The organism is Brevibacillus halotolerans (assembly GCF_026891775.1).
Taxonomy (GTDB): Bacteria; Bacillota; Bacilli; order Brevibacillales; family Brevibacillaceae; genus Brevibacillus_B; species Brevibacillus_B halotolerans.
In genome coordinates this window covers 1-57,671 of the sequence record NZ_JAPTNK010000009.1, presented here as the reverse complement: position 1 = coordinate 57,671, position 57,671 = coordinate 1, and the positions used below count along the sequence as shown (strand labels likewise).

The following is a 57,671-nucleotide window of genomic DNA, read 5'->3' as shown; positions in this document are numbered from 1 at the left end:
GAATGGTTTCTCAGAAATAACTTTAGTAGCCGTCACTAGGGCAACTGAGACATTGTTGGTTGTGACAAATGAAAATACCTCAATATTCAACTCACTTTCCTATAAAAACGATTTGATATCGTTGTACGGTATTGAACAAGAGCAAGTATCAGCATTTATTAACATGGTTCCAGAATTTGAAGATATTAAAAAAGAAGATATTGCTGAAGTTTTTGAAGATGGGGATAATGGAATTCCCATAATTGGTTTTGCTAACTACGAAGATGATGTACGCCAATATCGTAACGAAGGAAAAATACTGTACCAACATGACCCTAACCATTCTTTCAGTGTAGGTATTGAAATGATTCTTGCCCAATTTGGGATAGTTTCTGAAGAACTTCTGGAAGGTAGGAAGAAATCAAAAAAGTTTAGGAACTTTTAACACATAAGGAGATTTAATTCGAAAGAAGGTTGGGAAATGAGCTGTCGAGTGATTACGGTAACGAGCATGAAGGGAGGGGTCGGAAAGACAGAGACATCTCTTAACCTAGCAGCCGCGATCCGAAAAGAAACAGGTAAAAAAGTAATGTTAATCGATTTTGATATACCCTATGGTGGTGTTGCCCAAGCTTTGGCACTGAAGAAGTATACGTCAATTTCTGATTGGATAAAAACCAATAGAAATATCTCTGAAGAAGGAGTTGAAAGCCTAAGTATCTCACATAAGACGGGAATAGACATTTTACCTGCCATCGCAAGTGCCCACGATGTTAAACGATTCTCATGTGAAGTAGCAGAACGAATTATACAAAATATCACATTATATTATGACTTTATAGTAATTGATACAGGCGTAGACTTTAGTTTCATTACTCAGACAGCATTGCAAAAAAGTGATCACATAATATTAGTAACTTCTCCACAAAACACTTCGATTTGGAATAATCATCAGTATAAAGAAGATATTATTCAGTTAGGAATTCATCCTCAACAAATTCTGGTGTTTGTTAATCAAGTTGTTGAAAATCCAGATATTACTTTTGAGCAAGTAAAAGAAGTTTTTTTACATTACGGCCATAGAATCAACTCAATATTCACAGCAATTCAAGATGATAGAGTTAGAAAAAATCGGAATTTAAGAGGAGTTATTTACCTTGATGAACCAGCAGCTAACTTTTCAAGGTCAATTTATTCGATGTTAAAAATATTAGGGATTGCCATTCCCGATTTAAAAGGTAGAAACAAGGGATGGATTTCGAACTTATTACGGTTAAAAAGGAGATTATTTTGTTGAGTTACATAGCTGCTGTCACATTGTTTATTATTTACACCATTGCAATATACACAGATTGTAAATGGTTAAAAATCTTTAATTGGCTTACCTTTCCATCAGTCATAATAGGCTGGGGACTAATGTTAATCCAATTTGGTCTCTTAAGTTCATTCAAGTTTCTACTTATGATGTTATGTGCCGGATTATCTCTAGAAATCATTAAAATTTGGAAACCTGGTGATACAAGATTGATGCTTTCAGGTTGTATTTGGACAACACTCTTCCTCGGCATGAACAACGCTGTAGTTGGATTTGGAATCATTATCTTTACTTTAATTATTTACATACTAGCTGGGCATGTAGTTTGGCTTAAGACTTGTAATTGGAGTTTTATCACTTATTTTAAGCAGTTAACTTTTCGTACAACTCATAGAGAAGTGATAGGTAGGATGCCAGGAGCATGGACCATCGCTGGAGGGAATTTGATCTACATATTTGTACTTAATTTATAAAAAATGGAGGGAAAGGTATGGTCAACTTTAATAACCTGTATTTAAAATTTCCGTTTGTTAATATCAAACGAAACAATGGACAAGTTAGCACAATAAGAATAACTGTTTCCTATATGGTTAAAGGATCAAAAGAGATGGTTGTAAATTTATTAAATGATCTTATTAAGGAATGGGAGTTCACGGATCATTTTGTAGGTGAACAAGCAGAAGAGTCACATAGAATTGAGATTCAGTACCAAGTAAAACCGAATGAAGTTGATACATTTCTTGATACAGTATCCTTCCGAGGCAAAGAAATCAATTTGATTTAATGTATCTCCTACTTTCTTTGCAAAAGAAAATATACTTGTCTAGAATAGACAAGTACTGACTTTAATTAGGGGGATATTAAAATGAAAAAATGGTCAAAAAACATAGTCTTACTGGGAGTTTGTACAGCTCTATCTGTTTCATCTGTAGCTTATGCAAACTTTAAAGACACCAATAAACATTGGGCTAATCAAACAATTGATTGGGCTGTTTTCCAAAAGTTCGTAGACGGTTATCCAGATGGAAGCTTTAGACCAGATAAGAGTGTAACGGAAGCAGAATTTTTAAAATTAGTACTAAAAATGTATAAGCCTAACGATTTTCATACTACTGGAGCGGAAACCCATTGGGCAGACAACTATTACAGATTTGCTAATACTTTCAACTATCCAGTAGAAGGACTCATTAACCTACAAATGAGAGACACTTATATCACTAGACAGCAAGTTGCTAATATTATTGTGGGTACTCAGGGCTTTAACTATATTGGAAATGATGCTGTTCAGTTCTTATTAGGTAAAGGATTAGCGAAAGGGAAAAAAGGGCAAACAATTGAAGGATTTGAGCCTGGTGCCTATTTAACAAGAGCGGAAGCCGTTCAGTTCTTAAAAAATTTAAAAGAAGCTGGTAATACAACTTTACAAGCAAGGCCCAAAATTCCATCAAATCCTATATTACTACCAGAATTAGTTGGCCAACATTCTCTCGATAGAAAATATGAAGAAATATCCAAAGATCCATCCCTATTAAAAGATAAAAATAGACTAATAAACTTTCTTAGATCTTTTGACTCTTTTAAACAATATTCTGAATTAAGAATGGAAAGTGATGGTTACGCTTTAGTAGGAACTGGAGAATACGGATTTGCTCTTTCCATGAGATATAGTGAGACCTATGGTAAAAAAGTAGTAATTACAGTACCTAAATTCGAAGATAAAGAAAAGGCTCTTGTCAATGATATATTGAAGGTCTTTTATCCAAACTCATACTCAAAAGCTATGAATGATGTCGTGACAGTTAGTAAATGGACAGATATCTCCCAAAAAAATTATGTAGAAAAGGACTATGATAATCGAAGTCTTAGAGTTGCTATCGGCTCAGATATGGGAATAGCCATTTGGGTTGGGGTTAAATGAGAAAGAAGATACTCTCAATCATTTTTGTCATGTGTTTAATAGGAACTAGCTTTCCTATTGTTTTAATTACAGATCAAGTACAAGGTGCATATTTTGATTACTTTGGGAAATTAAATTTAGATGTTAAGAAAATAATTGCTGAAAATAACATACCCATCCAAAGTAGTGGTAAGTTGAAGTTAAGCTTGAATTATGAAATTCTTCGTACCTGGGGACTAGTCGTTTATGGGGAACCACACGGCCCATTCTCTCCACATAAAAAGGGACAACAACGTTTTTTAGGTTACACCGATAAAGAAATGCCGTATGACAATCCACTTTATCCTCCGGATATTGATGCAACAAACAATTTAGATAAAACTTGGGTAAAAAATCCATGGGAGCATCCAACCGTACAAGCAAAGTGGAAAACTGTTAATCAAGGGTATAACTATCATAAAGATGCAGATGAGTGGTTAGGAAACCACCTCATTTCTCCCTATACATATTTAGGCCGCCCCTGGAAATGGCTAGATGATTTTAATTCTCTTCCTAAAAACAGTTGGGGCTCAAAAACCGGTAAATGGGATGTAAATACACTTAAACAGTACGGAGTAGTTAAAGTCAAACCTACAAAATTTGGTTGGGGCTCTTTCGAAATGTACAACACTGATGGAAAGTGGTACCAATCATTTTTGATTATGCCAGACGTTGTATTTGGCCCAAAAGAATTAGACTTATATACCTCTTATATAGAAGGTGGGCAGTTTGAAGCTAATGTATCAAAAACAACGAAAGTAACAGTAGGTCTTTCTGATAATAGCAAAGAGGAAAGGCTAGATAACGTAGAAGTAGTTCTCTATGCTCGAGGCAATGTAGTAGGTCGTAAATTTATTAATTTAACAAGGGGTAAGAAAAACGAACAGACGTTATCATTCCCTTGGATAACATCCAGTAACCAGCCGGTAACATTAAAAGCAGAAATAAATCCAGCACCAAGAAAGCATAAAGAATATTGGGCTAGTGAAGGAGATCCTTATGCTAATAACGTCAAAACAATAACATTAGAAAGCAGCATTCCTCCTATAGAAGAGGGAACACCTTGTTTTCCCGCTTACCCAACAGGCTACAGTAAAGGGATTTCTGGAAAATACTATTATCCTTGCCCTCCAATTAATGGGGATAATTTTTCAATTTGTGTAGGGTACTACTATGAGGAGATGTGGTCCGATTTTGATAAACCGAAACCAGATAGAATAAAAGCAGGACAAGGGGCAGAGGTTAATATTCGAACGGAATATCAAAACGACAATCCTGATCATAAAGGAAAACCTTACGGCGCACAAAAGGTCGTATTTACAGGTCCTAACACAGAAAAATACCCTAGTGTTATTCAAGAAAGTGTTGGAATGTTACCAAATAAACAAATAGGTCATTGGAAAACCAATTGGAAATTACCATTTTCTATTTTTGATGGAGAAGGTAATTGGATTCGAAGTAATACGTTACCAGATATCGACCCTAAGCAGAATAGATATGGGGGACTTCAGAGATGGTATTCTGGATTTGATGTACCTGATGGTAAAGAATTGGAAATGAATGCTTTAGTTACAGGGGGATATAAAAATACGTTACGTATTTGTGTAAATCAAAAAGCGGTAGTTGAAGGTACTCCTTACAATGATTTTGTGGTTAGAGTCGTTGATCCAAATAATCCATTTCCTACAGGAGAAGCCGGGAAAAATTGGGTTGGATATGATGAACTGGGTAATTTTTTCGATTATACCTATTTAATAACAAATCTAAAAAAATGGTATGAAGAGCCGGAGAAAAGATATCAGAAATTCAATTAGTTAGAACAATAGAGAGTAGGGAGAAATACTTGACTACTTTTAAATGGTCAGCTGCTTTCATCTTAATATTGTTTCCTCTTACATTATTACTCACCGATTATGCATCCCATAAGGTTACCAAAACTGATGCTGATACGGCCACTAAACAAGCAGCGCTCTACTCATTAAAAAAGGGAATCCAGAAGGGGAGCCTGCGTGACGCAGACCTCTATCCAGAAAGGGTCTCAATTCGCTATAACGAGAGTGATGCTAACCAAGCATTTGAAGAATCTATGGGCATGTTAAAAGAAGATACAAAAGGTTCCAATATGTACGTTATTAACCCCGCTGAACGGGATGATTCTGTTGGGATCAGTAATCAACCGCCAATGGTAGCGCTTAGGAGTAATGTAGTGAGAGACTCAGTATCAGGTTCATATCTTTCTCATTTTTTCAAAATCCGAGAAAGATATGTTATTCAATCTCAAAGAATCGCCATTTTAGAATGGAAAGATACATACTAAATTAGAAGGGAAGTGCTTTCAGTGAGTGCATCTAAAAAGTCTGCAATTAAACGGAAGAAAAAGAATAATACAGTCATACCTCTCGTACTCTCTGTAGCGGTTTCTTGTGTTTTCTATCTTGGTGTTGTCAAGAAAACAAATGCAGATATGAAACCAATAAAAGTTCCATTTGCTGCAAAAACACTCATTGAACATACAGAAATTAAAAAAGAGGATATAAATTTTGTTGAAATTCCTTCATCAAGTCTTCCTCCTAATACAGTAATTACCGATCCATATGAACTACTCGGTAAATATGTTGGTACAAATTTCTCAGTCCCAAAAAATGGCTTATTCTATAAAGAAGCGATAACAACCGCTGAAAAAATTCCGTCACGCATAAATAAGTTAATTGAAAAAGGGAAATATGGTTTAACTATGCGCGTTAATCTAGAAAAAAGTGTGGCCAACTCCTTAAAGGAGAATATGTGGGTACAGGTTCGTTTTCTTACTAATAAAACAAAAACCAATCAAACGTTAGAGGGAATTTTGGAAGAAAAAATAAAAATTCTTGCTGTCCGTGATAATTCAGGACAAGACATAATGCGAGCAGATAATGATAAGGTAAAAGTTCCTACAATCGTGGTATTTGAAGCAGATGAAGAACAAGCCTCTTATTTGTCTCGTGCAGAAGCTCTTGGAAATTTAAGTTTAGTAGCGCTTAGTGAAGCAGATGTCCCAAAGGAAAACAGTGAAACAGATAATGAAAATGAACCAGAATCTTCTTCAGTTAAAACGATTGACGAGCATTCTCTGAATGAACAAAGTTCCGAGAAAAAAGTAGAGGAACTAGTTAATGCATTAGGGGATAAATTAACACCAGAGCAAAAAGAAATGTTAAACGTAATGGCAAAAGATAAAACCGCTGAGGAACACAAGGGCCAAGAGTTTAAAGGCAATCTTGTTAAGCTATATATTGATAGCATGACATTAAATATGGAAACACAATTCGAGAATAATTACTATGTGTCTCCTAAAGGAGAAGTTATTTTTCTGGATAGAGAAAGTAATCAACTCCGTTATTTCAAAAACATCACAGACTTTAAAGAAAGCATCTATATCAGTCAACTTTCTACCCAAGAATTACAAAAAGTGATTGATCAGGGAAATCGGGGAACTTCAAATGTTCCCTTAGCCCCTAAAACAGCAGCCTTACCAACCTCAGAGCCTTCAACACTGAAAAAAGAAACAACTAATATAAGTCAACAGAAAAGTAAAGTTCAAAAAACGTTAGGGCCTTTTAATGGAAAAGGAAAAGGCGTGACCAATAAAGTTAATTTATCCAAAGGAGTGGCCATAGTGAGTCTAAAGAGTGCTGCACAAGGGAAGATACAGGTCTCATTAATGAATCCTGATGGGAAAATATCAAGTGTATTCGATGAAAAACAGGGTGTATTCGAAGGAAGTAAAGCGATTAGCATTCCATTAACAGGGGAATACATTTTTCAAGTAGAGTCTAACGGAATTTGGAGTATTTCTATAGATCAGTAGGGTCTTACCTTAGGAGGTTTTTTATTAAATGAAGGTCTTGTTTGCAACCAGCAATGTACAACTAAATAACGATATAATTGAACTCTTACATATTCAACAAAATAATGTACTTGAAATAGATTATCTTGAAGATTCTATATCAAAAGTTATGGAGTTTAATCCCGATTTAATCGTAGTTTCCGATCAGGTAAAAACAAGAAAACCTTTAGAAAAAAAGGGAAAAAGAGATGCATTTCTTTTTCAACAGATAAAGCATCTGCAAGATTGGGATACAGTTTTCCTTAGTTACCAAAGGAATGAATCTGATAATCTCATTGGCAATCTATTAGAAAAAGATTTCTTTAACATAATTCCTGTAAGTAGTTTGGAGAGTATTATAGATCTTCCAAAAACTAAAGAGGATGTTCGCCAACTATTAGGAGACGATGATTTACATATTCTTGTTAAAGAAAGTAATGAAGAGTGTGCTTTTGTTCCACCTCCAATAATGCCTTCTAGTCAATCTAACGATTTTCCAAATAATCAAAAAAGGGATATTTATCTCCCTAGTTTTACTAACCATTGGGATCGACAAATTAACTCGTCCCGAGCAATATCTACCGTTTTTTGGTCGCCAATACCTAACGTTGGAGTAGGGTCTTTCATTCGTTCATTAGCTAATTATTTAGGTAATTGTGGTAGAAAGGTATTAGTTATAGAGTTTGATTGGGAATATCCCAAAATAGCTCGTCAAACAGGTTTAACTCATCATGAGAGGACACTTCGCGGAGCATTAACCAGAATTGCAAATAACGAAGAAGGTATTGAGGGATTTGTTGTAAATAACAAAATAGCTGAGGATAGCTTACCTCATACCCACAAAAATGTAGTATCGCGTCTAAGACTACTATCCTCTAATTTTTATGTGTTAAGTCGAAATGCAGAACTTAAGTTTGAGGAACCATATGAAATTCAAGATGAAAAACTAATAGAACGGCTGTTTTTCGAGGCCAAGGAAGCAGGATTCCAGCATATTTTTGTCGATGTCCCATCCAGTCCTAATGATTTATTTACTTCATTATCCATATTAGCAGCTGATGAAATAATTGCTGTAGTAGATGATTCATTTTCCACATCTGGGATATTTAAAATTGCTATGCAAGGGTTTGAATCGATTGGAGTCGAGGAAAAAGAATTTCAGTTAATAATCACAAAAGTTCAAGATGGATCGAATGGAGCAGATGTTGCAGAGTTTTATGGAACTACACCAGCGGCCATACTGCCTTACGACCCTACTATGGTAGTAGCTCAAAACGATCTAAGAGTTGTTTATGGTGATGATTACATGAAAAATATGAAAACATTTGCTAGGCGTTATGGTATCACCAGTGAGGAAATTGAAAATAGCGATAAGAAGAAAACATTATTTGGTTTCCTACATAAAAAGACAAAATAGGAAGGAACGATAAGTATGCTTCAAAGTATTCAAGATAAAAGACGAAAGGCTTTCTTACTTGGAAAGAAAAATAAAGAGCAACGAGGAAGTATTCAACAAGTAGCATATAAACAAACGCAGATGGAAGAGCAAAAACGTCAAGAAGAAACACCCGAATATGAAAAAGAATATCATATTGATAAAAGAAACAAAATGATTGTAGATATCAAAGAAAAGCTAGCTGAATACCTAACTGAAAATCACTCCTATGAACTTAAAGGATCAATGTTTGATTTTAAAATACGCCAAAAATTACTGCCCATTATATTAGGTTATATCCGAAATAATAAAGTAGTTATCGTTGGTTTTGATGAAGAAGGTTTAACTAGCTATATGCTTGATGAAATTGCTGGTCTAGGGCCGATCGATGAGATTATTCGTAGAGAAGGATCATTAAATGAAGTATGGATAAATGGTGAGAACCCTATAACAAAAGAGATTGATATTTGGTATGAAAAAAATGGTCAAAAGTTCTTTGAAGAAGAAGTAAAATTTCGAGATAAAAAACATGCATATGAGATTGCACAAAAGATTGCACGTAATGGACAGCAGAAGTTTGGAACAGAATTACCTGTTGCAAATGTACGTTATCCAGATGGGCGTGTCAATTTAATACAAGAACCGATAGCAACTGGAGGGGGAGGCCCATACGTTTCTTTTCGTTTATTTCCGAAAGATACGTTTAAACCGGCTGACTTTTTGAAGAGTGGATCAATGAATGAAGAGATGATGGATTTTACCATGTTAGCAATGAAGTATGGCTTAAATGGTTTGATGGTGGGTGCCACAGGTTCGGGAAAAACGACGTTACTAAGTGCTTGTGTTGACTTTATTCCAAATACAGAAAGAATACTATTAATGGAAGATACGGAGGAGATGAGACTTCGTCATAAGTATCCAGAAAAACATATCATTACAGAAGAATGTAAATTTAACAGTATAGACGAGCAGCGGAACTTTGACTTAGCATTTTTAACGAAAACAGCATTAAGACAAAAACCTGATTACATGATTTATGGTGAGGTTCGAGATAAAGCTGCTTATGATATGTTAAACGGTGCAAATACGGGACATAAGGTTTGGTCGACACTACATGCTCGTTCAGCCGAAAAGGCCGTTCAACGATTAGTAAACATGGTTTTAGAACATGGGTCAAAAATGGGGACCGATGCAATTGGAAAGATGATTGTTCAGGCAGTTGATATCATTTATTTTCAAAAGAAATATCCTGACAATGTAAGACGCGTCAAAGAGATTATCGAACTTATTGATTTTGAAAACGGAAAACCTATCTATAACACTCTCTTTAAATTTGTTGTTGAGGGGAAAAATCCCGATGGGACTATCCATGGAAGACATTATAGAGTAGGGAAACTATCGCAGGACCGTGCGGAATTTCTAGTGGATGAATTTGCTGATCTGAATTTAATTAGACGTTTCACTCAAAATCCTGAAGAGGCTCCAAAAATCAACTTTGGATTAGACAACTATTCCAAAAAGCAAACTTAATAAATGTTGACCGCTTGTCAGTTTAAAATACTAGTAAAAGGAGCTATCCAAGTGAAGTTTTCAAAAGAAGAACTAGAAACAATCATAGATGGTAATCCAGTTGGCAGCTTTCATCCCTATAATTTGTACGAGTATGATTATGATCAAACCGATAAGTATATTAAGAGTGTAGTCGAATCGATACAAAAAATTAAGGGTTTATCTTTTGAAGTAGATTTTGATAGTCATGGAAGCGGATATGCATCATATGTAAGCGTATTTTGCTGGAAGAATGATGAGAGTTTAGCACGACAAGCGGGTGGTCTCCGATATTATACCGGGATTAGGTTGTATATTTGTAGATTAGCACCAGTTGCAGTGTTCGGAAAAGGTCAAATCTCAATACATAGAAGTAATATAGGTCATGATTTTCTTACCATTAATCAAGTCTATGAGATACCTGAAGGAAATTGGAAGAACGAAGTAGAGGATATTGTAAGGATACTAAAGGATTATTCTTATGAATTGTTAGATAAGGATTACTTGAAAGAAACACTTTGCTTTGAAGCCTATATTCCAACAATTTTAGTAGATAAGCCATACAAAGTTTACGATGCGCTCTTTTATTGGGAAGACTAGGGGGAGTTAAGACGATTCTTGATAATTGGAAGGGAGAACATTTTATTTTGATCTATTTCATTATAGGTACATTCCTACTTTTCTTGGTATTTACTGAAATAGCCAATCGATTAAAAAAGAAGCCATTATCTATCCTTATTTCTCAGAGAGAAGAGTCAGAAAGGCATATAAGTGCCGAAGAAAAGAAGAAAAAGATAAACAGCAGTTTTTCTGTAAGAGCGCAACGCGTAAATTGGCAGATTTCTAAGGGTTATCAACAGGGATGGTTTATCATAGGTACCATATCCGGATCTGTCGGATATGCGATATGTAGTAATGTTCTCGTTTTACTTGCAGGAATTACATTGGGAATTATGATTCCCTTTATACTTCTTCGATCTAAAGAAGAAAAATTTGCAGACGAGCTTCCACTTAGAGCGGAACAAGCAATAAATGCAATTGAACAACAGATGCAAGCAGATATTCCTATCTTTCATGCTATAAAGGCAGCCATTCCATTTATGCAATCTCCCCTTAAAGAAGAGTATCAGAAAGCTATCAATAAGGTCGAGCAGGCAAGTATCCCATTAAAAAAAGCTTTGGAAGATATCCCACATCGATTAGATATTAATCAATTGGAGTATTTTCATATGATTGTTGAGATAGCTGAAGAAACGGAAGAAAAGGCAAGGGACATCGTTCGGGATGCTTCGGATATGCTTAGAAGGCAACAAAAGCACACTGTACGATATCATAGAGAAGTTAATGGATCTAAAAAAGAAAGTTTGTATATGTTCTATCTCATTGTGGTAATGGTTGCTTCATTACACTTCATGTTGCCCGATAATAATCCAATGGCCGGGGGACCCATTCAAATGATTATGAATGTCGTTGTCATAGGAATCACCGGTTGGACAACCTGGACATATAGAAAGAAGCTACAAGCTAAAAATCTATTTTAATACTGATTTTTCTTGAAAAACTAACAAAATTATTATACAATATACGGTAATTGAATGAAATTTCTCATGGGTGCGTAGGCACAGTGAGGTCCAACCATAATTTCTATGGTATTGCTTTTTTAGCAAATTGGACTCACTGTGCTTTTTTGATTTCTAAAAAGGGGGAGAAGAAGTGAGCATAAATATTGGGGCTCTTTCTATTGCAACAGGAGCTGCTTTTTTTTGGGCCTTTTATCAAATTTACAATCCCACTTCTAAAAAACCAGCTAGTAATGATTTTATAAAATCAGAGTCGATGGCTAACAAAGAACGGGAGATTATATCAAAATCATCTGTTCACAAAATATTTTACCCGTTAAATCAACGGATACAGCAAATAAATCCATTATCAAAAAATTCATATGAGCAGTTAAAATTTGAGTTAGAAAAGTCCGGGGAATTTAATACAAGGCCAGAAGATATACAGATCGCGCAAATTGCTAATGCCTGTATTTACCCACTTTTCTTTTTAATTTTGTCTTTGTTTATTGCTGGGAACTATAAAACATTTTTTATTAGTTTGGGAGTTTTGGCAGGCTACTACATGTATCGAGCACCAATAAGAAATTTAAAACAAAAAAAAGCAAAGTTTGAGGAAAATAAAATACAGGACTTCACTCGTTTTGTCACGATCTATTTAATGCAGTCTTCCGGTAACAAAACAGTCTATGATGCTTTAACTGAAACAATAGTGCGCTCTAAGAAGAGAGTACCTGCATTACTGCACTATTTACATCAATTAGAAATGGATCTTCATACAAGAGGACCGGAAAGGGCATTGCGTGATTTCTCTTTAAAAATGAGAGAATCCTATGTTGATCGTTTTGTAAATAATGTTTTATTGTCCATTCAACAAGCTGGTGGCGATCAGAAGGAAATTAATTTGAGGCTTCGAGATACTTTAATAGAACTGCAAAATCAATTTGTAGACAATAAAATACAAAAACTCAAAGTAAAGTCTCGAGAGCCAGTGTATATAAGTGTATTGCTAATGGCAATTTACATGATTGTTTTGTTAGGTGCTTCGCTATTACAAGTGTTCTAGGTGATTTCAAGACACCTTTAAACATAATAAAACAAGGATAGAAAGGATTGAATTAAGTAATGAATAAAGTGGTTAGAGGTCTTAAAAATAAGTTTTCAAAGAACGCAACTGTATTAAGTATGAAAAAATGGGCCAAGGATGAAAGTGGATTCGAGGTTTTTGAAAAATTTGGTTTGACCCAAGGGGGAGTTCTTTTAGCCTTAGGGGTTTGTGCAGTTGCAGTAATTGTAATGAATGAATTTTGGTCTCAAGTTGGAGATAAATATTTTGGTTCCGAAGGTGGGCTGGATACTTTAAATCCTGATAGTGCTCAAGCAGTTGCACCAGGATGGGGTAAGGAAGCTGCTGGCGGTTGGAAATAATGATTACTCCATTCATTACCTGGTTGAAAGAGGAAGATGGGTTTGAAGTTTTCGAGAGATCTGTCCTAACTAAAGGGGGAATAATAATAGCTATAGGCGTTGGGAGCATTATTCTTTCGCTTACAGGGGGTGAATATACCCATATAGAAAATGAGTTTATAGGAAGCGAGGAAGAAGCAGATGAAACGCTTCGTCGATTCCATTAAAAATGAAGAAGGCTTTTTAACTTTTGAATGGAGTTATCTCTTATTAATCTTTTTAGTGATCATTGTATTTTTATTACCAAGCATAATTACCATAGGTAAAATATACTTATACTCCAATCAAGCTGCGGCCTATGCGATTCAAAGAGTCTCAGAACAAGGTTATATGACGGAAGAGATCGCTACAGATGTAATTAAACATTTAGAGAGCAATGGAATATATGACTTTGAATTGTATGGGACTGGTGAACCGAAAGGATTGAATGAGAAAGTTGAAGTAAAAATTATTGCCAAAGTCCATCCGCCTATTTTAAAAATAATGCCTTGGATGAGAACCAGGAATTCAAAAGCATATGAGGAAGGGGCATTATCACTAATATCTCAGAAAATTGACGTTTCAAATGTTTATATTAGATAAAAAAGAGTTATCTATTGTTGTAACAAATAAATCTTAAATATCCTCTGAACGATAAAACTAACAAACATTTCTCTTCCAGATAAGTTACTCTTGTGACCTCCTTGGTATCGTGATTAAGAGACTTCAAATTATATAATAGCAAGAGTGGTTATTTTATCCACCCTTGCTATTTTCCAGTTATTGGGAATTTGGAGCCGAATGGTAACTCATGTAAATAAGCCCTTGCCTTTCGGTAAGGACTTATTTAGTGGAAAGTAAGTATGCCCTTTATAATATTCGAATAAATGGGAAAAATTCGCCCAAGAAAGATAAAAATCATGGCAACACCAAGAAATTAAGCGCTCATCTTATCAAAGAGAGGGCATTTTTTATTTGAGGTCTATGGCTTTCAGGAAATATTAAACTAACAGTGTCTAAAAGTGGTATAAGTATTGGAAATGATAATTAACACAAGAAAGCCCTCACCAAAAATGAAGTGCACCCCTTAAAGTAGACATTGGAAAAAGCCCCAAGGTTATCCGAGGGGACTGACGGGACTGACCCCCGTTTGAGGGCTTTTTATTTGTTGTCTAACTTATCATATATATATCCATCCGTTTATAGCGATTAAATCCATGAGAACATGTAATTCAGTACCTACTAAAGCGGAAAGAAAAATTACTTTGAGTGAAATACTTTGTTTATAAGTAAATAAAACCATTAATTTAGGTACTATTTTAAGACAACCCATAACCAATGCAGTTAAGAATATGGCACAAGCCAAACCACCCAAATAAGTTTCATCCAGAACGCTTGGATTTAAACCTGGAATAAATGGTACGTAATAAAACACGTGAGTTAGAATATCCGGTAGCGCCATCCCGCAAAATAAAGTTGTAATGTTTAATTGTTTTCTGTATACCAATGCGGCAGTTGTAGTAACCATTGTATGTCCTATAATACCAGCCATATGAACCTCCATAAATCTTTTTTATCTAGTGATATTTTTAATCCCTTGAAACATTTTGCATGCTTTTTGTTTTACCAATTATTCTAAAATGGATAATCCTTTTATAAAATGAACGTTATCCATCCGACTCTCAGTAAGTTTCATAAATTCTTTCTCTGTTTGTACTTGTTTTGCATCATTTGTGTCTACGACTCCATTATTTTTCCCATACACTTTATTGAGTGTAAAAATCCCCATATATGTTTCTTTGGAAGGAATTTGATTAAATGTAGAATTGTCTACAATTAAGATGAACTCATCATACTCCGAAAAACGATCATGACCAAACCAAGTATTACTATCGTATCTTACAGGTATTTCTTTCCCATCAAACGCTATTTTTTTTAGATTTTCATTCTTTTTATCTGTAAATAACACTGCCTCGCCATTTGTTATTTTAGGTAAAGATTGAATTGGATCAGAGGTCGCAAAACCTTGCTTACTTTCCTTTCGTAATATTCCTTTTTTTATCACATCTTCAGCTGTTTTTTGATCCATAATGAATACTGAATTCCTATCACTTTTTGTTGTTTTGACTTTATATAAGTCTACTGACTTGATTTCACTATTGTGTTCATTTTTTATATGTTGTAATGCTTGTTTATCTCCTACCATTAGGATTCCGTTTCTTGGTTCTTTATATATAAAGGTTAAATAAACACCAAATAAAACAGCAGCAATTACAAATATATTTATTATTTTTCTCATTTTTATCTCCTTTGAATCTTTAATTTAATTGAGGTTTTAATTAACGGTTGTTATTTTCTTCCTAGGAAGTAAGTGATTTGTTCTAAAAAAGTCTAAACACGGAATCTAGTTTTTTAGGTTCGACACAGAGTTTAATTAATTTACTCGATAGTTCATATTGGATAACCTTACATTTACATGACAAATTTGTAAGAATTCTATTGACCATACCTTGGGGAGCTTGCTGTAAGGATTACAAGTGGGCAGGAGCCGTAGAATAAATAAACCCATTCTATAAGTAAGAACTCCGTCTAAAGATATAGAAGGGCTTTTAAAAAGTGTTGGATAATTACTCATTTTAAATCTTCACGTATTACCGATATTTAATAGGTAACTTTTTATTGTGTTAACTCGTCATACTCCGAGTGAAATAGTAAATTAGAAAAAGGGGTTAACAATCATGAACAAAACAAAATGGATTCCGGCGGTACTTCTAGTAGCCGCATTAGCATCTGCCTGTGGTAACAACCAAAAATCAACAGATGCCCCAGCAACAGCGACACAAGAGCCGAAACAGGAGCAGGCTCAACCAGCAACACAACAAACGGCTACTTCTACCTCTTCAGATGAGAAAGTAGTACAAAATCTAACTACTCCACAAGAAATAATTGTTTACAAACAAGGGTCTAAACAGGTAGTAAAACCTGAGGATGAATTATTTAAAACAATATTTACATTGACAAATAAACGTTTGATCAATCCAGGATATGTAATGCGTTTTGATGAAAGTAATGAAGCAGTTACCAAGACTGTTAAGGAAGGTCTTGCTGTGGAATTCAAATATGAGCAGTCAATTAAAAATACTATTCCTGCATTTGTAGGTGGAGAGAACAATCAGGAGATCAATGCAAAAAGTATCCTATTCATAGTGGATGGGGAAAATAAGAATCTCATGTTTTATTCAGAGGACGGTAAAAACTACGGAACAGCTCCAATTGAATACCCAGAGTCTGTAGAATTAAACGATCTGTTGAAAAAATAGTAGAAGGTTCAGACAGAGGTATTTCCTGTAGCATAAGGGAAATCGGCTTTTTACTTTTTTGGATAGTAAAAAATCAGTTATGGGGCTGATGAAGCAAGCCGTATACCTTGGTGAACTTGCCGATCGGGTAAGGGTTGCTAGTGGACAGGAGCCGCAGAATAAAAAGTAAACAGTTACTAGAGAACGAGAAAACGTCCGAATACGAGAGAGATTCGGACGTTTCTACATAATGTTTTTTCAGAAAGGGTCAGCTACTCTTCTTTATCCTTTTTTTTATAAATCTTATCCAAAAGGATAGAAACAAACACGGCTACTACGAAGCTAATTAAGTAACGAACAGGCTCTCTGATAAACCAATTATCAGCTATATTCATATCCTTTGTAATTTGCATAGTAGCATATACAGAAAAGATAATTAGAACCAACTTTAAAGTCTCTGTGTTCATCTTATCTCCTTTCTGTTTATTAAATGATAGCGTAAACGATACCTTCTGCAATATAACCGCAAGTTTTTGCAACCCACCCCCAAACATATGGCTCCAGGGCTTTGGTTACAGTTTCACGTACTTCTTCTAATGGACCCAATAAAATTACGCCATTCCAAAGAGTAAGCCATTTCTCTTCAGAAAGTTTTTCTTTTAAAATATCAGGGAATTTAGAATACATCTTTTTCGGTAACTCTTTTTTCACATACCCTTTCCCAAAATATTTCAGTAGCTTTGTTCCAAGAGAAACAAAACCCTGTGCTTCCAGTTGTGCAGGCTCTTTTACTACTACTCTTGGTGCAGTTTCTAAAATGTCCTTAGCAGTTTCTTGGATAATCTTATCCATTTCTTGTTGTGACATTGGAGTTTGGTAAGAAACTGATTGTGACACTTTTTCTTGAGCAAACGCGCTGGTCGCCGGAGCTATAGCAGTCCCTAGAAAACCAACAGTAGATAAAATTGCAATTCCTTTAATTAACTTTTTGTTCATCATAAAGTATAACCTCTTTTCTAAATATTATCAATAAAGGGATATTATTACATTTAAACCTACAAACATTCCTTATTCTCGATCAATATAATTACCTATAAGGAATAACTGAACCACGGCTTTATTTTGTTATACAAAGTTTCCCGTACAGCTTATTCACATGTAAGCAAATTACTTTTTCGAAAAAAAATATTTTTTTCCATTTAAACGCAAAGGCGTGGTAAACTCGAATGGAGCATCATTAATATGCTCTGATTGTGGGGGTGTTCCTAAGCTTTCGTTGGGCATTTGGGAACATCCCGTTTTTATTACCTGTTTAAAATCCTTCTTTCGACATCTACCTCTGCGATCGCCCCATACTAGCACCTAACATGCCTCCTAAGACCTATTTCTCGAAAAAGACATTCCTCCCTTTCAAAAAAATTCATTTTATATGATTTTAATAAAAGCATCATTCTCCTTTGTATATTTTGGTAATTCGTAATCATATTAACAACATAAGGTTTGGATGTAAATATATGTTAAAAAATAAAATTTATATTAATCTTTTAATAAAATGTTTGATTTACTAAACAATAAAAATAAAAAAACAGAATGCCGACCACTTTACGTGCCGACATTCTGTTGTATTACTATAGTTTTTAAATTCCAATTTGATCCGACATTTGTTTAATGAAGCTTACAGCAGAACCGAGTCCAAATAGGGATAACGCAGATAAAGACATTACCATCTTAATAAGATGTTTTTTCATAATAATCCCCCATTTCTATTATGTTATTCTATAATATGCTAAAAATCAAAAAAATGTCAATTAAAACAACAAAAGGATAAAAAATATCAAAATATTAAATTTTGTAAAACAATAAAATGAATGGTATAATATGTAAAAAACCGGGTTGATGAGGGAGGAAGTCAATTGAATACGATTGGCGAAAAAGTCAAAAAATACAGATTGAAATTAAACTTAACGCAGGGGGAATTAGCCGAAGGAATTTGCAGTCGCAGTTATATTTGTCAGGTTGAAAAAGACCATGCTTTACCAGTTCCAGATATCTTAGTTAAAATTGCAGAACGTTTACAGGTAAGCGTGGTTGAAATCTGTTCAGATTTTGATGTTTCTGCCTATGAACAAATCCAAGTACATAAAGCTATACGTGGAATTGTTAATAGTGCTGAGGAAGGGAATTTTGATAATATACACAAATTATTGTGTAAAATTTCGGGAATAGAGCTAAAAGAAGCAGAAAAAAGTGTTTATGAATGGGGAAAGGGAATAATAGCCCAATCAGATCAAAGCTTTTATCAAGCAGCGTCTTACTTTTTGGAAAGCATCAATTATGCAAGACAAACATCAAACCCTTTATTACTCATACGTCCCCTTGTCTCTTTAGGAGAGCTTTATTCAACACAAGAATTACCTCATAAGGCTATTTCTTATTTGGATGAAGCGTATCAATTGACACTTCAACATGATATTACCGGAATACCTAAGGTTGCCCTTCATTACACAATAGGATTAATGCATGTAAGACTAGGCGAATATTACTCAGGTATTGAAAAATTTGAACAAGCTGAAAAGATTAATCAGGCATACGATATTCTATATAAAAGTGGAGAGATTTATACAGGGATAGCAGTCTGTTATAGACATCTGGAACAATATGATATGGCAGAACAATATAACTTTAAAGCGCTTGAAGCTTTTAAATTGTATAATGATTCCAAGAGGAAAGCTCGCATTGCAGGTGTATATAACAATTTGGGAATTGTTTATAGATGTACTCAAAAATACAGTTTGTCTGTTTCTAACCTTGAAAAAGCAATCCAGTTTCATGAAGAGATGGGTTCACTACATTGGATGAATAATTCAAAGATTGAATTATCAAAAGTCTATAATCTAATTGGAAAATATGCCGAAGCAATAGAACTTTGTTTAACAGCAATTGAAAATAACACAAGTGAACATACTCTCGCTGAGGGGCTATTAACCCTTTCAGAAACACATTTTTATTTAGGAGAAAAAGATCAAGCTCTGCAATCCATAGATAGAGCCTTGTCTTATTTCTCTGATAGCCCAAATAGCAGATTCTTTTTAAAGGCATCACATCTGTTCAATAAAATGGTGTTTGAATTTGGAAAACAACCAGAAATAGAATCTATTTATGATAAGTATTTTGCAATTCGTGTATAAAGGGATATAAAAAACCTCTATTCCGTGTAAGGATGAACTGCCCCCCGTCAAGTAGACAATGGAAAAATAAAAGATCAGACACCAACTATTCACTTAGGTTGGTGTCTTTCTTATGATGCTGAACTTTGAAGGTATTGCCTGTATTCCAAAGGTGTCATACAGTTTAGTCTTTTCTGGTATCGATGGGTATTGTAGTAATTTATGTATTCTGTAATTGCTACTCCCAGATCTTTGTATGTATTGAATTTATTGAGATAATACATTTCGGATTTTATCATTCCCCAAAACGATTCCATCGGGCCATTGTCTATGCACCTAGATACCCTCGACATGCTTTGTATCATTCCTGCATCGTCCAGTTTCTTCTTGAATTTTTTGCTCGTATATTGGAATCCTCGGTCACTATGAAAGATAGGTTTAGCATTAGGATATGACTGATGTGCAATATCAAAAGTTCTAAAAACAAGTTCATTGTTGTTGGAATGCCCGATCACAAAAGAAACAATACTTTTATCTGACAAATCCAGGATTGCACTCAAATAAGCCTTTCTTTGAAGGCCATACTTCATTTCCGTCACGTCAGTGAGCCATTTTGTACCGAATCCATCGGATTCGAAATCTCTGTTTAAGACATTTTCCGCCGTAATTTCAGGCGTTGAAGGAATGTAATTCTTTTTCTTTCTGCGGCATACCGATTTTATTTGTAAGATACACATGAGTCTGTATATCCGTTTATGGTTAACAGTAAGATTGTGTTGTCGGTTTAGTTTGATTGTCATCTGACGATATCCAAGGATTCCATCTCTTTCTACATAGGCATCCTTAATCATGGGAAGCAACTCTTTGTTGAATTTCTCGTTATCACTTTCTTTCCTGTTTAGCCATTTATAATACGAAGAACGTTGAATCCCCATGTTTTCACAGAGTTGATTTATGGGATATAATTTACTGTCATGAAGATCGCGTATTGCAAGATATACAGGTTCATATCGGACTTGGCTTAGAATCGCCCCCCTTGGATTTCGTCCAGCTTTTTTAGTAAGTCAATCTCCATTTGCTTTCTTCTGTTCTCAGCTTGAAGCAGCTTATTTTGTGCCCTCAATTTCTCCACTTCGGACATCTCATCTTCAAGCTTTCGCTTTCCACGTTTATCCTGAAGTGCATCTACACCAGATTTAATGTATTTATTTGTCCAAGAATAAACTTGCTGATAGGATACCTGAAATTTCTGTGCGGTTTGGGCATAATTGTGTTGATGTTCTATACAGAATCTTACGATTTCAATTCTTTCATTGTAAGTAGTTGCTCGTCCTTTTGTCATGATTGGCGTTCCTCCTGAGCCGGAAGCTTTCGGCTTCTCATGACCATTATACTTCAGGATCCAGTTACGCAGTTGGCGGGTTGATTTGATGCCATATCTTTTACATATATCCATGTGAGAACCACCACTAGCCAGATAATCCTCGACAGCTGTTTTCTTTAATTCTGTGGAATAGGAGGAGTTCTTTGATGTATTGAGCAATCCGTTTGGACCTAACGTTTGATAAGTTTGAAGCCATTGTTTAATAGATGGAAAGGAAACATCTAGAAGATTTGCTAAATGATTAAGCGAATCTTCCCCACGAAGATATTTTTCAATAGCTGCAATCTTTTCTGACCCAGATATTTTTGCTTTATGGGACATAAAAATGCTCCTCCTTGTAAGGAAACAGTTATATTATTTCAACTGTCTACCACAAGGGGAGCATATCAATTAAAGGAGGGTGCTTCGTTTTTTCTTAACAAGCATCTCTGCAACCATTTTGCTTATTTTTATGAAATTTTGCAACTAAACAACCTGTTAGTATCTCAAAATCCGAAAAATCTTTTTAAGAAAACAGCCTCCAACATATAAATCAAGTGAGGATGTTTAATTATATGCGCAATATATAATTGAATTTTTCTGTTGAATGTTCGCATATAATAGGAACAAACGTTCTTGATTTGGAGGTTCATATGCGAAAACTAAGTCCTAAAAAGCTTCAGGTTTTTAAAGAAATTAAAACATACACAGATAAAATGAAATATCCTCCTACCGTAAGAGAATTGTGTAAACTCACAGGTACCAAATCAACAAGTACAATGCATAGACATTTAAATGATCTAAGAAAAATGGGAGTTTTAACCTGGAATGAAGGAAGACCAAGAACTCTTACAATTTCGGAAGGTTGAGAGAAATATGTTGTCTGACATCGAGAGAAAAGTACTTAGAATTATAGGAAACTATTCTGCGGGTAGACATAGATTTCCCACTATTGATGAACTGTGCATAAAAACAGGAAGGTCACGTAAGGGAATAATAGAGGTGCTGGAAGTTTTACATAAGGAAACATATATTGTATGGACTAAGAAAAACCCTGATGAAATAGAACTTTTAGAAGCTTGGGAACGAAAGAGCTTATGGAAAAATAATAACTTATAGAAGGACAATTAAATGACAAAAACTAGATTTGACATTCAAAGTTAAAAGAATTAAAGAAATACAAGTCGCAGAGGGGATTGGATTTAGAAATTAAAATCCAGGTGTGACGATCCGAGGCGTGAGATTTGTGAGAATAATATGGTCAATTCTGTTGGTGACAGGTCGAGATCTCGCTGTATCCAGAAGTGAATGGTTCCCACATAGGCAGAGACAAGGTAGGCAAATAAATATTGCTGTTATACTTTTGAATTCCTGCTTCTCATCCAAGGCATTATTTTTAGAATGGGCGGATGGACTTTGGCAATAATTTTTACTTCAACTTTCTCATTAAATCCTTTCGGTTCACCAGTCCCATACAATTCAAAATCATATATTCCATTGCTCTCTAAATGTTTAATTACATCTGTAGCGATCTCTTCCGTCATATAACCTTGTTCTGAGACTCTTTGAATCGCATAGGTCGCAGCTTGATTGGAGTATATAAGAATGTTTCACCTATGGTAATTATGTTTGGTAATAAAAATACAATGGTTACTATTAAGATTAATATGAAGAGAACAGAAATGATCTCATTTCCATTTGAATTTATCTCCAATTAATGCGACTATTACTATTGTTGCCCCTAGATACAGACGATCTAGTACCAAAAAGAAAGTGATTTCAACATTATGAATGTGAGCTTCCCATATGTAGTACCAACCAACAAGCATAAAAAAAACTCCTAATATTAGAAAAAACAGATTTCTTTTCTTCATATTGGTCGCTTCCCCCTGACAAAACAAGCACTGGAAAACCATGCTTATTTTAATTAATAGCTCCTAACTACTATACACTTATTTTGATAAGGGGGGATTTTCTAAATGACGGGGATCTCACTCAAGTTTTTATGAAATAGAGATATGAACCATGAAACTGCTCACGTATTAATTGGGTCAATCGAGAACCGAAGGACGTGTCTCCATTTGGTCTCATGAATACCTGAAAGAATAGATATGCAATAAATCAAGTATTCGTGGTTGATTTAAACACTGGCCAACGAATGCCTATTTCTGCTAATCAGACTCTTACAAGTAAATTGTATAAATCAGGAAGATTTATTTCTTTCGCTCTTGATGACGACGAAAAAAATAAAGATGTGATAAAAATGTATGTTCTTGAGTGATGTTATTAATTTAGCCAAAATATTTCTAACTGGGAAAACTGAGATGACAGGGCGGTCAAGGTAAAATATTTGTAATAAGGCAAATGGAGGCATCTATTGGTGTCTGCTTCCGGGTAGTTTATTCAATATAACAGAAGGCTAAAGAATAGTAGGGGATTTATATTATTAATATACTGACTTCTTGTAGCAAATGAGGAAGGGGCATTATCACTAATATCTCAGAAAATTGACGTTTCAAACGTTTATATTAGATAAAAAAGAGTTATCTATTGTTGTAACAAATAGATCTTAAATATCCTCTGAACGATAAAACTAACATAGATTGCTCTTCCGGATAAGGTACTCTTGTGACCTCCTTCAAATCGTAATCAAGAGTCTTCAAATTATATAATAGCAAGAGTGGTTATTTTATCCACCCTTGCTATTTTTCAGTTATTAGGAGGGCGATATTCTTACTTCCCAGTTAACAGTAATTTCTGATGTAAACCCGTCCTCTTTTCTTTTAAACCCATGCTTTGTTGCAAATCATTTAATTTCTCTATTTCATAGCACTTTCCAACTCAATGATCTCATATCCATCTGCAACCAAACAAGAGAAAACAGTGGAAATGAGAAAAGTAGCTAAGAAAACTACTCAAAAAACTAAAAAGGCTTTTCTAGAAGCTTACTGTAGAAGTGCGCGAGGAGTTTGAAGTTGAGAAAGCAGAACGAGCGGCGGCATGAAAAAAGAACTGGCTCGCCAGAAAGAAGACATGAACCAGTTCAATAAAGAGAAACGTGCTCGTGAAGATCAACTCGAAACAGAGTGAAAGAAGTAGCTGAACGTTGCGTGAGGAACTGAAATCTGCTAACAGCAGTGTTGAATCTATTGCTACTAATGCTGTTGTAGCCGCAGGTCAGTCCAATGTGACTGTTCAGACAGATAAACATTTCAATTTCAAAGATGGATATTCATTCTTTTAGGATAATTTTACGTTTATCGAGCAGTCTATTAACGAAATAGAAATATCTTCTAATTTACTATCGTATAAGGAGAGATTTTTATAGCACTTTTAGTCACATTTGTTGGTACTTCGCCAATCCCAACGCCAGGAGCTAGTGCCTCATACAAAATTTGGTCATACAAAATCGAGGGTAACGGACAAGAGATATCAACAGGACAGCGGTGGGCTCTCGCCCTTCCAGGTAACGTAAATGTACAAGATCCAAGCCTCTTCCCTGATGTATCTGAATTGGCTGGAACATTTGTTACACCTGATCCAACATCAGGTATTCAGTATGTAGGTCGTACAGCGAGCTCTACCAATAGTCTAACTATCGCGTTCGTTGCACCAGCCCGTACATCCTCCGGAAAGGTGCTCCTTTACAAGTCCACCCCCGGCGAAAACTGGGTATCTGTGGCCTTCTCTGCCATGCCAAACGGTACGACAAGCCATGGACAAAACATAACACTTCCTGCTCCTGGTGCCCCAGTATACACAGGCCGGCCTGTGTATGACTTCTCGGGTACCCTTCCGTATGCCAGTGAGTTATTCGGCGTCTATCAGCCCTTAGCTGGGTGGTTCAGCTTGCTATCAGCACTTTCGACCGCTGCATTGTATCCTAAGTCTGTGTTATCGAAGCTAAGTCCGAAGCAGTTTCACGGGGAAAGCGCCCGGACTCTGAGTAACGAGGCCTTGGCTACGCTTGCGGAGCAATACGAGGCCGCTCCAACCGGCGTGCTGTCTCCGGTGGGATTAGTAAACCTTTTTCGGGAGTACTTTTTCGAGTTTGATACCTTCCTTGGAAAACCTGCGGGTCATATCTGGGTCAGCCCCGGTGGTACCGTAGAGGTGGTCGAAACCAGTACCCGACGGACGCTAGTTGAAAAGTTGGCCGAGCAGTCAGAGGAGATTTCCCGTAAGACAGAGGAGAGCTTCACTGAACAGGACGATGTCGCGGACGCGGTCAAAGAAGAAAACTCCAACGACACTAAACTTGGTGTCAGCGCTACCGGGGGGGTTAACGCGAAGATCTACCATGCTGATGTGAGTGCAAGTTTTAGTACCCAAAACACCGTAAAGCGGGCCTCGGAGGCAATGCACAAACGTACTCGGACACAGACTGCCAAGGTTACCAGTGAAATCAAGCGAAATTTCAGGACCAGTTTCAAAACGGTAACCGAAACTATGGACACCTCCAGCCGACGTTATATCCTCCAGAACAATACCCCCGATCTAGTCAACTACGAACTCAGGCGAAAGATGCGCAAGGTGGGCGTACAACTACAACATGTCGGTACGCGTTTTTGTTGGCAGGTGTACATTGGCGACCCAGGTAAAAGCCTTGGACTTGGAGATATGGTTCATGTGGTGGAATCTCCGGATCTTACCGCGATTAGAAAACCGGAGAAATTACCGTATCCAGTGAACAAAGAGATTCCCTTCCACTTCGAGATCCCATTCCTTCATGACAAAGGACCGGACGATGAAGCTGAGGAAACGTATACACCACATCCTGACAATCCCTGCCGTGGAGTAAATCCCAGTACGACAGGTCATGACGATACGATTCAGTTCTGCTTCGAGAAGCAACTGCCCCCACCGCCGCCAGGTTATGTACATAGTAAAATTGTTTCGGTAGACCATCATGGAGCTCAGGTTCAATATTTTTATCAACTAGTCCCTTCTTCTGATCCGGTAAAGCCCCTTATCAAGGTGCAATTTACTTACGCGAATTTTCAGGGCAGGAAGTCTCTTCCTTTCGATTTTGTCCTGCTCTACATTCCAACGGACGAGGCGAAGGCGGAGGTGGATAAACTCAACTTAGAAGCAGAGACTGCTTATAAGAAGGAGGTTGCACGGTTACAACACGAAGCTTATGGCAAGGCTGTCCGCGAACGACTTCGGCTGGTTAGTTCAATACGCCCCCGTCCTCCCGAGGATCTACGTAGCGAGGAGCGCCGATCCGTGTTCCGTAATCTTATTCGAAGGCTGGAGGAACTTGGGCATTACCCGCAGAATCCTCAACAACTTCCTTTCCTGGAATCGGAGCAAATTCAACAGTTTTTTGATGTGGACGAGATGCTATATTTCGTCGCCCCTGATTATTGGCAGCCCGGTCCAGTATCTCCCCCTCCACCTACTCAAAACAGCGTAGGCAGATATCCAGTTCCGCCTTTTGAGGAGGAGCCGCCGGCAGGTACTACGTCTCTGCCTCTCGCTGGACAGACCGTGGCAGGATGGTACTCCAGAGCAGAGGAGTACAAAGTAATAAATGGACAGGAGTTTCCTCCATCTGAGTGGCGGGTGGATTACCTTATCACCGAGCAGACACAGCCTGCACCGATGGGAAGTTCGCTTGGGTGGCTGATTCAAATAGACGGCGATGAGCGGCGGAATGAATTTCTCAACTCTGCATGGGTAAAAGCCATTCTTCCAATTCGGCCTGGCCAAGAAATAGCCGCTCTTTCTTGGCTTACTAAGGTTGAAGGAGTGGCTGCACTTGGCCTTCCTTATCCATACCAACCAGGAGACCCAGATATTTTCCAAGGAAAGAAAGTTGGCGAGGTTCTAAAAATCCTTGCAGAACAACTTCAAGTAGCAAATACGGACGTATCCAAGACTTTGGCATCGGAAAAGGTCTTCGAAACCGGTTTTGACCCCTTAGCCGGTGGCTTTCGGCCAGCTGAGCCCTACGAGGTATTTGACCAATGGATAGAGATCCTGCCAACCGATCAGGTGGCTGCTGTGGCTGTTCGCTACGACCCTAAGACTGGACAGCAAATTTAAAGAAAAGGTGTTGGAACTATGACATCGCGCAATACACCTGGATCACTGATCTTGGATGCCTTTTATGTCGACGAGTTCGGCGTTCAAAATGCTTCCCACAACATAGATTCTAGAATGCCTAGAGCCACTCCGCTTCTACATAAGAACAAATTTACTTCCGTTCACCCACTACGTGGAGGAGGAGTTATAGAGTTCGCTGAGACAGTGCGATTGCCAGATGTTACCAACAAAGCTAATCCTAGGCACAATCCTAGTCTTGCAGGCCAATGGGTGCAGACCAACATCCCCAGTAGCCATCGAGACACTCATCCAGTGTGGCTTTTCCTCTCAGCATCGACTTTGACACGCGCCAGGGAGCTGAGAAGCGACCAGCCATGGGATACACCAATCCGAGTTTCCATTCTGTATGCAGTCGGTTTCGAGATGAACCGTCACGGGCTTCGATCCGCAATAGCCACTCATCCCGAGCCATCAGCGCTGATCGTGGTGCCTGGCATCGAACCCCCCTTACCTCGTTGGGGGGTTGGTATTAACGATTCGGATCTGATGAATCTGCTCCAATCTGCAGTTAGTCGACCTGTGACATATAATACAAAGGTGATGGCTGCCTATAGTACCGGTGCCAACGGCCTCAATCAGACTCTGTTGCACAATTTGATTGACGTGAGCCAGGTTGAGCGGATTATCTTCTATGACTGCCTATATGAAAAGGTTAGTGGAAACACAGCGGAGGCGCTTAATGCTGCGAGGCGCAGGGCAGGTCCAAGCTTGAAAATTATTGCTTATAAATGCACCAAGAATGGAAATAGCCTAGACAGTAGTTTCAATCTTTCTGTGGTCAGGAAAAACCCCGGACTTATTCGCTCGGATGGAGTTGTCGACCTATCCTATATGACTGCTGGTGTCTTCCCAGCTTACTCCGCCATAATTACTTTTCGGGCCCTCGAGAGTGGCATCGCCGATGGCCTAATTACTCTCACTTCTTCGCTTCATACCGCCTTCGACGAGATGAAGCGAATTGTACCGGCGAGAGGTAAGGTAGTAAGCCAGTCCAACACTTGGAGTTACGTCTTCGGAGGCTCTCCGCCATCGGACAAGGTGCTTCTTTCTAGTTGGTACAAAGATAATGAGAGGGTTATAAAGCAATTTTATAGTCATCTGGGCTCAATAACGAAATCGGGTAGTATTCGTGAATTAATCTGGGGCAACCAGTTGCCCGGTTGGTCTGGAGGAGACGGAGAAGAAAACCACGACCTGCTACTTCCTGACTTTGCTTGGGAATACTTGACACCATGACAACCCTGGATCTGGAATCCTGAGAAACGTATTACATAAGAAGAGTTTGTCCACAGTCTGTAACGCCTGAATCTAAAAAATTCAGGCGTTTTTCAAAAGGATAATCCCTAAAAAATGGATTATCTATTATTGGAAAGTAGTAATACAGGTTAGTGGCACCCCTAAGCTTTACATAATAATTATTAAGTAAATAAAACTAGTACTAGCTCCTTTTAGTTCTCTCTTGTTACACGATCAACCGCAGCTTTTTGTTGCTCTTCTGATGTGTGGGTATATGTTTGAGTTGTCGTTATTGTGCCCAAGTTGAGTTTGAAGGGAGGGAAGGGTAGAGGCTGGGTTTTCAATATACTTGGAAGCAAAACTATGCCGTAACCCATGTGTAGTTAATCCAAGTTTACCATAAGCCTTACCATATTTTTTCACAATATCCTGGAATGTTCTCCAATGCATTCTAGACCCATTACTATGCGACTGTAAAAAGTGACATCTAAACGTTTATATCCTCTAACGATAAAACTAACAAACATTGCTCTTCCGGATAAGGGACTCTTGTGACCTCCTTCGAATCGAGATCAAGAGCCTTTTAAATTATATAATAGCAAGAGTGGTTATTTTTATCCACCCTTGCTATTTTTCAGGTATTAGGAGGGCGATATTCTTACTTCCCAGTTAACAGCAATTTCTGATGTAAACCCGTCCTCTTTTCTTTTAAACCCATGCTTTGTTGCAAATGATTTAATTTCTCTCGTCATAGCACTTTCCAACTCAATGATCTCATATCCATTCTCATTTCCATATTCCTTTAAAATTTGAAGCAATCTTGATCCGTATCCTATTCGGGTATTCTGAAACTGAATCCTGGCAATCGTGATTTTTTTCATCAACAAATTATAACGAATCATTGCCTCATTCTCATTTCCTATAACAAATAACCGATTCATGTCTACCCTGGCTTCCACTCTTCCTTTATTATCCTCCTCAAAGAGTTGAATAACTGGCTGACACTCATCTAATGATACTCGATTGAACAAGATTCAGACCTCCCTTCCAATATTTGAGATTGTCTTATTTAACGCTAATCAGAATCCATAATGTTAAAATCTTCATTTACGACATGAAAATCTATATAGGCCCATATGAATCGATGAAATATTTCCTGTAGCCAAATACGTAAGTTGAATGATGAAGGATTTCGTAGAAGACACCCACAGTATCTACAAGGGATTTATCAACGTATACTTTTCCTCTTTAGAAGAGGGTTCTTTAACGATTTCATAAGACCAGATAGTAACCGGTGCATATTGTAAAAAGACTGTATACGAAACTGTCTGCAAATTTCGTTTCTTTATGTTTTTAGTTGGAGAATATGAGTTTGAGTGAAAGACCTTGTTTCTAGATTTTTCACAAATTAATAGGATAACCTTGCAAGATTGACGAAAAGCTCCTTTTGAAAAACCCTGAACTTTTAAAATTCAGGCGTTTTTCAAAAGGATAATTCTAGTTCAATGAGAGTGGGGAGGAATTAAGTTCCTAAAAAATGGATTATACATGATTGAAAAGTAGTAAAACAGGTCAGTGACACCTCTTAACTTTACATAATAATTATTAAGTTAATAGAGCCAGTAATCTTACAATCCCCTTTTTAATTGCTATCTTGTTACACGATCAACCGCAGCTTTTTGTTGCTCTTCTGATGTGTGGGTATATGTTTGAGTTGTCGTTATTGCACTATGCCCAAGTTGAGTTTGAAGGGAGGGAAGGGTAGAGGCTGGGTTTTCAATATACTTGGAAGCAAAACTATGCCGTAACCCATGTGTAGTTAATCCAGGTTTACCATAAGCCTTACCATATTTTTTCACAATATCCTGGAATGTTCTCCAATGCATTCTAGATCCATTGCTATCTCCACATGAAATTGCAAGGAAAAGTGCTTTTTCATTTTTTTGTGGTTTATAGCAGCTCTCGCGGATTTCCAAGTATTTTTCTAACCAGCCAAGTGCTTCTTTTGAAAAATAGGGGGCATCTTCTTTGTTCCCTTTTCTAGAGATCAGTAGTTGCCTATCCTTCTTATCAATCATATCTAGATCCAAATTAATGATCTCAGAAAGACGAATTCCGCTTCCCAATGCTAAGGCGATTAATGCCGTATCTCTTATGCGATTTAGCTCATGGGCCTTTAACTGTAATTTATGTGTACAAACTGACTTATAGCCTTCATATACAAATTCAATGAATTCAGTTATATCATTTGATCCTATTGTTTTTGGTTTCATTCTTGCACGTACAGCAGCGGGAGTAGAGCGTTTACTCTTGATTTCAATCTTGGCCATCACGTTATACTCTAACAAAGTTCTGTTACGATCTTCAGGATCTTCTTCCCTGTATAACCAATTAAAAAGGGACTTTAGAGAAGACAGTTTGCGATTTATCGCGCTATCGCTTTGTTCATCATTTGATTTCTTGTGTTTTCCATATCTCTTAACGTGACTAATAAAGCCTTGAATATTGGAACGATGCAACACATTCAGATCAGAAAGAGTGATTTCATTACTAGTTTTTGCAGTCGTTAAACAATCGACAATCATCCAATCAAAAAACATTTGGTAGTCAATTGCATATCCACGTAAAGTAGAAGGGGAGCATTTCTTTTCAGTTGTTAGATATTGAAAATAGAGATCAACGAAGTAGGGTAAGCGGCTTACTCTTTCCTCAACTTCTTCTTTATGTTTTTGTTTAATCGTAGACATAGGGGAGACACCTCAACTTTAACGAAAAAAGCATTGTAGAAAATTATATTTTTTACATAATACATAAGTTTCATTATACAATTTGTAGTATTATATGGGTAGTGACGATTGGAAGTATGTGTTATTTTTTTCGATTTAGCCAGGAGACGAAAAAGGTATCTGATTCGCTCTTAGGAATTATCAACCGTGACAGGGGTAACCCAGATGTTGTGATTCAAAATACGAAAGCTACAACATTAAAAAATTAGAAAATGAAGTGAAAGGGATGAGTCAACCTTATATTAATGATTTCTCAGATATAAAAGAAGTTAGATGGGAATAGTAGAGATATTGAGTAGTGGAAAAAATACCCTTGTAATGACAATCAATACGAAAAAACATTATGAAGAATCAAAAACAATTTAGCTATTAAGGAATAAAAGATATGTGTGATTTTTATTAATAGATTAAGAGAGGTATATGCAAAATGGAACAAGTAAAAAAATTAAGAGTGAGTCATTTCCCGCAAATTACGTGTGAACCATTTACTGTTGAAGTAGATAATTTGGAGCAAGCGAGACTAATGTACAATACACTTGCCGATTATGATTTATTCCAGTTTAACAATAACATCAAGCCGGATTATGCAAACTCTACAATCGTAGAGCGATGGAATGATGAACAACAAGAATGGTTAATTTGGTTTGATGAAGAGACTGGAATTGATGATATAAACGAATATTTTAAGGAGAACGAAAACTAATATCTTACTAAATAAAGTGTTTTTTTAGAACAACAGGACTAGGTATATCAAGAAAAGGCATAAAAAGGATGTAACCTGGCATTTCTAGTAAAGGAAATAAATGCAGGTTACATCTTTCTCCTACTAATCTATTTTGAATGGAGGCTTTCAATAAATAACTTCGATTCTAATCACTTTAACGGGTTGAAAGAACTTGTTAAAGATGCTAACGAGCTATATATTATCAATCTCATTTTTAATCCAGTCATTTGATTTTATCTTTAATGAGACCATTGCTTATCATGTAATGAGTATCATATAGAACCTGTTTCTTTATGAATAGGGACGTAGCAACCCTGCCATTCCCCAAAACCAACGTAGGAAATGTCGTTTTCCTACGTTGGTTTTGGGGGGACTATGCTTATATCGGTAATAATGTCCATATTGTCTTTGAGAAATGGTATGCAGTTTAAATAGTTCTTTTCGTGGAAATGACTATGTGTGACAATCTGTTATGGAGGCGATTAAGAATTGAAATACAGCATTAAGCTGTGCCTAGTTTGCTATGAACAGTTTGAATCCCGCAGACGTGATGCAATGTATTGCGGCAGTGCTTGTCGCCAGGTAGCTTCACGTGACCGGAGAAAAGGTCTTAACACTTATGAGCTACCTAATTGGATGAGATTCCGCATAATTCATTTTCAAGAAGTCTTCAATCTAAAGACACTAGCTAATAATTACAAACGTCGTGAATGGATTGATTCTATTGAGGATTTATATCGAATTAAAGAATGTATAGAAGGATACCAGTCTGTTCTATTCATTTGTTACAATAAATTTGATATACCCAAAGTTGCGGATGAAATTAACCGATGCAGCTAACATATCAATCAAACAATGTAAAAAGACTGACATGAGTATAAAAGGAGATATAAGTAGAACTATTTAATAAGATGGTTCCTTTTTATTTTCAGTTCATGAAATAGCATTTTTAAGTAATAATAAAAAATGAGATAATTTTTTACTTCTATTAACCAACTCTCGTGTTGTTTAGTGACACAAACTTGTATACCTTTTTTAATGAAAACCTTATAGATATGGGATACTTTATTGTAAATTTGGTAAACATGTTTGTGTCACCGTTATATTCCTGCTGGGCATCGGTGATTGCAAGCTTTGAATAGACTTCCAGTGACTTCCGGCTTTCATGTCCGGAATACGGTTGTATGAGCGCGTCATCGATGCCCTGCTTTTTGAGCCAGGTTAACAGGAAATGTCGTAGCTTGTGTGGCACCAGACCGGCTTCCTCTGAATATTTGGTCAAAATCTGTCGTATTCCCCGGTCCGTGTACTTCTTCTTCCACGATGATTCAAATAAATAGACCGCTGCTTTTTCTTCATCGCGTCAGCGTGCATGGCCAGCAGTTCTTTAAATGACTGAGGGAACGGAACGATGCGATCCTTGTCCCCCTTTCCGTTATTGATGCGAACTTGGCAGTAGTGAAAATCAATATCCGTCAGCTGAATATTGATTAGTTCGCTAACGCAGATACCGGTATACATGAGTGTCTTGACAATCATCATGTCTTGGAAATTTTTCGACTTCCAGACTACTTCGTAATAACGCTTGAGCTCTTCCTCTGTTGGCACGTATGGTAGCTTCTTGGATGCCTTTGGAATCGATAACCATAGTTTGACTCTTCCCCGGCAATGAGTTCCATCAACCATTCTTTGATCTGATTGTCAGGGATGGGACGCTGTTGTTGGTTGAAGGAATACCTAGGGATAGGACGTCCTCCGTTGTATACTCGTTCCTGCTTGAAATGCTTCTTTCGGTAATAATACGTTGGCCTTAAACGTTTGAATTTGAGACTTAGTTTTCTTCCTCTAACAACGGGTTATACTGTTGACCCTCTTTCTTTCTATTCAGAAGTATATTCCATTTATCTCCTTCCTTCACTGTCGTAAAAGCGACTTTATTTATGATGTTCTTATCATTAGCTCCTTCATAGCTCCTAAATTTTATTTCAGTGATTACCTCACATTTGCCTTCATCTACACAATCGCTACTAACCACTTTAAAATATTCCATTGGGTGTCGAACCATAGAGTTCACAAACGCTTCCTTGGTAGGTGGATTATCAGCACTTACCATATTATAGGCTTCATCATCCTTTTGATCCTTTAGTGCTTGCAAATAATTAGATACTAGTGCTTCCTGCGGGGAAGGCTCTTTAGATGCACATCCCGTTAAAGCTAAAGACACCACTAAAAAAGCACCGAAAATACTTTTATATTTTTCCATTATTTCACCTCAAAATACTTTTTGTAAAAAAATGGTATGGATAATAATAGTGTATCACACAATAGAAAAATAGAGGTGGGGGTTTTTATGAAAAAGGGTATTGTATCAACAGTTTTGGCACTTAGCTTATTAGCTCCAGCGACAGGGGCGCTTGCAGAAGAAACTCGCAGTAACTATGACTACAGCATCGAAGAGAGTTTAAAATTGCAGGAATCAGAAGACGCCAAAGAAGATGCTCTCTTAGATTTGAGAGTTCCATTTGAACACAGAGGAATATCTGCTCAAGCTATCGACATTCTATCAGCCTACGGTAAAATCTATTTTGATGCTGACTTCAAGGTTAAGAATAATTACCAATTCCTTATAGTTTTCGCATAAAGATCGCGAGTATGACTCAATACGGATCATGACGGATACAGAAGAATATACTGGCAGTAATGACGAATTCACCGTGCTCCTTGAGGCGTACGACGATGATAGGGACACTTGGCTCATAAAAGATCGAGTAACTTGCAGAGTTGGCATATTTCAATCTAGATTAAAAAACCTGAGCCCGGTAGATTACCGAACTCAGGAAGATTAGATGGAACTTATTGAAAGTGGTCTACTTTACAGGAATAAAATTACTTTAAGGGAGGACATTATGTGATAGTACACAAGCAGTTTAATTAAACAAGCTAATCTAATCCTCATAACAGTTTTATAATTCTGACACACGCTTCCGCAACGTACTGATCATGCGTAACGATAATGATTGTTTTGCCTTCATTATTGAGCCCCTTTAGAAGCTTAACAATTTCGTTTCTGTTGTCAATATCCAATGAGCCAGTAGGTTCATCGGCAAGAATGAGGTCACAGGGTTTTAACAAGGTTCTCGCAATCGCCAGCCTCTGCTGCTCTCCGCCTGAAAGGCCGTATGTTTTTTGCTTGAGCGGTATATCCATCCCCACCTTCTCCAGCGCATCCATTTTTAATTTTTGCTTTTCCTTTTTTGATTTTCTTGAATAGAGTAACGGAATTTCAAGATTATATTCCACTGTTGCATCATCAATTAATGCGTAATTTTGGAATAAATAAGCGATTTTTGTCCTGAGAAGCCTGTTTGCTTGAGCTGAACCAATCCGCGGGGGAATCTTATCAAACAGTTTGACAGTGCCACCACTTGGATTTTCTAGCAATCCCATGATATTCAAAACTGTTGTCTTTCCAGACCCGCTTTTCCCAGTAATGGCGAGCATTTCACCCTCATAGACCTTCAAATTTATATGTTCAAGAACCAAGTCGTCTTGATAACGTTTACTGACATCCACTAGTTCACATACCGTTTTCATGCTACTTAAACCCCTCCCTTCAGGATTTTCACTTTGTTTTTATGCTCGATAACGAAAAGTGCAAGAACGGACGCTACTAATTCAAATAAGAATACCCCACCCCCTACTGCAAGCACATTAATATCAGGTGATCCGATTGCTTGGTAGATGGATGATGCCACTTCAAAAACACTTCCCGCCTTCTCCACCAAATTAGATGCCAGCCCGTTGTTAATAAGGAAACAGATACCCAATTGAATCACCCATGTCATTGTTAAAATCCACATATACTCCTTGTACGTTTTAAAAAAATCAGCGCCAAATAATCTGCGAACGATAAATCTTCGTTGGTATTTGCTGAAGAATACACTAAGATTCTGCACAACAAGCACTAATAACCCCGTTACCAGTCCGAAGCTTATGAACAAAAGCTGGTTCCTCTGCTTTTGTAGATCGTATATCTGCTCTAAAACGTACTGGTCAACTGCTATTAGGTTTTTCAGGTTGTCATCGAGTTCTAGCCTTTTGAGTTCTGGCTCCAGCGCCTTTAACGTCTGCTGGCTGTCTCTATTGATCAGCTTCACCTTTAACGGATCACGGCCACCACCACCGGTCATCATGTTTGCCTTATCTGCAACAAGACTGTTTTTCTCAGTGATCACTTGAATGATCGGATCTACAATGATATTGTTTTCTAAGCGAAATACATCAGGGTTGAAGCTAAAAATTTTCTGATCATTAGCAATCCAGACAATTGTAATCTGTTGATTCTTTACGCGATCTGGAATCTTTACTTTAAACAGGTTCTCATCCGCTTCAAGACGACTCTTTCTGCTTTTCTTAAAGTAATCCATAATATCTTTTTCATTATCACGGTATTTTTCAGGTACAAGCAAAATGAAATCACTTGTATCTTCAAAAATTTTCACAGGATTATTTTGGATATCATACACAGGAAACTCATGCAGATAATTAAGATTTACCGAAATAGAACGTATGCCGTCAAATTTCCTGTTAAGAACAAGCGATTTTTGCTCATATGCTCTCGCGTGAATATATACGGCTCCCATTCGATTGAGTAGAGGGTAAAGTCCTGTGACTTTAGTTACAGTCGTTTTGTGTGATCCTTTCTGTAAATCCTCCAAATCATTCCCGACCTTTACGGGATAGAACACACCATAATCCTTGCTGCGCTCCCAACTCTTCAGATTTTCCTGCTTGATATGCAAATCATTATACTGACTCCAGGTTGAAAGGATGATTAGGATGAGAAATATCGTGCATCCAGTCTTGAGTAGAGTGTTCAAAACGAAGATGCCATTCGTTTCTTTGCGATTCTTGATTACATCGACTACCTTGATTCTAGAGATGTAGATATAGGCGATGAATGAAATTAAAGTGACAATGATATAACTGATCAATTGGGAAATGATAACACTTCCTATGAACTGAACAGTTGTGCCCTTTATTAGCAAGGCTGCAAGTACAGAAGTAGTTGTAGTTAGAACAAAAATAATGGTAATTAATCTCCCTACGACTATGTACCATAGATACAAGTTAGACAGGCCGTGCATTTTCATAACGCCGATCCGCTTGGACTCGTTAAAAATATAGTAGATGAGCATAATGATCACGATGATAATAATTAAGTACCTAATGTATGTAAAGAAGTCTTCCTTGATTTCCATTTCCCCTGAATTGTAAGATTGACGACTCTTAAAATCTTCAGGAGTAAACAAAGCCCCTTGGTCAGCCATTTTATTAGAAATTATTTTGCTGATGACTCGGTCAACAAACTCATTGTATCGTTCTTCAGATGCTTCGACAAAATACTGGCCTGTTACGGGAAGATGTTCATAAGCAACCTTAAGCGGTTTTATTTCGAACAAGTGGTTATTACCAAAAGTTTTGAGTATACCTACCTGATCCTGGTTACCGGTATCTACCGTTGATAGGAAGGAATTACTCTGCTGCGTGTCGTCCGAGGTCAGAAACTTCCCCTTTTCTAATCGAAAAGAATCAAATAACCGGGTGCTGGTTGTCATCAGCACGTATTTGTGAATTTGAACCTCGTCATCTACGCCGTAATTGATGTGTGTTTTGAAAATATTGACCTTGCTCTCGATGGCCGCTTCTAGTAAGATCGGGTACATCTCATCCGGTGAAGAAAAATTCGCATAGTCGGGAATCCCAAACTGCCTTGAAATCCCCTCTCCTGCCTTTTCCATTTGATCAAGTTCATTTTGAGAGGTTTGATTGTAAACCAACAAAAAAGAAACTACGAAAATAAAGACTAGCAAACTAGCTAATGTTTTTTTCAATTCACCCGCCCCCTCAAATAATGAAAAATTCAGACCCTTTTCAAAAACATACCATACGTTACTCTTCTGAGTAACGTATGGTAGTTGCTTGTAATCATTATATTATTTAGATCGTTTTGCCTCATTATCCCAGTATGCATAACAGGTATATTTCTTGTCTGCATATGCCTCTGCCTTTGCCCATTCGCCAGCTTCCTGATAATCCGTATCTTCATCGTCTCCTATGATAGCTGTCGCAGAATGATAGTTTTCCGGGTGTTTGTAATGGGACCAGCATTTCTTTTGAGCACCAATTTTGGATGAGCCGTAATTCCATTCACCATCACCAATGCCTATCGTCTTGAACGGAGTCACATTAGAGTTGACCAGTTCAGCCTTACCATCTGTCGCCATCGCTTGAGAACCCATTGCCAAAGTCAGTACTGCAACCAAGCCTACCATGCCTTTTTTCAACATCATTGCCATCTCCTTTAATTTTTTTTTCTGCCTCATGAGTATATTACCACGAATTTATATCCTAAAATTTTTGATTTATGACATTTATTGGAACATATTTCATTCTCATATAAATCAGTTCCTGTAGAAATGTAGACCATATTCACTTCGAAAGGAACTTTTTTCTTGGGTACAAAACGTCTCCTTTCCCATAGTTGGAAACTAGGCATTGTGGGTTCTCAGGATCATTTTCAGTACGCTCACGAATCAGTTTTATCACTACGTATAGTACATCCTTTCTAGTGGTGTTTTTTTCAAGCCACGTCGTGGTGCCCTTTCTTCTCCCATCTTTTCCGCTAAAAATCGCAAAACAGCCAATCACCGATAAATCTCGGCAACTGGCTGTTTAATTTGACTAAGTTTGTTTTGATTCTGTCTAAAAACAGGGTTCAGTTTTCAAAACTCCCATTGAGCTTTCTGATTCAAAAAAAATGTGGGCATCCTCCCCATAGAAAGGTCCTTACTACCTCAAATGAAGAGGAACGTATAACCCTTTGATACAATTATGTGGTGTATACTGGCCAACTGCCTCGTCTATACTCCACTTTACTTATTCTGATTTAGATTTTAGGGCTCTTTAGTCACTAAATGTTTCAATATCCCCGCAAAAATATAACTCTAACTTTTGGAAAACGTATACCTCTTACTGCCGTCGTTTTGCTGAATCAAGTGAAGTAAGTATTCGAACCATTGACCGAGCATTATGGCCGTACTTTAAAGAAAATCAAAAGCTAAATGGTACTACATCAATTCATTGACATAAAATAAAAAGAGGGACGAACAAAGCCACCCCATAGCTCTTTTTTCCCCTTTACTAGCCACCATATTTATTTCTTCCTCCGGTCAAGTATCTCTACGAGGTTATCTATAGCCCCATCACTTTTATTTTCATGCACTTATTTCCCTTACAAGGTTTACCTTATTCATTTCAACCCTTGGTAACTACCCATTTTCTAAATTGTTCTTTACCCTTTGAAATAGGATAAAGATGGTCATACATAGATTCTGGCATACCTAAAAATCCGGTTCTTTTATTAATTATATCTAATAAATTAGAGAAAAAATAACTGGGTGCTAACTCCTTAATATCATAACAACTAAACGTCTCTTCTTTAGCCCACTTTTTTATAAAGGCTCTATCATTAGAGACAATATGATTTATGCCATTATATTTTGATAATGCATCTACTAAAGAACCTTTAAATTCACTGTTTCCTGGATTTTTTAATAAATTCGATGAATGATTTTGATTATTATTATCCTCACCAAAAATAAATAATCCATTAAATATTGAATTCCCTTTAATAATCTCTCCTGCCTTACTAGCTTTAATAATTGCTTTTGCAATTTTATTTTTATCAGGATTTGATTTTACTTCGATTATTCCCAATACACTTTCAGGATGGACAATTATAAAATCATTTTCTTTAAAATATAAAGGCAATGATGGATTATAAATAATTATATCAATTTGAGTAGATATATTATCTCTCTCTTTAATAAATCCTGTTCCTACCTCAATATTATTAGGTAGAAGTCTCCTTAAAAAATTCATTAAAATTACTTCCTTATATCTACCATCTTCCCCCCAATGGGTAGAACCTATTAAATATCTTATCCTATTTTTAGTAGCATTAAATTCAAGGGCAATTGATTTTTGATACTCTAAAGAGTTGGGACCCATTATGATTTCCTCACCTTCATCATTTCCTACCTATCACTTCGCTCTACTCTTTACCATAGAACACTACAAAAAACATTTAATTACAGATATCTAACTGAAAAGAAAAAGCACCCAAAAGCATTCTAAATAACCATTGTTTTCTCGTCAAAAAAGAACTCACTCTAGAAGTGAGTTCTTATGAGTCTGTAAAACTTCTTAGTGTATTGTACATTGTTTTGTAAAATACTCCAAGTAAAGCCCCAAATAACCGTTATTTAAATAATAGATTAACTTAAATTGTTAAAAAAATATCACCAAAAATACCCAATTAATTGAATATATGGTATAATAAAGAAAGGCAAGTGCATAGGGCGTTGGGGTTCAACATCTCGTAGGTAAGGAGGTGTTGAATATGGAGCAAGCAATTTACTATATTGTCAGTATTATCCTTCAATTAGTAAATCTTATGATTACAATTGCTGATAAGATGACAAAAAAGTAGCCAACCCAACCGCCCTTGCAAAGTGTTTGGATTAACTACTTTTTTGTTTTTGCCACTCAACACTGTCAAGACCCTTTCGGTCTATGCACTTGTCTCTTACCTGCTTTTAGTATACCTTATTTTTCTAATTATAGTCAATGATGTCATTTTGTATTTTAACTTGTTAAAAGATACATGATACTATTGTTTGTCCTTATCTATTTATCCTTCTTCAATGTATTATTAAAACTACATAAGTGAAAAAGCATATTGATAACGTGGATTTTGTTTCATTGAGTACTCATAAAGGCAAACCTCTGGCCATATCCTTGCATTGACTCCCCTACCTATTTCAACAGCTAAACCAGCTGGTCCGGCAAAAAAGAGATGAATATTCCTATAGTTACCCTCTTGTATAAGGGTTTCAGTTTTATCCTTAACCAGCCTTTGAATCGCTTGGACTTGCTCTTTATATAAAACCCTCTTCAATCCAGGTTCATTGATCCAAACATCAAGCTGATCATACTCGGTTTTGGGTAGTGCATCTTCTACATCAATGTTCCGAACACGACCACTGACTGAAACGGTGATTGTCAGAACATTAGCCCCTCGTTTACTTATATCATATTCTAATTCTAAATCAGCGAAGGTTGCTCCATCTGGTGATTCAGATATCCACACTTGTTTTTCCCGATCATATTGATAAATGGAAAGCGGGATAGTATCAGTTATTAAAAATCCCATGTGGATGAGTAGTGGTATCGGTGAAATTGGAAATATTTCGGCAACCCCCGCATCAGTTGCTTTCATTCTCTCTATAAAACGCTTGTATAACTCCTCATTTTGTTTCTTTGCCTGTTGCCATCCTTCTGGAGAAAAATCGGTAAATTCAGTTTGATCCTCTACTGCTTCTACCATAATATATGGAGGAGCACCATCAAATTCAATACTGGTTGTAGGTGGACCTAAACGTTTATGTATTAATGCGATACTCTTTTTCCTCTTTTCTTCTGACCAAGAAGATACCCAAACTTCGTGTTCTTTTTTCATTTCAAATAATAATTGGGCTGTATAGGAGTCTCTAACGTGTTTATCATCGATCAATTTTGAATGTTCATAGCACATGAGCGTAAGATTATCCGGAACCTCTAGGTTATCAGGTTCAAAACCGAACTCTCTAGCAAATTCATGACGTGCCGATCCAGGTTTATGACCAATAATGTGTGCAATTATTCCGGTATTTGTTAAATGCCCATCCGTTTCAACAATCAAACGTTTTCTACATGGTTTGCCATTAGAATCCCTAAAGGAACAAAGACCAGCTGATACCATCCATAAATAATTATGCTCAGCTGCAGCTAATGGTTTTCTTGTATTGGTCTGATTTTTATTTCGTGACATAGATCCTCCCTATCTCAATCCAGTAATTTGCTTAGTTTTTCTATCTCCATGCCATACACGAACACGTTTTGTACCAACGATAATAAAGAACATTGTATCTGATTCATTCTCTAAATGAATAATTCTCTTCCACTCTCGTATATCTACATAGGATGGAGTAGGATCTTTCTCTGGATGTGTATGCCACTCCCCTAAATAAAAGCAATGTCCTCCTGTTTCTTCCCATACAGTGTCAAAGTATAATTGATGGCCTTCAGAGCTACGCTTAAAGCCTTTTCTTTTCCGTGTATCTTGTGGCATTGGAGCTGAGGCGTCATCAATAATAAAGTTATTATTTTCCTCAAGTATTCTACCAATGAGAATGCCTCCTGCTTCCAAATCATCTGATTTATGTTGCTGGTACAGTAAAATCTTCTTCAGTACTGAAGATCGTACCAAGGCATTTCTCCCATCAGGAAGGGATAACAAAAGTTCTTCAATCAATACGCTCCCCCCCCACGCAAATTGGACAATTAGGGTCCTTATAGAAAAGACGTGTCTCATCTAGTTTCTCTTGAGTAAATGTGAAGCGAGGAGTACTTTCATATCCCATTTGATAAAATTGAGTGGGATTACCTTTCCATGAAATAAGAGGATTATCAAACTCATTGCCACAAAGAACTTTAATTCCTGTTTCAACAGTCAATAAAGCTGTTTTTTCACTATCTAAGAAGCTATAGGGAGTAAATGTTGATCCACAACCTGTAATTGATCGAGCAAAGGGTTGAAATGGTTTAGCAAAGGCAGATCGATTATAGATTGGATTATCTCCATTCGGCTGGAACAGACATTGATAACACCCTTCTTTAACTCCATTTAGTGTGACTAGCACGTGACCCCCGATCCCGATCGGCTCTACCCACGTATAAATAATCGGTGGAGAGTTAGTTCGTCCATGAAAACGCTCATTGATTTCCATTTCTTGGTTAGGAGAACCAATTGCAATGATAACAAGATCTACACTTGCCCAATCAACAAGGTTATCTTGATAAACCTTATCGAACGGATTTATCAAAGCACTGACTAAAGAAAACGGGTATCTCCGGTTAATTTCCTCTTTCAAGGCCCTCACTTTTGCCTTATTGAGAATACCATCGGGAAATTTCTGATAGACATGATCATATCCTAGAGAATGACGATGGATATTATCCATCTCCATCCAATCATGATCTATTATTGTAAGCTGTTTCACTCCTGCTTTTGCAAACCTCATTGCAACTTCGCTCCCAATAGCTCCTGTTCCAATTATAACAACGTGCTTATCTGACAGAGAAAAATTCCCTCCTGTTCGATTTAACAGATGATGGGGGTGCCATCTGCAAATCTGTGCTGGTTGCATCTTAAGATTTTTTGGAATCTGAACAAGGGGGTGAATTTGTATAGCTGCAACTTTTCGATTTCTACGATCCCGTTTCCGGATAGGTTCATAAGTGAATTTGTAACCAAATAATGCCCAAATGCCATTCAATATAGGTAACCCTATTACAATATAATCACATTCAAGCATTACTTCACTTTTATGACCGATAATCTTATAAAATTGCTTTAAATTTTTTTTATTAAGGTTTGGAACAATATTCTCACGTAATTTCATAATATCCCATGTGCTGTTAAAATCAGGAGGCATAATGGAGGTATCTTCTTTAAGAGGAAAATAGATACAACGATGTTTCTTTCCATCTTTTAGATTGACATGAAACAATTGATGTACAACGCGATTAATGATAAAGGGTTTCTCCCGTTCGGCTGCGATTACCAAATTTTTTTCGCTTAGGGGTATCTCCCACAGGTCTAGCTCTCGTAACTGTTTATTCTCTGTATTAATGAGTCCATACAAAGGCAATATATTATTTTGTCTAGCCCAGTACGCTTCAAATTCTTTGAGAAACTCATTTCGATTTTCACCAAGACGCCCTTTCTTTATCAGTTCAATAACCTTTTCAAAACAGTTGAGAAGAATTGAACCTGGATGACGGGTATCAATAAGTAAGGACTCTGTTCTAGTGAAACAAATAAATCCATCAGTCTCTTTATGTGGAATACGACCAAATTGATTTGAACGGTCGAAGAATTTAGGAAGTTCTCTTGGAAAAAATTCGGGGAAACCTACCGTAAGGACAGAAGGTTTCCCATCAATCTGAATATATAACTCTGCGACTTGCTGACAACCACGATAATTAAGTCTTTGATCACTGGGTATAGGGATGATATCTTTAATTAAATTCTGATCGATTTGAGAAATATCTTGTTTGACAATGTCAATGATATTCATTGCTACACCCTCTTCCTGATTAAGCTGATTCTGAGCTTGGAATCACAGCAGTGTGCATTGATCTCTTGCCAGTGTCTGGCCTTGGAGGCACTGGGAAATCACTTCCCAATTGTTTCTGGAGAACTTCAGCTGCATCTACTGGATCAATTTTTACTTTTGCATCTTTCAAAGCATCTAAGAGATCTTCAAGCTTTTCTTTGAATGTTTTCATTTGCTTGTTTGTCATTTTTTGAAACAGATCTGGATATGGGTCAACCGGAAGTAGTACCGACAAGCGGTGATATGTTTTCAATTCCTCATCTTCATCTTCGATCACGGTTACAAAGTGGGCTAACATACTGTCTACAACACAAATTAATGCGTCTAAATCACGATACGTTGTTTGTCCGCTAAAATAGTCTACTTCTTTCTGAATTGTTAACCAATGGTATACACATGATGTCAGTGCTATTCCACTAGGTTTCCCATTAACACTTGTAAAATGAACGTCTTTCCACCGCTTTAGGTATCGAACTACACGACGGAACTGCTTTCGATCGTTCGCATCGTCCAAATGCCCTTTGACCGTGCTGATCAAATCCTTAGGATTGGAGAGGTCCCATTTTTGATTCTCCTCGTTGCTATTTGGTTTCCCTTTTGCAAGATAAACTTTCCCATCAGAATTTATAGCCGAATATACTGTAATATCAACGTGATAGCCAGCAGCATAAGTAACTGTGATACAAGGTGTCTTGAACTTTACATCCTTCGTATGGTCTTCCACAGCTTCATATACCCACTGTTTTGCTTCAATAGGTGTAGCATCATCTGTTGACATTTCAAAATAAAGCCCGACATCAATATCATAATCTCCATTAAGGGGGTGAATCCCCGTATTCATCGCATAAGACCCCTGGTTAAAAATTGTGAACTCTTTTGCACCTTCCGGTATGTTTTTCTCAATACGTTCTACGATAATATCTCTCTTTTCTCGTAAAACCTCGTTCTCTTCTGTTAACTTAATTTTGTCGTGAAAATCAATAAACTGCTTCTGACATAATGCCATTTTTATCCCCCTCCTTCAATCTATCTAATCGAACTGAATATATAGGTAAAGTATACCTCATAATTTGCTACTTGGAAACATTTGTTCTATATATTGTTTACATGGCACCCGACATTGTTCTAATAACAAAAGGTTATTGTTTAGAAAAATCTGTATTAAAAGAGGTTTTTGGATAACACATTATTTTACAGTTCGCGCACAACAGGACAACTAAACTGCAAGGTTGTTTACATTAATATATCAAAATCATTGGAACCATACTTATTCTAAGTATTTAAAATCTCCTTTATGTTACCTTTAAAACCTTAGTAATAAATAAAACTAATTCAAGTTAGACTATGTATACCTTTGAAATAAAATTTGATCAAAAATGGATTCTTTTTCAGTAGATATAAGTTGGGTTTTTATAAAAAAGTTTGATTAAAAAAGTTCTACAAACCTTGATGTATCAACATTTTTTCGAAAACATGCAATATATTTGATCAATCTTTTTTAAATACTGTCCAAACTTTTTTTCAAAACAGTCGGACTTTTTTTATCTACACCGAAAAAGGAAAGACCTAATGAAATGGAGACACATTATAGGGATCGATATGAGACACGGCCAACTGTTAAGAAGTTTTTTTCTATGGAGAATGTGCTTGAATTTTGTGGATCAGTGGAAAGAATGGATATTACTTGATCATAAAAAAGAACTGAAAGAGACCAGGAGCAAGTTAGAGAGATAGCATCTACCTTTTTTAACGGTAATCAAGCTATTATTCGTGTGAACTGGAAACATGGCACGAGATTTAAGGATGTAGTAAAAACATAGGAAGGGTTAGAAAATCTTTGTATACTTTCTATAGTCGTTTAATAAAAAATTAGTTTAAAACAAAAAACTACATACTATACGTGAAAGAGTATAAAGCAGGGGAGTTATATATAAGGGGTTGATTGGTTTTGGAGGAGGACGTAATCCGTAGCAGGAGGCGTATCCGCTCGAGGACCTCAGAAAATGGCTTTGTTAAAAAATGTTGTTGATTTTATTGTTAAACTGCCATGTAAGAACGATATTTTCTTACATTTTCTGTGGTGAAGCATGGCTTCATGGATGGCTAACGGGGCAGTTTAGTTTAACAAGAAATTGTCAATTACCTTTTTTAATAAGAAACTAATTGGAGTTATTTGAGTTTTTTTGTTCTTTTATTACAATTTTAAAAATATATTATAATGCGATTTTAGAAACAATCTTAGCAGATACATTATAGGACATAGATCTTTAATTAAAAACTATAAAAACAAAAGAGGAGATCGAATGCCCAATCTTTGGAGAGCACCTTTATCAAGAGATACGGTTTATAGCAGTCAATGAAAGAAATTCTGAAATGGCTGAACGAATCGCACAAGATTGTAAAGATGTAGAGCGGAATACAGAAGTAAAAAAGCATTAAAAGCATGAGCAAAAAGTGTCCGGTAGAGTATCTTTCAATGGAGGAGAACCCCATGGCGCAGTTTACGTTTGAGACGATTGACGGTCCAGGCACCGTCGAAGGAAAAGTTTGTTTGACACTCAATAAGAACAGCAATCCTTATATTGCTTATGCCGGCATTAATCGCCAACTGATGCTGGCCAATAAGGTTGCCGGTTCATGGATTCGGGAGGAAGTGTTCAGTGCAGGTCTCGTCAGTGGCATAGACGACCGAATCTGCCTCGAGATCGACTCCGAGGGTAACCCACACATCGCCTATTTAAACAATGACAGCCTTCTCACTTATGGTGTCAAGCGAGACAATCATTGGGAGTTCACGCCTATCCCGACGAGCCGTTTTGGCGACCCACGTGGTGTTTCAGGCTATGATTTTAGGCTTCACTCGGGACGCGATACTCCGTACTTTGCTTTTCACGATTTAACCACGAGGTCACTGGGCTTTACGAGAAAAGTTGCGGGGCAATTTAAGCGAATGTTGGTAGTACCTGAAAGTAACCTTTGGAGCATAGGTCAGTCTCCCTCAATGGTGTTCGATGGTGTTTCTGAGACATGCCTCATTGCGTATATCGACGAACTCGACGAGGGCAGACCGGAACCCCTTACAAGTGTTCAGGTGACGAGAATTAACGACCCCACTGAAGGTATTGTCGGCTTTACGTCGCTCCTCGATAGCGGCAATTTCAGAGTGAGAAGACCTACTTCCATAACAGGAGGCACTGAATGGTGTGTAGCCTACGCAGACCTAACTAACGGCAAGCTAAAGGCATCAGTTTTCGACATTAGTATGCCAGCGGTGCACAAAGAAGTTGTAACGGACACTGTTTTTCCGGTTGTTCCATCGATCGCAAAAGAACCTGGGTCTAGGCATGGTTATCGAATAGCCTTTGGTGACGAAAACAAGCTTAAATTAGCCTCTCGCAACCGATTCGGCGTATGGTTCGTAGAGGTCGTCGATCCTGACGGCGGCGACATGCCGTCCTTGGCTTATGATAATCTCGGTAATGCCCACATCGCATATACGGTTGGGAAAACGCTGAAATACGCCATGGGGAAGGGTGTTCGAATCATCTAAGTCATCCTAATTGTATATAAAGTGTCCGGTAGAGTATTTTTCAAGACTCGTTTACGTTTGATTGTTGACGCCACAGACGTAGTTCTTATTTAGTTGACGGAGGCAAGAGTTGAAGATCCAGCCGCCAATAATTCTTGGTGGCTTTTTCTTATTCAGCTAACGGTAGCAGAATACTTAAGAAGGGAAAGTTTATTTTATAGAGAATTAGTTGCATTATTTTTTTGTTTTGTTTTAAAAAATAGGTACTAACACATTGTGAGGGGGAAATATTTAAGGTTTTCAGAGAATAATACAATTTTTTATTTTATTTACCAGACCGTATATTGGCAAAGGAATTGGTTCAAGAAACATTTTATCAAGCATTTAAATCAATTCATCGATTTAAGGGTAATTCGAAAATTAAAATTTGATGGTGGTGAAATCCCCCTATCTCATTCGGAACTTGCAAAAAGAATGGGAACATCCAATTACAGAGTACGTACCCTCCTATCTAAATTAGTTCACGAAGGTATTGTTTATTATGATGACCGCGACAAGCTTTTTTTCAACCGTTTTGTATTTGTTCAAGAGAACGAAGGAAACTACTAAAGATGACCTTTACTCCAAAAATTTTCACTTTTTTACATGTGAAGAATTTCTAAGCGAAAACAGAAATGTGCAGCGCTTTGTTCTTCATTATGTTGGAAAAGAATTGGTATACCTCCATGGAAACTGGAAATGGGGGCATATTAAAGATCTTTATGGTACAGAAGGTTTACTTAACATCCGTACTCGTAAAGAAGCCTTATTGATCTTAGAAAAAGCATCTAAATATCTAAAAATTAAAGTTTGTGATGAGAACTATCAGGTACTCCATGTCCATCAGAAATGGTTAGATATGGGGGAAGTCTACTCAGAAGGTGCAGAGCTATGGGTTTTTAAACAGCTCAAAAAGCACCGTTTTTGCTGTGACTTCTTATCCAGAAAAGCTCTATGGCAGCTAGCAAAAGTGATGGAAGATTACTATGCTAAATTCGGTTATGACTATGCAACTGAAATTTTCGATACGGCCCTATACAGCATACAAAAGAATAAGGCCCGATCCCAAGCTTTCTTCAACCTAATTTACAAATAAGAAGCCGAATATGTAGTCAATGATGAAAAGAACGAACTGGAGGAAATTAGTGCCTATTTTCGTGCTGTTATGGAATCCGCCGAGCTTAATTATGCTGTACAGATGTCCATGGATTTCGATGCACTTACGAAAAAGAGACAGTTAGCTGAACAGAACCTTTTTGAGGATGGTGAACTTTCTTCTATTAATCAACAAGTCATTGAAGAATCAAGCACACAAATTAAGGAAGTATGGGAAAAACTTCTTCACATGCAACGTTGCTGGTTAAGACGCTTTTCTTTGAGACCTGAATGGTTTATTAAACATCGCCATCAGATCGCATCCTTACCAACAGCTCCTTTTTATGAAATTCAAAAGGAGATTCAATTACATATGAGTCAACAAGCGGCACCAGATTCTAGATACAAACATTGGGCAGTTTAATTTTTTTAAAATTGCCTCGGATGCAGCTTCTTTCGCATGTTCATTTTTCTGTCTCATTAATTGAATAAGTAATAAAGAACCGAACGGTGGCTTTCATTATTGTTGAGCGACCGTAATTTGGCGTTCCTTACTACTTACCCTCCCCTCTTACTTCAATTCCAGCTTTCATTTGTTTGTTTTTTCTATTGATCTCTTGTCCTTTTACCGAATTTATTGGACATTAAAATATACAAATACTGGAGTTAATCTCTAAAAAGCTGTGGATAACGTTTTTCTGACAATGGAAAAGCTATTTCCATACATGGATAAGAAAATAGCTTGATTGGATAAAATGTAATTGATCGTGTATGACTAAATTATACTTCTTAGTAAAGTTAATATTAGGTGGAATAACTATATAGCACTTTAGGATAACGAGCTTCTTCTTCTATTTCCAAATTCCTACCAGCAAAAAAAGCCTGTTCTATCAAGGATTTACGGCTATAATAACGTCCTATAGAATGGTATTAACAAATGGTATTAAACTATTGTTTTAACTAATTGATTTAACTAATGGTAGTAACTTATTTTATTAAGGAATAATCCTTATAAGGCATTCAAAAACATCCCTACCTTTGTTTAATATCTAAAGGATTTTTTTAAGATATTAGACCAATCATCCATGTAAAGTAAATACTATTTTGTCCTTTTCAAAATGTTACAATCCATTGATCCACTTGGAGAAATATATTCCATACCATATCCGATACTTTCGATTCTTTTTTTAAATGATTCAAAATCCCATCTATGATTTGTAGTGGCATAATATATATTATTTGTTTCTGATTTAAATGTTTCCCATTCATGTATCATTATTTCTTCCGGACAGTTTGTTTTGATATAAGCGAAGACTCCATTGTTATCGTCCCAACATTGTATAAATTGTACTACTCGTAGTACTCCTTTTCTTTTTCGGGGTTCTTTCATATTAAAATTCATTGCTTGTCTCTCCTTTATATAAAATAAGCGGAATTCCTATATGGAACTCCACTTATTTCCAAGATTATTTAAGAGAAATCTGGCCAATTTTCTTGATGGATATCTCCTGCTAATCTGCTTAGTGTCTTATATTTAAAAGGGTATAAATTCTCAATATATGTACGGGCAAATCTTAGCTCGATACCTTCAAGCAAGTAGTTTTCTGCCATGAAATCTGCTCCGTAAAGTTCTCCACTATCCTGTAAACATATGAACAAAAAAACAGGATAATACCTACCATTGTTAGCCTTGATTATACCTTTTGCTAAAATAAATCCACCTTCTAAAGTTTCAACATCGGGATTACTTAATTCATCAAGGTATCTTCTTGCATATTTCTCTGCTTTAAAACCTAAAATCATTGGAGGTTTCTTTTCATATTCCTGTTTGAATTTTTGATCTGTTTCAGTACGTTTTTTCTGTTCCACTACATGTTTATCATGAATTACTTGTAAACGACATTTAATACACATTTCCTTAAACCCTTGAAAGTCTAAGGTTGCCAAATCATATTCAGATAAAGATATTACGAACCTTGTATCTCCACACTTAGGGCAATCCTTCAATTCTTCTAGTTTTTTATTTCCCCATTGGAGGATCTGTTCTTCCAATGGCAAATTTACATTAACCATTCTTCTGAAAGAGTTATTTTCAGTATTTTCCCCCATAATACTTTCTCCGTCCTCATATAATTGAATATAATAGGTATTAATTAGTTTTTTACGAATTATCTTGTACCTATGCCCTTTACATTTTACTTCCCGGGTTTCATTTTTTTCTGTTTTCTTCCATTGAAATTTAATCATGGACATCCACACCTTTCTATGTTTTAACACCTTTTTTGAAAAGTTCATTTGTTTTTGAATAAAAAAAAGTCCACCTGTTAAACACATAGCTAAATGAGCTATCTGTCCAACAAATGGACTTTCCTATTCTGAAAATGGTTACAATAAACCATAAGAAAAACAAATGAATAATTAGTTCTATTATATCAAATACCTTCGAGATAATAAATACTTCTCGCTGCATTAGATATTAAAAAGAGATTGAACCTGCATTTTCGTTAAATATGCTAGGAACGTATTTTCGAAACGAATAATATTCTTGGTTACCTATAATAACGTGATCCTCTACAGGAATACCGATAAAGTTCCCAATCTTGATTATTGATTCGGTGAATCTAAAATCTTCATCTGAAGGTTTGCTATTTCCTGAAACATGATTATGTACCAAAATTACTCTAGCAGCATTATTACTTATGGCATGTTTAAATATATCTTTATTCTGAAGACAAATGCTAAACATAGTTCCTATACCTACTACATGTTGACTAATCACTTGTAACTTAGTATTGAGACATAAGACAACCATTTGCTCCTGCTGTAAATTTATTAAGTAATTCATCATGTAATCCGCTACTTTTTTAGGATCATCTATTACTTCTCCCACTATTCTCTTAGAATTTATACTTTCATTTAATTGAAAACAAGTGTACAGCTTCATTGCCCCAATTTCTCCAATTCCTTCAATCTGTTTCAATTCTATCAAAGTCATTTGTGAAAGCTTATTTAGTCCTAAATAATGGAGCTTTGCAATTGTTTTCTCTTTCATACTTTTACCTAAAAGCCCCATAAGTAAAGTAATAGTATCAGTCTCCCCCTTTTCAATCCTTTTATAAATTTGTTTTATAGAAGAATTAACCTCCGTTGATAAATCTGTGGTACTTTTCTGAAATGCTCCCATAAAGCCTCCTAGTAATCTCTGTCTGAATGAATTGAATGGAAACAAAAAAAGCCCATCTGTTGAACATGCTTCCGCTAGGGGAAACTTCCAACAAATGGACTTTTTTATATTTACCAAATGCTAACTATAAAAGTTGCAATAAAAAACTAATCTATATTTATTTTTATCATATAGTATTATTTTCAGTTATTCAATACATTAAATTACGAGTGAAGAAAAGCCCACCTTAGAATTTTTTCTAAAGTGGGCTTTACATCGTTCTTACTATCTATTTTACTCCATTAATTAAGATTTATACCTCATTATTCAAATATAATATTATCCGCTATAATTCTATAACATATTTTTACTAGATTTAAGTACTTCCCTCTATATTAATTCCCTCATGGTATTAGATGTTCCGTCTTCATTTCCTGCTTCTTTAGAAACACCATCCATAGTGAATTCACCTAACTTTGTTCCAGCTACATAGACATCATAGGTACCGGAGGGAACGTTATAAAACGTAGTCGTTGTATACCGCGTATTTTTACTGGCCTTAAGTACTTCCCCTTGTTTTAATTCCACAGTAACAGTTTTAGATGTTCCTTCCCAAGAAAGAATCTTGTTTCCCTTCAATGGACCATCCTTGATTTGTAGGTTTTTAGCTCCTGCAGCAGGTGTTCCCCCTTCATTTCCTTTTTCCTTAGAAGCGCCATCCATAGTAAATTTGCCTAGCTTTGTTCCAGCCACATATACGTCATAGGTACCGGGGGTAACGTTATAAAACGTAGCCGTTGTATACCGCGTATTCTTAGTAGCATTAAGTACTTCCCCCTGCTTTAATTCCACAGTAACAGTTTTAGATGTTCCTTCCCAGGTAAGAACCTTACTTCCCTTTAATGGTCCATTCTTAACTTGTAAGTTCTTAGCTACTTCAATCGGTGTTTCACCTACATTACCTGGTTTCTTGGAAATACCGTCTATAATAAATTCGCCTAACTTTGTTCCAGCCACATATACATCATAGGTACCGGGGGTAACGTTATAAAATGTAGCTGTTGTATACCGCGTATTTTTACTGGCCTTAAGTACTTCCCCCTGTTTTAATTCCACGGTAACAGTTTTAGATGTTCCTTCCCAGGTAAGAACCTTACTTCCCTTTAATGAACCATTCTTAACTTGTAGGTTTTTAGCTGCTTCAATCGGTGTTTCACCTATATTACCTGGTTTCTTGGAAATACCGTCTATAGTAAATTCGCCTAACTTTGTTCCAGCCACATATACATCATAGGTACCCGGGGTAACGTTATAAAACGCAGCCGTTGTATACCGCGTATTTTTACTGGCCTTAAGTACTTCCCCTTGTTTTAATTCCACAGTAACCGTACCAGATGTTCCTTCCCAAGAAAGAATCTTACTTCCCTTCAATGGACCATCCTTGATTTGTAGGTTTTTAGCTCCTACAGTAGGTGTTCCCCCTTCATTTCCTTTTTCCTTAGAAGCACTGTCCATAGTAAATTCGCCTAGCTTTGTTCCAGCTACATATACATCATAGGTACCTGGAGCAACATTATAAAACGCAGCCGTTGTATACCGCGTATTTTTACTGGCCTTAAGTACTTCCCCTTGTTTTAATTCCACAGTAACCGTATCAGATGTTCCTTCCCAAGAAAGAATCTTACTTCCCTTCAATGGACCATCCTTGACTTGTAGGTTCTTAGTTGCTTCAGTCGGTATTTCACCTTCATTCCTTGGTTTATTTGAAATACCGTCTATTGTGAATTCGCCTAACTTTGCACTAGCTACATAGATATCATAGGTACCCGGGGCAACATTATAAAAATTAGCGGTTCTGAAACGAGTTTGTTGCGTGTATTTTATTTGGTTATTTTGTTTTAACTCAATAGTTATAAGCCCGCTTGTATTTTTCCAACTAATAATTTTGGCGTTAAAGTCACCATCTGTTATCTTTAAATCACTAGGTTTTGTTTTTTTCCCTCCGCCTGATTCTGGAGATGGACTCTTTCCTGTACTCACATTAAAGTTCCCTACCAATTTTCCTGCAATGTACACGTCATACGAACCATTCTTCAAGTTATAAAAAGTAATAGTGGTAAATCTTGTACTAGACGTTTGTTGTATAGCACCATTTTGCTTCAACTCAATTACAGTAACTCCTTTTGTCCCTTTCCAAGATAAATCTATGCTTCCCTTTAGCTTTCCATTTTTAGCTACAAAATTAGTGATTTCTTGGGCAGGAGCGGGAGGCGCTTGGTAGGTTACTTTTTTGATTGAACCTTTGCTCCAAACATCCTGATATTTTGGATAAATGATAATCTCATAGTCTCCATAGCTTACATTTTGAAGTGTAGAAGAGCTAGAAACCTCAACACTGAGAAGCGGACTTGTTGAATCTTGTTTTCTTACTACCACTAGATAAGACGACACTCCAGAAACAGGTTTCCAAGAAATTTTTGCTTTTGTTCCTGATTTCATTATTGAAATAGTCGTTGAATCAACAATCTTAGACGCTATATCTAGAATATTAAGGGTGATAGTAACTGAGTCACTTGTTACCCCGCCTTTTTTAGCTATAATCGTAAATGATTGCGAACGTGTACCACTTGGCACATCTACCACAAAAGAAGAACCATTTCCTTGCTTAGCTTTCGAAATACCGTTTACCTCTACAAAATCAGATTTAGACTCAATTACAAATCGAACCGTAGTATCATTCAACAAACTTACACTTTGAATTCGAGGTTTTGCAATCGTTTCGATTTGTTCCTTCTTTGTTGTAAAAGACACTTCAGCTACCTTATTTTCGAAGTCTTTCTTACTGGCTGTTACTTGGGCTCGATAATTCATATTCGGCTTTAGATTAGTAAGGCCATATTTGTTTCTAGATAAAATACCTGTACCGTCCGCTGGCAATAATTTTACCTTGTAAGTAACATCGGTTCCTAAGTCGTTCCATAAAAAATTAGCACTATTCTTTGTTATATTAGTTGCATTGATTGATAAATGACCCAATTGTCCTTTTTCTCGAATAGCTTGAATTGTATACGCTTCTTTCGTTTTATCTTCGCTTGTCACTTCAACTTGTATGATATTAGTCCCTACCTGTAAAGGAACAGAAATTCCCTCTGCAGAAGTAAGGGTGTTATTTACCTTGACCGTTGATAACTCATCTGTAGCTTGAGCTTTGACTTTAAGGAAAGTAGTATCATAAGGAACTGTCACATTATATTTATTTTGTGAAGGATTAAAAGCTGGTGATAGTGCTTCAGGTGATACTGATAATGCCTTCAAACTTGCGTTTTGACTTAATGATTTTGTTTGCGCTGTCACTTGTACCGGTGAAGAAGCATTTCCTTTTATGTCATATGCAGTAACCGTATAAGTAAAAGACTGATCTGCATGTAACCCTGATTCTTTATGAGTTATTTCACCATTAACTGATTCAACGGTTCCTTTTGAGATCGGACCTTCTCCTGTTTTTGTGTTCCTGTAAGACAAGTCGTAAGAATTCCCACTCACATGTTGGTATGTCCATTCTGGATTTCGGTGAATTACATATTTTTTTCCACCTTCAACTGTTTTGAAGCGAAATGAGACTGAATCCTTCGAGGCATCTGGCTGGGAAACCTCTGCAGAAGTGATTGATAATGTTTTTGTTGAAAGTATAGTAGGCTGGCTTTCGCCTACTTTTGTAGTAACACTAATTGAGTATGTATACTCAGTGTTTGGAGTAAGTCCATTATCAATTACGGATAGGTTTTTTCCCTGATAAATAACTACATCATTTCTTTTTATTGTGTAATGATCAACATTTGGTACCTCAGTCCATGATGCAGTAATAGAAGTTTGAGAAATTTTATCAGCTTTTAATTTTGGAGATGGAGGTGTTATTTGTTCTGGTCCATCTTGAACATAATCATCTGGTTTAGGGAGCGGTATGCCAGAATATAAATCCGGATTGACTATGGCCACTTGATAAACCATTGACCGACCTTCTTTATTTATATATTGGCTTCGTACAACAAATCCTGACTCTTTACCTAAATTTTTTTGCATAGGTATTCTTGCAGCAGAACCGAGATATCCTACCTTATCAGTCAAAGGATAAAAATAGACGCCATCAAAAGAAAAGTCCCATATCAATTTTGTGTTGAGATCATGATCACTAGGTAGTTTAAATAAATACTTTAGATCTACATATTCTTCAGTCTGAGCTTTTATCTTCATCGTATGTTCGTCTACAGACTTTTGATTGGATGGTAAGATTGGTTTTCTATGGAACCCTTTTAATTTTTCATAGTACTCCCCTGTTGGATAAATATTATATACATCTTGATATTCTTGAACCCTTGCAAGCTTCTTTTCTAACTTACCAGTTATCGGATTAATGATGTGTGCGGGTTGATCGTGCATATTTAGTAAATTTTTGTTGAAATCAAAAGATAATTTAAAGGGAAAATTAATGGGATACTCCCATTTTTTATTTAGTTGGTAATCTAATTTAAAAACAAAACGATTGTTATAGGTATACAAATTTAGTTGATCATCAAAAACAATTTGTTTAAATCCAGGATTAGGGAATTGACTGGATGATACCCAACTCCCTGTATTCGGGTCTATCTTTGCCAAGAAACTTGTTCCATTTTGAGTATAATTATTTACGCCAACCAATAAAAATCCATCCTGTCTAATCGCAGGAGTTGAAAGTTGAAGGCTATCTGAACCTACTTTTTTTGTAAATTTAATTGACCCATCTTCTTTATTTATAGCTACTATTTGGTTCTTGCTAGTTGTGTAAATAATCCCTTTCTTTGAAAGAACTAATCCTTCCAAAGAAAATGATAGGGGTAATTTTTGTTCCCATTTAAGCTGACCATCTTTATCAATAGCTCTGATTGATAAAGTTTTGGAGTTCTCATAAACGCCAGTATAATAGGTTCCCGCAGCATCTAGAGAGCCGTTTTCTACTAGGCCCGCTGATTTAAAACTCCACAATTCTTTACCATTTTTAGTATCTAAAGCCTTCATTGTTTTATTATGCCCAGCTATATTTTGCATGACTAGAATAACGTCATCATTTCTTAATCCAATGACCCCATGTCCTGGAGCTCTCCATAAAACTTTCCCTATAGGTGTTACTGCCAAAATTTCTTTCCCAGCTGCTCCATACATTGTTCCATCTTTGCCAATTAACTTAGGATCAAAATTGTTTATCTTCCATACATATGGATATTCCTTTTCTGTATATCTTTTATTGCTGTTTTTACTAGGGGTATAAGCAGGATTCATTGGATTTATTGCCTTTTTATCATAGGCCCCTTCTTCATAACCGCCTTCCATGATCTCTACTGTTTCTTGATCATAACCAGCATTTTGAGTGAAAAGATTATTGGAAGCAAAGCTTGAATCCGGTGGAATACCAATCATAACTGCTGACATTGATAGTAATAAAGCTAGAAAACCATTAAAAAACTTCATTCTAATAACACCTCCAAAAAAAATAAAGACACAGTAAAACAACAGCCTATTTTCATAGACTTTTGTTGTTTCACTGTGTCTGCACACCCATGAATCATATGTATAATTTTCCTACATTATAACATTGTGATTCATTATATTAAATAGTTTCCACATAAATTTGTACTGGAGTTAGTATAGTTTCATGGACACCTCTTAGTTAAGTCCTTACAATGAAAACAAGAGGAGATGAGTCCGGATGGAACACAAAAAAACGAACAAGAGATACAATGAAGATTTTAAAAGAACAG

General features: G+C 36.6%; 52 protein-coding genes and 1 pseudogene (1 of these 53 running past the window's edge). 28 read left to right on the top strand and 25 right to left on the bottom strand.

The window, feature by feature from the left end:
- The 16 genes from O0550_RS12970 to O0550_RS12895 form a co-directional block, all read left to right on the top strand.
- On the top strand, positions 1-424 hold the final stretch of the coding sequence (locus O0550_RS12970; RefSeq protein ID WP_258426520.1) for a CpaE/TadZ family protein. Its footprint begins 1,034 nt before the window's first position; 424 of the gene's 1,458 nt are visible here — the last part of the coding sequence; its start codon lies off the left edge, out of view; it ends in the stop codon at positions 422-424.
- A gap of 36 nt (positions 425-460) precedes the next feature.
- The gene (locus O0550_RS12965) at positions 461-1,276 is read left to right on the top strand and encodes a CpaE/TadZ family protein (protein WP_258426519.1); all 816 of its coding nucleotides are present in this window, start codon (positions 461-463) and stop codon (positions 1,274-1,276) included.
- Positions 1,273-1,767 carry a hypothetical protein gene (locus O0550_RS12960; RefSeq protein ID WP_035319128.1) on the top strand — a complete coding sequence of 165 codons (495 nt, stop codon included), beginning with the start codon at positions 1,273-1,275 and terminating at the stop codon, positions 1,765-1,767. The genes O0550_RS12965 and O0550_RS12960 overlap by 4 nt, the downstream gene beginning before the upstream one ends.
- 17 nt (positions 1,768-1,784) lie before the next feature.
- The gene (locus O0550_RS12955) at positions 1,785-2,078 is read left to right on the top strand and encodes a hypothetical protein (RefSeq protein ID WP_035319126.1); all 294 of its coding nucleotides are present in this window, start codon (positions 1,785-1,787) and stop codon (positions 2,076-2,078) included.
- Positions 2,079-2,159: 81 nt separating this feature from the next.
- Complete coding sequence (locus O0550_RS12950) at positions 2,160-3,212, top strand: S-layer homology domain-containing protein (RefSeq protein WP_258426518.1); 1,053 nt, start codon at positions 2,160-2,162, stop codon at positions 3,210-3,212.
- Positions 3,209-5,044, top strand: coding sequence for an Athe_2463 domain-containing protein (locus tag O0550_RS12945; protein ID WP_258426517.1), 1,836 nt, complete (start codon positions 3,209-3,211; stop codon positions 5,042-5,044). Before O0550_RS12950 ends, O0550_RS12945 begins: the two co-directional genes overlap by 4 nt.
- A 29-nt stretch (positions 5,045-5,073) precedes the next feature.
- Positions 5,074-5,547, top strand: coding sequence for a hypothetical protein (locus O0550_RS12940; protein ID WP_258426516.1), 474 nt, complete (start codon positions 5,074-5,076; stop codon positions 5,545-5,547).
- 21 nt (positions 5,548-5,568) lie between these two features.
- The gene (gene cpaB, locus O0550_RS12935; protein ID WP_003345261.1) at positions 5,569-7,077 is read left to right on the top strand and encodes a Flp pilus assembly protein CpaB; all 1,509 of its coding nucleotides are present in this window, start codon (positions 5,569-5,571) and stop codon (positions 7,075-7,077) included.
- Positions 7,078-7,105: 28 nt separating this feature from the next.
- The gene (locus tag O0550_RS12930) at positions 7,106-8,512 is read left to right on the top strand and encodes a MinD/ParA family ATP-binding protein (RefSeq protein ID WP_258426515.1); all 1,407 of its coding nucleotides are present in this window, start codon (positions 7,106-7,108) and stop codon (positions 8,510-8,512) included.
- Positions 8,513-8,527: 15 nt separating this feature from the next.
- Complete coding sequence (locus tag O0550_RS12925; RefSeq protein ID WP_258426514.1) at positions 8,528-10,060, top strand: TadA family conjugal transfer-associated ATPase; 1,533 nt, start codon at positions 8,528-8,530, stop codon at positions 10,058-10,060.
- 51 nt (positions 10,061-10,111) lie between these two features.
- Positions 10,112-10,678: a hypothetical protein gene (locus O0550_RS12920; protein ID WP_258426513.1), complete on the top strand. Its 567-nt coding sequence runs from the start codon at positions 10,112-10,114 to the stop codon at positions 10,676-10,678.
- A gap of 47 nt (positions 10,679-10,725) precedes the next feature.
- Entirely contained in the window at positions 10,726-11,619 is an 894-nt protein-coding gene (locus O0550_RS12915; RefSeq protein WP_258426512.1) for a type II secretion system F family protein, read from the top strand.
- Between the two features lie 172 nt (positions 11,620-11,791).
- Entirely contained in the window at positions 11,792-12,703 is a 912-nt protein-coding gene (locus tag O0550_RS12910) for a hypothetical protein (protein WP_258426511.1), read from the top strand.
- Between the two features lie 59 nt (positions 12,704-12,762).
- The gene (locus O0550_RS12905) at positions 12,763-13,065 is read left to right on the top strand and encodes a hypothetical protein (protein ID WP_258426510.1); all 303 of its coding nucleotides are present in this window, start codon (positions 12,763-12,765) and stop codon (positions 13,063-13,065) included.
- Positions 13,056-13,271: a hypothetical protein gene (locus O0550_RS12900; RefSeq protein WP_035319123.1), complete on the top strand. Its 216-nt coding sequence runs from the start codon at positions 13,056-13,058 to the stop codon at positions 13,269-13,271. The genes O0550_RS12905 and O0550_RS12900 overlap by 10 nt, the downstream gene beginning before the upstream one ends.
- Positions 13,246-13,686, top strand: a complete 441-nt coding sequence (locus O0550_RS12895) for a hypothetical protein (protein WP_258426509.1) — start codon at positions 13,246-13,248, stop codon at positions 13,684-13,686. The genes O0550_RS12900 and O0550_RS12895 overlap by 26 nt, the downstream gene beginning before the upstream one ends.
- A gap of 577 nt (positions 13,687-14,263) precedes the next feature.
- On the opposite strand, the gene O0550_RS12890 is transcribed toward O0550_RS12895, so the two are convergent.
- Both O0550_RS12890 and O0550_RS12885 read right to left on the bottom strand, forming a co-directional pair.
- Positions 14,264-14,635, bottom strand: coding sequence for a hypothetical protein (locus O0550_RS12890; RefSeq protein ID WP_258426508.1), 372 nt, complete (start codon positions 14,633-14,635; stop codon positions 14,264-14,266).
- A 78-nt stretch (positions 14,636-14,713) separates the two neighbouring features.
- Entirely contained in the window at positions 14,714-15,382 is a 669-nt protein-coding gene (locus tag O0550_RS12885; RefSeq protein WP_258426507.1) for a lipoprotein BA_5634 family protein, read from the bottom strand.
- Between the two features lie 439 nt (positions 15,383-15,821).
- Here O0550_RS12885 and O0550_RS12880 point away from each other — a divergent pair, with 439 nt between their 5' ends.
- On the top strand, positions 15,822-16,403 hold the full coding sequence (locus O0550_RS12880; RefSeq protein WP_258426506.1) for a hypothetical protein: 582 nt from the start codon (positions 15,822-15,824) through the stop codon (positions 16,401-16,403).
- Positions 16,404-16,654: 251 nt separating this feature from the next.
- On the opposite strand, the gene O0550_RS12875 is transcribed toward O0550_RS12880, so the two are convergent.
- Both O0550_RS12875 and O0550_RS12870 read right to left on the bottom strand, forming a co-directional pair.
- Positions 16,655-16,849: a hypothetical protein gene (locus O0550_RS12875; protein ID WP_064018589.1), complete on the bottom strand. Its 195-nt coding sequence runs from the start codon at positions 16,847-16,849 to the stop codon at positions 16,655-16,657.
- Positions 16,850-16,868: 19 nt separating this feature from the next.
- Entirely contained in the window at positions 16,869-17,381 is a 513-nt protein-coding gene (locus O0550_RS12870; RefSeq protein ID WP_258426505.1) for a hypothetical protein, read from the bottom strand.
- Between the two features lie 914 nt (positions 17,382-18,295).
- On the opposite strand from O0550_RS12870, the gene O0550_RS12865 reads away from it, so the two are divergent.
- Positions 18,296-19,570, top strand: coding sequence for a tetratricopeptide repeat protein (locus O0550_RS12865; RefSeq protein WP_258426504.1), 1,275 nt, complete (start codon positions 18,296-18,298; stop codon positions 19,568-19,570).
- A 110-nt stretch (positions 19,571-19,680) separates the two neighbouring features.
- Here the strand turns inward: O0550_RS12865 and O0550_RS12860 are convergent, their stop codons facing one another.
- Complete coding sequence (locus O0550_RS12860) at positions 19,681-20,538, bottom strand: IS3 family transposase (RefSeq protein ID WP_258426614.1); 858 nt, start codon at positions 20,536-20,538, stop codon at positions 19,681-19,683.
- A gap of 32 nt (positions 20,539-20,570) precedes the next feature.
- Positions 20,571-21,254, bottom strand: a complete 684-nt coding sequence (locus O0550_RS12855) for a helix-turn-helix domain-containing protein (protein ID WP_119732365.1) — start codon at positions 21,252-21,254, stop codon at positions 20,571-20,573.
- Positions 21,255-21,565: 311 nt separating this feature from the next.
- On the opposite strand from O0550_RS12855, the gene O0550_RS12850 reads away from it, so the two are divergent.
- Both O0550_RS12850 and O0550_RS12845 read left to right on the top strand, forming a co-directional pair.
- On the top strand, positions 21,566-21,781 hold the full coding sequence (locus O0550_RS12850) for a LexA family protein (protein ID WP_258426503.1): 216 nt from the start codon (positions 21,566-21,568) through the stop codon (positions 21,779-21,781).
- On the top strand, positions 21,741-22,031 hold the full coding sequence (locus tag O0550_RS12845; protein WP_309304381.1) for a LexA family transcriptional regulator: 291 nt from the start codon (positions 21,741-21,743) through the stop codon (positions 22,029-22,031). Before O0550_RS12850 ends, O0550_RS12845 begins: the two co-directional genes overlap by 41 nt.
- Positions 22,032-22,600: 569 nt before the next feature.
- On the opposite strand, the gene O0550_RS12840 is transcribed toward O0550_RS12845, so the two are convergent.
- Entirely contained in the window at positions 22,601-22,741 is a 141-nt protein-coding gene (locus tag O0550_RS12840; protein ID WP_258426502.1) for a hypothetical protein, read from the bottom strand.
- A 2,020-nt stretch (positions 22,742-24,761) separates the two neighbouring features.
- Between O0550_RS12840 and O0550_RS12835 the strand changes: the two genes are divergently transcribed.
- Entirely contained in the window at positions 24,762-26,963 is a 2,202-nt protein-coding gene (locus tag O0550_RS12835) for a hypothetical protein (protein ID WP_258426501.1), read from the top strand.
- A gap of 18 nt (positions 26,964-26,981) precedes the next feature.
- Positions 26,982-28,259, top strand: a complete 1,278-nt coding sequence (locus O0550_RS12830) for a hypothetical protein (protein ID WP_258426500.1) — start codon at positions 26,982-26,984, stop codon at positions 28,257-28,259.
- A gap of 234 nt (positions 28,260-28,493) precedes the next feature.
- On the opposite strand, the pseudogene O0550_RS24685 reads toward O0550_RS12830, so the two are convergent.
- From O0550_RS24685 to xerS, 3 genes and pseudogenes are all read right to left on the bottom strand, one after another.
- Positions 28,494-28,727, bottom strand: a pseudogene (locus O0550_RS24685) (tyrosine-type recombinase/integrase); the annotation flags it as partial.
- A 173-nt stretch (positions 28,728-28,900) separates the two neighbouring features.
- Complete coding sequence (locus tag O0550_RS12825) at positions 28,901-29,290, bottom strand: hypothetical protein (protein ID WP_258426499.1); 390 nt, start codon at positions 29,288-29,290, stop codon at positions 28,901-28,903.
- A gap of 618 nt (positions 29,291-29,908) precedes the next feature.
- Positions 29,909-31,006: a tyrosine recombinase XerS gene (gene xerS, locus O0550_RS12820; protein WP_258426498.1), complete on the bottom strand. Its 1,098-nt coding sequence runs from the start codon at positions 31,004-31,006 to the stop codon at positions 29,909-29,911.
- Between the two features lie 466 nt (positions 31,007-31,472).
- Between xerS and O0550_RS12815 the strand changes: the two genes are divergently transcribed.
- Complete coding sequence (locus tag O0550_RS12815; protein WP_258426497.1) at positions 31,473-31,748, top strand: hypothetical protein; 276 nt, start codon at positions 31,473-31,475, stop codon at positions 31,746-31,748.
- Between the two features lie 510 nt (positions 31,749-32,258).
- Complete coding sequence (locus O0550_RS12810) at positions 32,259-32,609, top strand: hypothetical protein (protein WP_258426496.1); 351 nt, start codon at positions 32,259-32,261, stop codon at positions 32,607-32,609.
- 148 nt (positions 32,610-32,757) lie between these two features.
- On the opposite strand, the gene O0550_RS12805 is transcribed toward O0550_RS12810, so the two are convergent.
- The 3 genes from O0550_RS12805 to O0550_RS12795 all read right to left on the bottom strand — a co-directional run bounded on the left by O0550_RS12805 (position 32,758) and on the right by O0550_RS12795 (position 34,032).
- Entirely contained in the window at positions 32,758-33,063 is a 306-nt protein-coding gene (locus O0550_RS12805) for a site-specific integrase (RefSeq protein WP_258426612.1), read from the bottom strand.
- Positions 33,048-33,377: a phage lytic cycle repressor MrpR family protein gene (locus O0550_RS12800; RefSeq protein ID WP_258426495.1), complete on the bottom strand. Its 330-nt coding sequence runs from the start codon at positions 33,375-33,377 to the stop codon at positions 33,048-33,050. Before O0550_RS12800 ends, O0550_RS12805 begins: the two co-directional genes overlap by 16 nt.
- A gap of 223 nt (positions 33,378-33,600) precedes the next feature.
- Positions 33,601-34,032 (bottom strand): DUF3053 domain-containing protein, encoded by a 432-nt coding sequence (locus tag O0550_RS12795; RefSeq protein ID WP_258426494.1) that lies wholly within the window; start codon positions 34,030-34,032, stop codon positions 33,601-33,603.
- A gap of 87 nt (positions 34,033-34,119) precedes the next feature.
- On the opposite strand from O0550_RS12795, the gene O0550_RS12790 reads away from it, so the two are divergent.
- Positions 34,120-34,410 (top strand): hypothetical protein, encoded by a 291-nt coding sequence (locus O0550_RS12790; protein ID WP_258426493.1) that lies wholly within the window; start codon positions 34,120-34,122, stop codon positions 34,408-34,410.
- Positions 34,411-34,721: 311 nt separating this feature from the next.
- Here the strand turns inward: O0550_RS12790 and O0550_RS12785 are convergent, their stop codons facing one another.
- The 8 genes from O0550_RS12785 to O0550_RS12750 form a co-directional block, all read right to left on the bottom strand.
- Complete coding sequence (locus O0550_RS12785; protein ID WP_258426492.1) at positions 34,722-35,363, bottom strand: ABC transporter ATP-binding protein; 642 nt, start codon at positions 35,361-35,363, stop codon at positions 34,722-34,724.
- 5 nt (positions 35,364-35,368) lie between these two features.
- Entirely contained in the window at positions 35,369-37,663 is a 2,295-nt protein-coding gene (locus tag O0550_RS12780; RefSeq protein WP_258426491.1) for a DUF1430 domain-containing protein, read from the bottom strand.
- Between the two features lie 102 nt (positions 37,664-37,765).
- On the bottom strand, positions 37,766-38,122 hold the full coding sequence (locus O0550_RS12775) for a lactococcin 972 family bacteriocin (RefSeq protein ID WP_258426490.1): 357 nt from the start codon (positions 38,120-38,122) through the stop codon (positions 37,766-37,768).
- A 964-nt stretch (positions 38,123-39,086) separates the two neighbouring features.
- Positions 39,087-39,842, bottom strand: coding sequence for a DUF6602 domain-containing protein (locus tag O0550_RS12770; protein ID WP_258426489.1), 756 nt, complete (start codon positions 39,840-39,842; stop codon positions 39,087-39,089).
- Positions 39,843-40,551: 709 nt separating this feature from the next.
- Positions 40,552-41,703: an SAVED domain-containing protein gene (locus tag O0550_RS12765; protein WP_258426488.1), complete on the bottom strand. Its 1,152-nt coding sequence runs from the start codon at positions 41,701-41,703 to the stop codon at positions 40,552-40,554.
- Positions 41,704-41,712: 9 nt separating this feature from the next.
- Positions 41,713-42,186: a Mov34/MPN/PAD-1 family protein gene (locus tag O0550_RS12760; RefSeq protein WP_258426487.1), complete on the bottom strand. Its 474-nt coding sequence runs from the start codon at positions 42,184-42,186 to the stop codon at positions 41,713-41,715.
- Complete coding sequence (locus O0550_RS12755) at positions 42,179-44,014, bottom strand: ThiF family adenylyltransferase (RefSeq protein WP_258426486.1); 1,836 nt, start codon at positions 44,012-44,014, stop codon at positions 42,179-42,181. Before O0550_RS12755 ends, O0550_RS12760 begins: the two co-directional genes overlap by 8 nt.
- Positions 44,015-44,033: 19 nt before the next feature.
- Positions 44,034-45,059: a nucleotidyltransferase domain-containing protein gene (locus O0550_RS12750; protein WP_258426485.1), complete on the bottom strand. Its 1,026-nt coding sequence runs from the start codon at positions 45,057-45,059 to the stop codon at positions 44,034-44,036.
- Positions 45,060-46,544: 1,485 nt separating this feature from the next.
- On the opposite strand from O0550_RS12750, the gene O0550_RS12745 reads away from it, so the two are divergent.
- From O0550_RS12745 to O0550_RS12730, 3 genes are all read left to right on the top strand, one after another.
- Positions 46,545-47,603: a hypothetical protein gene (locus tag O0550_RS12745; protein WP_258426484.1), complete on the top strand. Its 1,059-nt coding sequence runs from the start codon at positions 46,545-46,547 to the stop codon at positions 47,601-47,603.
- Positions 47,604-48,114: 511 nt separating this feature from the next.
- The gene (locus O0550_RS12735; RefSeq protein WP_258426483.1) at positions 48,115-48,717 is read left to right on the top strand and encodes a hypothetical protein; all 603 of its coding nucleotides are present in this window, start codon (positions 48,115-48,117) and stop codon (positions 48,715-48,717) included.
- A 108-nt stretch (positions 48,718-48,825) separates the two neighbouring features.
- Complete coding sequence (locus tag O0550_RS12730; RefSeq protein ID WP_258426482.1) at positions 48,826-49,140, top strand: hypothetical protein; 315 nt, start codon at positions 48,826-48,828, stop codon at positions 49,138-49,140.
- 675 nt (positions 49,141-49,815) lie between these two features.
- Here O0550_RS12730 and O0550_RS12725 read toward each other — a convergent pair.
- The 4 genes from O0550_RS12725 to O0550_RS12710 form a co-directional block, all read right to left on the bottom strand.
- Positions 49,816-50,118, bottom strand: coding sequence for a hypothetical protein (locus O0550_RS12725; protein WP_258426481.1), 303 nt, complete (start codon positions 50,116-50,118; stop codon positions 49,816-49,818).
- Between the two features lie 68 nt (positions 50,119-50,186).
- Complete coding sequence (locus O0550_RS12720; protein WP_258426480.1) at positions 50,187-50,963, bottom strand: hypothetical protein; 777 nt, start codon at positions 50,961-50,963, stop codon at positions 50,187-50,189.
- Between the two features lie 229 nt (positions 50,964-51,192).
- Complete coding sequence (locus O0550_RS12715) at positions 51,193-51,900, bottom strand: JAB domain-containing protein (RefSeq protein ID WP_258426479.1); 708 nt, start codon at positions 51,898-51,900, stop codon at positions 51,193-51,195.
- 369 nt (positions 51,901-52,269) lie between these two features.
- Positions 52,270-57,381 carry a cadherin-like beta sandwich domain-containing protein gene (locus O0550_RS12710; RefSeq protein ID WP_258426478.1) on the bottom strand — a complete coding sequence of 1,704 codons (5,112 nt, stop codon included), beginning with the start codon at positions 57,379-57,381 and terminating at the stop codon, positions 52,270-52,272.
- Between the last annotated feature and the right edge of the window lie 290 nt (positions 57,382-57,671).

Bases quoted from the DNA above. Each gene is read 5' to 3' on its own strand.
- O0550_RS12965 (WP_258426519.1), top strand. From the start codon at position 461: ATGAGCTGTCGAGTGATTACGGTAACGAGCATGAAGGGAGGGGTCGGA.
- O0550_RS12955 (WP_035319126.1), top strand. From the start codon at position 1,785: ATGGTCAACTTTAATAACCTGTATTTAAAATTTCCGTTTGTTAATATC.
- O0550_RS12950 (WP_258426518.1), top strand. From the start codon at position 2,160: ATGAAAAAATGGTCAAAAAACATAGTCTTACTGGGAGTTTGTACAGCT.
- O0550_RS12945 (WP_258426517.1), top strand. From the start codon at position 3,209: ATGAGAAAGAAGATACTCTCAATCATTTTTGTCATGTGTTTAATAGGA.
- O0550_RS12930 (WP_258426515.1), top strand. From the start codon at position 7,106: ATGAAGGTCTTGTTTGCAACCAGCAATGTACAACTAAATAACGATATA.
- O0550_RS12925 (WP_258426514.1), top strand. From the start codon at position 8,528: ATGCTTCAAAGTATTCAAGATAAAAGACGAAAGGCTTTCTTACTTGGA.
- O0550_RS12905 (WP_258426510.1), top strand. From the start codon at position 12,763: ATGAATAAAGTGGTTAGAGGTCTTAAAAATAAGTTTTCAAAGAACGCA.
- O0550_RS12895 (WP_258426509.1), top strand. From the start codon at position 13,246: ATGAAACGCTTCGTCGATTCCATTAAAAATGAAGAAGGCTTTTTAACT.
- O0550_RS12890 (WP_258426508.1), bottom strand. From the start codon at position 14,635: ATGGCTGGTATTATAGGACATACAATGGTTACTACAACTGCCGCATTG.
- O0550_RS12885 (WP_258426507.1), bottom strand. From the start codon at position 15,382: ATGAGAAAAATAATAAATATATTTGTAATTGCTGCTGTTTTATTTGGT.
- O0550_RS12880 (WP_258426506.1), top strand. From the start codon at position 15,822: ATGAACAAAACAAAATGGATTCCGGCGGTACTTCTAGTAGCCGCATTA.
- O0550_RS12875 (WP_064018589.1), bottom strand. From the start codon at position 16,849: ATGAACACAGAGACTTTAAAGTTGGTTCTAATTATCTTTTCTGTATAT.
- O0550_RS12870 (WP_258426505.1), bottom strand. From the start codon at position 17,381: ATGATGAACAAAAAGTTAATTAAAGGAATTGCAATTTTATCTACTGTT.
- O0550_RS12855 (WP_119732365.1), bottom strand. From the start codon at position 21,254: ATGTCCCATAAAGCAAAAATATCTGGGTCAGAAAAGATTGCAGCTATT.
- O0550_RS12850 (WP_258426503.1), top strand. From the start codon at position 21,566: ATGCGAAAACTAAGTCCTAAAAAGCTTCAGGTTTTTAAAGAAATTAAA.
- O0550_RS12845 (WP_309304381.1), top strand. From the start codon at position 21,741: ATGAAGGAAGACCAAGAACTCTTACAATTTCGGAAGGTTGAGAGAAAT.
- O0550_RS12840 (WP_258426502.1), bottom strand. From the start codon at position 22,741: ATGCTTGTTGGTTGGTACTACATATGGGAAGCTCACATTCATAATGTT.
- O0550_RS12830 (WP_258426500.1), top strand. From the start codon at position 26,982: ATGACATCGCGCAATACACCTGGATCACTGATCTTGGATGCCTTTTAT.
- xerS (WP_258426498.1), bottom strand. From the start codon at position 31,006: ATGTCTACGATTAAACAAAAACATAAAGAAGAAGTTGAGGAAAGAGTA.
- O0550_RS12815 (WP_258426497.1), top strand. From the start codon at position 31,473: ATGGAACAAGTAAAAAAATTAAGAGTGAGTCATTTCCCGCAAATTACG.
- O0550_RS12795 (WP_258426494.1), bottom strand. From the start codon at position 34,032: ATGGAAAAATATAAAAGTATTTTCGGTGCTTTTTTAGTGGTGTCTTTA.
- O0550_RS12790 (WP_258426493.1), top strand. From the start codon at position 34,120: ATGAAAAAGGGTATTGTATCAACAGTTTTGGCACTTAGCTTATTAGCT.
- O0550_RS12785 (WP_258426492.1), bottom strand. From the start codon at position 35,363: ATGAAAACGGTATGTGAACTAGTGGATGTCAGTAAACGTTATCAAGAC.
- O0550_RS12775 (WP_258426490.1), bottom strand. From the start codon at position 38,122: ATGATGTTGAAAAAAGGCATGGTAGGCTTGGTTGCAGTACTGACTTTG.
- O0550_RS12770 (WP_258426489.1), bottom strand. From the start codon at position 39,842: ATGGGTCCCAACTCTTTAGAGTATCAAAAATCAATTGCCCTTGAATTT.
- O0550_RS12765 (WP_258426488.1), bottom strand. From the start codon at position 41,703: ATGTCACGAAATAAAAATCAGACCAATACAAGAAAACCATTAGCTGCA.
- O0550_RS12755 (WP_258426486.1), bottom strand. From the start codon at position 44,014: ATGAATATCATTGACATTGTCAAACAAGATATTTCTCAAATCGATCAG.
- O0550_RS12750 (WP_258426485.1), bottom strand. From the start codon at position 45,059: ATGGCATTATGTCAGAAGCAGTTTATTGATTTTCACGACAAAATTAAG.
- O0550_RS12745 (WP_258426484.1), top strand. From the start codon at position 46,545: ATGGCGCAGTTTACGTTTGAGACGATTGACGGTCCAGGCACCGTCGAA.
- O0550_RS12730 (WP_258426482.1), top strand. From the start codon at position 48,826: ATGGATTTCGATGCACTTACGAAAAAGAGACAGTTAGCTGAACAGAAC.
- O0550_RS12725 (WP_258426481.1), bottom strand. From the start codon at position 50,118: ATGAATTTTAATATGAAAGAACCCCGAAAAAGAAAAGGAGTACTACGA.
- O0550_RS12720 (WP_258426480.1), bottom strand. From the start codon at position 50,963: ATGATTAAATTTCAATGGAAGAAAACAGAAAAAAATGAAACCCGGGAA.
- O0550_RS12715 (WP_258426479.1), bottom strand. From the start codon at position 51,900: ATGGGAGCATTTCAGAAAAGTACCACAGATTTATCAACGGAGGTTAAT.
- O0550_RS12710 (WP_258426478.1), bottom strand. From the start codon at position 57,381: ATGAAGTTTTTTAATGGTTTTCTAGCTTTATTACTATCAATGTCAGCA.